The 57671-nt window shown below is 67.1% G+C and carries 46 protein-coding genes (1 of these 46 running past the window's edge); 32 read left to right on the top strand and 14 right to left on the bottom strand.

Features of this window, described 5'->3' with window-relative positions; all coding sequences use genetic code 11:
- Positions 1–1129, top strand: partial view of a serine/threonine-protein kinase gene (locus tag TF1_RS04595; RefSeq protein WP_016188756.1) — the 3' portion only. Its footprint begins 581 nt before the window's first position; only the last 1129 of its 1710 coding nucleotides appear in the window; its start codon lies off the left edge, out of view; the stop codon is at positions 1127–1129.
- Between the two features lie 211 nt (positions 1130–1340).
- Here the strand turns inward: TF1_RS04595 and TF1_RS15770 are convergent, their stop codons facing one another.
- Positions 1341–1547 carry a DUF397 domain-containing protein gene (locus tag TF1_RS15770; protein ID WP_016188755.1) on the bottom strand — a complete coding sequence of 69 codons (207 nt, stop codon included), beginning with the start codon at positions 1545–1547 and terminating at the stop codon, positions 1341–1343.
- Positions 1544–2347 carry a helix-turn-helix domain-containing protein gene (locus TF1_RS15765; protein ID WP_011292082.1) on the bottom strand — a complete coding sequence of 268 codons (804 nt, stop codon included), beginning with the start codon at positions 2345–2347 and terminating at the stop codon, positions 1544–1546. The genes TF1_RS15770 and TF1_RS15765 overlap by 4 nt, the downstream gene beginning before the upstream one ends.
- A 313-nt stretch (positions 2348–2660) precedes the next feature.
- Here TF1_RS15765 and TF1_RS04585 point away from each other — a divergent pair, with 313 nt between their 5' ends.
- The 6 genes from TF1_RS04585 (at position 2661) to TF1_RS04560 (ending at position 7799) form a co-directional block, all read left to right on the top strand.
- Complete coding sequence (locus TF1_RS04585; protein ID WP_227481039.1) at positions 2661–3104, top strand: ATP-binding protein; 444 nt, start codon at positions 2661–2663, stop codon at positions 3102–3104.
- 453 nt (positions 3105–3557) lie between these two features.
- The gene (locus tag TF1_RS04580; RefSeq protein WP_016188752.1) at positions 3558–4268 is read left to right on the top strand and encodes a DUF6882 domain-containing protein; all 711 of its coding nucleotides are present in this window, start codon (positions 3558–3560) and stop codon (positions 4266–4268) included.
- Positions 4269–4844: 576 nt separating this feature from the next.
- Complete coding sequence (locus tag TF1_RS04575; protein ID WP_011292079.1) at positions 4845–5678, top strand: alpha/beta fold hydrolase; 834 nt, start codon at positions 4845–4847, stop codon at positions 5676–5678.
- 247 nt (positions 5679–5925) lie between these two features.
- A complete protein-coding gene (locus tag TF1_RS04570) occupies positions 5926–6693 on the top strand; it encodes an SDR family oxidoreductase (protein WP_011292078.1) in 768 nt (255 codons plus the stop codon).
- A gap of 118 nt (positions 6694–6811) precedes the next feature.
- Complete coding sequence (locus TF1_RS04565) at positions 6812–7315, top strand: hypothetical protein (RefSeq protein WP_011292077.1); 504 nt, start codon at positions 6812–6814, stop codon at positions 7313–7315.
- Between the two features lie 13 nt (positions 7316–7328).
- On the top strand, positions 7329–7799 hold the full coding sequence (locus TF1_RS04560; RefSeq protein ID WP_011292076.1) for a DUF421 domain-containing protein: 471 nt from the start codon (positions 7329–7331) through the stop codon (positions 7797–7799).
- A 143-nt stretch (positions 7800–7942) separates the two neighbouring features.
- Here TF1_RS04560 and TF1_RS04555 read toward each other — a convergent pair whose 3' ends face one another.
- Together TF1_RS04555 and TF1_RS04550 are read right to left on the bottom strand one after the other, a co-directional pair.
- Positions 7943–9427 (bottom strand): catalase, encoded by a 1485-nt coding sequence (locus TF1_RS04555; protein WP_016188751.1) that lies wholly within the window; start codon positions 9425–9427, stop codon positions 7943–7945.
- Positions 9428–10974: 1547 nt separating this feature from the next.
- Entirely contained in the window at positions 10975–12132 is a 1158-nt protein-coding gene (locus TF1_RS04550) for an acyl-CoA dehydrogenase family protein (protein WP_011292073.1), read from the bottom strand.
- Positions 12133–12274: 142 nt separating this feature from the next.
- Here TF1_RS04550 and TF1_RS04545 point away from each other — a divergent pair, with 142 nt between their 5' ends.
- Together TF1_RS04545 and TF1_RS04540 are read left to right on the top strand one after the other, a co-directional pair.
- Positions 12275–12976: a TetR/AcrR family transcriptional regulator gene (locus TF1_RS04545; protein ID WP_011292072.1), complete on the top strand. Its 702-nt coding sequence runs from the start codon at positions 12275–12277 to the stop codon at positions 12974–12976.
- A gap of 156 nt (positions 12977–13132) precedes the next feature.
- Positions 13133–13966, top strand: coding sequence for an SAM-dependent methyltransferase (locus TF1_RS04540; protein ID WP_011292071.1), 834 nt, complete (start codon positions 13133–13135; stop codon positions 13964–13966).
- Between the two features lie 110 nt (positions 13967–14076).
- Here TF1_RS04540 and TF1_RS04535 read toward each other — a convergent pair whose 3' ends face one another.
- A complete protein-coding gene (locus TF1_RS04535; RefSeq protein WP_011292070.1) occupies positions 14077–16641 on the bottom strand; it encodes a penicillin acylase family protein in 2565 nt (854 codons plus the stop codon).
- A 254-nt stretch (positions 16642–16895) separates the two neighbouring features.
- Between TF1_RS04535 and TF1_RS04530 the strand changes: the two genes are divergently transcribed.
- The 6 genes from TF1_RS04530 (at position 16896) to TF1_RS04505 (ending at position 24602) form a co-directional block, all read left to right on the top strand.
- Positions 16896–18533 carry an RICIN domain-containing protein gene (locus TF1_RS04530; protein ID WP_234351649.1) on the top strand — a complete coding sequence of 546 codons (1638 nt, stop codon included), beginning with the start codon at positions 16896–16898 and terminating at the stop codon, positions 18531–18533.
- A 181-nt stretch (positions 18534–18714) separates the two neighbouring features.
- Positions 18715–19065 (top strand): RNA-binding S4 domain-containing protein, encoded by a 351-nt coding sequence (locus tag TF1_RS04525; RefSeq protein WP_255266141.1) that lies wholly within the window; start codon positions 18715–18717, stop codon positions 19063–19065.
- A gap of 381 nt (positions 19066–19446) precedes the next feature.
- A complete protein-coding gene (locus TF1_RS04520) occupies positions 19447–20769 on the top strand; it encodes an aminotransferase-like domain-containing protein (protein WP_011292067.1) in 1323 nt (440 codons plus the stop codon).
- 53 nt (positions 20770–20822) lie between these two features.
- Complete coding sequence (locus TF1_RS04515) at positions 20823–21773, top strand: D-alanine--D-alanine ligase family protein (RefSeq protein ID WP_016188746.1); 951 nt, start codon at positions 20823–20825, stop codon at positions 21771–21773.
- A gap of 382 nt (positions 21774–22155) precedes the next feature.
- Positions 22156–23655, top strand: coding sequence for a glycosyltransferase (locus TF1_RS04510; protein WP_159055960.1), 1500 nt, complete (start codon positions 22156–22158; stop codon positions 23653–23655).
- Positions 23656–23789: 134 nt separating this feature from the next.
- Positions 23790–24602: a CPBP family intramembrane glutamic endopeptidase gene (locus TF1_RS04505; protein ID WP_011292064.1), complete on the top strand. Its 813-nt coding sequence runs from the start codon at positions 23790–23792 to the stop codon at positions 24600–24602.
- 8 nt (positions 24603–24610) lie between these two features.
- Here the strand turns inward: TF1_RS04505 and TF1_RS04500 are convergent, their stop codons facing one another.
- From TF1_RS04500 to aroQ, 3 genes are all read right to left on the bottom strand, one after another.
- Entirely contained in the window at positions 24611–25402 is a 792-nt protein-coding gene (locus TF1_RS04500; RefSeq protein ID WP_016188744.1) for a nucleotidyltransferase domain-containing protein, read from the bottom strand.
- Positions 25403–25488: 86 nt separating this feature from the next.
- Positions 25489–26595 (bottom strand): phosphate ABC transporter substrate-binding protein PstS, encoded by a 1107-nt coding sequence (gene pstS, locus TF1_RS04495; RefSeq protein WP_011292062.1) that lies wholly within the window; start codon positions 26593–26595, stop codon positions 25489–25491.
- Positions 26596–26697: 102 nt separating this feature from the next.
- Positions 26698–27147 carry a type II 3-dehydroquinate dehydratase gene (gene aroQ / locus TF1_RS04490; RefSeq protein WP_011292061.1) on the bottom strand — a complete coding sequence of 150 codons (450 nt, stop codon included), beginning with the start codon at positions 27145–27147 and terminating at the stop codon, positions 26698–26700.
- Between the two features lie 199 nt (positions 27148–27346).
- Between aroQ and TF1_RS04485 the strand changes: the two genes are divergently transcribed.
- The 5 genes from TF1_RS04485 to TF1_RS04465 all read left to right on the top strand — a co-directional run bounded on the left by TF1_RS04485 (position 27347) and on the right by TF1_RS04465 (position 34497).
- Positions 27347–28201 (top strand): putative RNA methyltransferase, encoded by an 855-nt coding sequence (locus tag TF1_RS04485; RefSeq protein WP_041428040.1) that lies wholly within the window; start codon positions 27347–27349, stop codon positions 28199–28201.
- Between the two features lie 393 nt (positions 28202–28594).
- On the top strand, positions 28595–30352 hold the full coding sequence (locus TF1_RS04480) for an ABC transporter family substrate-binding protein (protein WP_061783669.1): 1758 nt from the start codon (positions 28595–28597) through the stop codon (positions 30350–30352).
- A 68-nt stretch (positions 30353–30420) separates the two neighbouring features.
- Entirely contained in the window at positions 30421–31431 is a 1011-nt protein-coding gene (locus TF1_RS04475; protein ID WP_011292058.1) for an ABC transporter permease, read from the top strand.
- Entirely contained in the window at positions 31424–32362 is a 939-nt protein-coding gene (locus TF1_RS04470) for an ABC transporter permease (RefSeq protein WP_011292057.1), read from the top strand. The genes TF1_RS04475 and TF1_RS04470 overlap by 8 nt, the downstream gene beginning before the upstream one ends.
- Positions 32359–34497, top strand: coding sequence for an ABC transporter ATP-binding protein (locus TF1_RS04465; RefSeq protein ID WP_061783668.1), 2139 nt, complete (start codon positions 32359–32361; stop codon positions 34495–34497). Before TF1_RS04470 ends, TF1_RS04465 begins: the two co-directional genes overlap by 4 nt.
- Positions 34498–34688: 191 nt before the next feature.
- On the opposite strand, the gene TF1_RS16105 is transcribed toward TF1_RS04465, so the two are convergent.
- Positions 34689–34934, bottom strand: coding sequence for a hypothetical protein (locus TF1_RS16105; RefSeq protein WP_152436250.1), 246 nt, complete (start codon positions 34932–34934; stop codon positions 34689–34691).
- 210 nt (positions 34935–35144) lie between these two features.
- On the bottom strand, positions 35145–36536 hold the full coding sequence (locus TF1_RS04460; protein WP_011292055.1) for a GH1 family beta-glucosidase: 1392 nt from the start codon (positions 36534–36536) through the stop codon (positions 35145–35147).
- Positions 36537–36734: 198 nt separating this feature from the next.
- On the opposite strand from TF1_RS04460, the gene TF1_RS16450 reads away from it, so the two are divergent.
- The 5 genes from TF1_RS16450 to TF1_RS04440 all read left to right on the top strand — a co-directional run bounded on the left by TF1_RS16450 (position 36735) and on the right by TF1_RS04440 (position 43148).
- A complete protein-coding gene (locus TF1_RS16450; RefSeq protein ID WP_255266140.1) occupies positions 36735–36869 on the top strand; it encodes a hypothetical protein in 135 nt (44 codons plus the stop codon).
- Positions 36869–38008, top strand: a complete 1140-nt coding sequence (locus tag TF1_RS04455; RefSeq protein WP_016188739.1) for a YeiH family protein — start codon at positions 36869–36871, stop codon at positions 38006–38008. The genes TF1_RS16450 and TF1_RS04455 overlap by 1 nt, the downstream gene beginning before the upstream one ends.
- 253 nt (positions 38009–38261) lie before the next feature.
- Positions 38262–41183, top strand: a complete 2922-nt coding sequence (locus TF1_RS04450) for a glycoside hydrolase family 9 protein (RefSeq protein WP_016188738.1) — start codon at positions 38262–38264, stop codon at positions 41181–41183.
- Between the two features lie 137 nt (positions 41184–41320).
- A complete protein-coding gene (locus tag TF1_RS04445; protein WP_016188737.1) occupies positions 41321–42046 on the top strand; it encodes a FadR/GntR family transcriptional regulator in 726 nt (241 codons plus the stop codon).
- 127 nt (positions 42047–42173) lie between these two features.
- Positions 42174–43148: an EamA family transporter gene (locus TF1_RS04440; RefSeq protein ID WP_011292051.1), complete on the top strand. Its 975-nt coding sequence runs from the start codon at positions 42174–42176 to the stop codon at positions 43146–43148.
- A gap of 77 nt (positions 43149–43225) precedes the next feature.
- On the opposite strand, the gene fdhD is transcribed toward TF1_RS04440, so the two are convergent.
- The gene (fdhD, locus tag TF1_RS04435) at positions 43226–44053 is read right to left on the bottom strand and encodes a formate dehydrogenase accessory sulfurtransferase FdhD (RefSeq protein WP_016188736.1); all 828 of its coding nucleotides are present in this window, start codon (positions 44051–44053) and stop codon (positions 43226–43228) included.
- Between the two features lie 149 nt (positions 44054–44202).
- Between fdhD and TF1_RS04430 the strand changes: the two genes are divergently transcribed.
- Positions 44203–45303, top strand: coding sequence for a protein-tyrosine phosphatase family protein (locus tag TF1_RS04430; protein ID WP_011292049.1), 1101 nt, complete (start codon positions 44203–44205; stop codon positions 45301–45303).
- 178 nt (positions 45304–45481) lie between these two features.
- Here the strand turns inward: TF1_RS04430 and TF1_RS04425 are convergent, their stop codons facing one another.
- Positions 45482–46483 (bottom strand): NAD-dependent epimerase/dehydratase family protein, encoded by a 1002-nt coding sequence (locus TF1_RS04425; RefSeq protein ID WP_011292048.1) that lies wholly within the window; start codon positions 46481–46483, stop codon positions 45482–45484.
- A gap of 390 nt (positions 46484–46873) precedes the next feature.
- Here TF1_RS04425 and TF1_RS04420 point away from each other — a divergent pair, with 390 nt between their 5' ends.
- Entirely contained in the window at positions 46874–48292 is a 1419-nt protein-coding gene (locus TF1_RS04420) for a polysaccharide deacetylase family protein (protein ID WP_238569737.1), read from the top strand.
- Between the two features lie 285 nt (positions 48293–48577).
- Here the strand turns inward: TF1_RS04420 and TF1_RS04415 are convergent, their stop codons facing one another.
- Positions 48578–49591 carry a LacI family DNA-binding transcriptional regulator gene (locus tag TF1_RS04415; protein ID WP_011292046.1) on the bottom strand — a complete coding sequence of 338 codons (1014 nt, stop codon included), beginning with the start codon at positions 49589–49591 and terminating at the stop codon, positions 48578–48580.
- Positions 49592–49886: 295 nt separating this feature from the next.
- Here TF1_RS04415 and TF1_RS04410 point away from each other — a divergent pair, with 295 nt between their 5' ends.
- Genes TF1_RS04410 through TF1_RS04395 form a run of 4 tightly spaced genes read left to right on the top strand, consistent with a single transcriptional unit; the run spans position 49887 to position 54704 of the window.
- Positions 49887–51191, top strand: a complete 1305-nt coding sequence (locus TF1_RS04410) for an ABC transporter substrate-binding protein (protein WP_011292045.1) — start codon at positions 49887–49889, stop codon at positions 51189–51191.
- On the top strand, positions 51188–52078 hold the full coding sequence (locus TF1_RS04405) for a carbohydrate ABC transporter permease (protein WP_016188731.1): 891 nt from the start codon (positions 51188–51190) through the stop codon (positions 52076–52078). Before TF1_RS04410 ends, TF1_RS04405 begins: the two co-directional genes overlap by 4 nt.
- 2 nt (positions 52079–52080) lie before the next feature.
- Complete coding sequence (locus tag TF1_RS04400; protein ID WP_011292043.1) at positions 52081–52995, top strand: carbohydrate ABC transporter permease; 915 nt, start codon at positions 52081–52083, stop codon at positions 52993–52995.
- A 56-nt stretch (positions 52996–53051) separates the two neighbouring features.
- Positions 53052–54704, top strand: coding sequence for a glycoside hydrolase family 43 protein (locus TF1_RS04395; RefSeq protein ID WP_016188730.1), 1653 nt, complete (start codon positions 53052–53054; stop codon positions 54702–54704).
- Between the two features lie 348 nt (positions 54705–55052).
- On the opposite strand, the gene TF1_RS04390 is transcribed toward TF1_RS04395, so the two are convergent.
- Positions 55053–57044, bottom strand: a complete 1992-nt coding sequence (locus tag TF1_RS04390) for a beta-galactosidase (RefSeq protein ID WP_061783667.1) — start codon at positions 57042–57044, stop codon at positions 55053–55055.
- A 74-nt stretch (positions 57045–57118) separates the two neighbouring features.
- On the opposite strand from TF1_RS04390, the gene TF1_RS04385 reads away from it, so the two are divergent.
- On the top strand, positions 57119–57671 hold a 553-nt coding region (locus tag TF1_RS04385; RefSeq protein WP_174522680.1), incomplete at its 3' end, for a glycoside hydrolase N-terminal domain-containing protein.

The following is a 57671-nucleotide window of genomic DNA, read 5'->3' as shown; positions in this document are numbered from 1 at the left end:
CTACGCGCTCGGCGGTGTCATGCACACCATGCTGACCGGCAGAATCCCGTTCACCGGTCCGCTGCCCGCCCTGCTTGCCCAGCACCTCACCCAGGATCCGCCGCCGATCCGCGAGTTCCGGCCCGACGTGCCTTTGGAGCTCGCGGACCTCGTCGCCCGGATGATGGCCAAGGACCCTGCCGCCCGTCCCGACAGCCACGAACTGGGGGAGCTCATCTACCGGGCTGCCGCACCCGAGGCGTCCGGTTCCCCAGCGTTCTTTAGCCCGCAGATCGCCCCGCAGGCGCTCCCCACGGCACCGCCCACGGCAGCACCTGTACCGCCGCAGCCCTCTCATGCGACCGGGTATGCCGCACCCAGCCAGTGGATGCCTGCGGCCCCGCAGCCTCATCCCACTGCCCACCCGCCCGCGGAGGGCGACCCGCAGACGATGTTCACTCTCGGGCTGCGCCACCGTGAACAAGGCGACATCGCCGGAGCCGAGTCCTGGTACCGGAAGGCCGCGGAAGCCGGACATCTCGACTCCATGTTCAACCTCGCCCTCCTCTCCCGGGAACGCGGCAACCTGGTGGAAGCCGAATCGTGGTATCGGCGTGCCGCTGAGGTAGGCGACGTGGACGCTATGGTCAACCTCGGGGACCTGCTCAAGGAGCGGGGGGAGAGTGCGGAGGCTGAACTCTGGCATCGCCGGGCCGCGGAAGCCGGACACATCGCCTCCATGCACACTCTCGGCAACCTGCTCTACAGCAAAGGCGACACCGCAGAAGCCGAAACCTGGTGGCGCCGGGCCGCCGAAGCCGGAAACATCCGCGCCATGGGAGTGCTCGGCAATCTGCTGGAGCAGCGCGGTGACACGTTCGGTGCGGAGCAGTGGTATCGCCGGGCCGCCGAAGCCGGGAACCTCGACGCGATGGTCAACCTCGGCGTGTTATTGGAGAACCGGCATGACACGTTCGGTGCGGAGCAGTGGTATCGCCGGGCCGCCGACGCGGGGGACATCGACGCGATGGTCAACCTCGGCAACCTGCTGCACGGCCGCGGCGACATGGGCAGCGCTCAGTACTGGTGGCAGCGGGCCGCCCAGACCGGCAACACCCGCGCCCTGAACCATCTCAACCAGATGGGCTAAGACGTGGGCGGACGATAAGGTCGCGCCTGCACCGCGATGCCGAGACGGCCTGGGACCAGGGGTGACGTCCTTTCCCCATGAGGCCCGGGAGTCCGAAGCCTTGCCCGAGGGCACTCCACCCCATGATGGGAGCCCGGTGTACCAACCGGGTCTGAGGACCGGGGCCACGGCTACACACTGATCGCGACCCCGGAAATATGGCAGAAAACGGTTAACAAAAACCGTTTTTGAGGTTTCTGAGGAAAAGAGTCCATTCGGTGAGAGGGAAAACGAGGTATCCAAGGTTACGGTGTTGAGTGTCGCGGACGAGGATAGTTGTGGGGGTTTCTGCCACCTCGATGCAATTGCCACCATTGCCGCTGCTGTAGCTGGATTTGTGCCACCGGAGTTTGCTGAGATCCGTGTAGCCAGAGTTCATAGCTGGTCCTTTCTTCTGCGGATGTAGTCCGCAGAGGCGTGAGAAGACAACGCCTCGGACTGTAGTGCTGAGAATATCGCTGAGCAGTAGCGAACCTCCTGCTGTTGGTCGGTCAGCAGGCCACCGAGTGTGTGTTCCACATAGGCCATGGTGGGGCGGTCGTCAAAGGACATGATTCTGATCGGCCCTGTCAGCCCAGGATGCAGGGGGATTTCTTGCGGGAACACTTGAAACCTGATCGTGTGGTCCTCGATCAGGTTGAGAAGGTATGTCAATTGCTCTTTCATCACCGTTGGACTACCGGTGACACGATCTATGACGACTTGATCCACGACAAACCAGCAGAGCGGTCGGTCTGGTGCAGTCAGGATCTCACGTCTACTCATGCGGGCGTGAACAAGCTCGTCCACTTTTTCGGCGTTAGCCCATGGCTGAGCAGGGCGAATCAAAGATCGTGCATAGTCCTCGGTTTGCAGTAAACCTGGCAAAACGACCATTTGATACTCGCGGATTTCGACCGCCTTGCGTTCCAGGGCAAGGACGTTTTGAAACCACGAAGGGTGAGCGGGGATAGAGTTCAAGGAATCCCAAAGGCGGACGAGCCTTCCACCAGTGTTGAGAACCCGGTCCAGTGCCTCCGCATGATCCCTTTTGGCTCCTTTGCGACCTAGTTCGATACCACTGAGCATGCTCTGGCTGAGCGGGATCGCTCTGGCGAGCTGGGCTTGTGAATACCCTGATTGGACGCGTAACCGGCGGACCTCGGCGCCGAAGCGGGACCATGCAGGGTGTTTCACCACAGTTCTATGACTCCTTAGAACCGGACTAGAACTATTCAGTTTAGGTCTTCATAAATATTCAAAGAACAGCGCTAAGGCTGGAAAACCGTTGCTCGGTGCTGGAGTGTTGAACCGCCTCTGACCAGGCGGCAGTACCCGGAGCGATCACATCCACTCCGTTAGTACTTACCTACTGAACCCGAGTAGCGGCGAGGAGAGAGCCTATGCGCCACCCTCCACTTCGTTCTTTCCACGAAACACGGGATTCGTTCATTATTTATTGCCCTAAATGTCCATTTCTGTGTTTCTGTGGAAAGGCTGCGGCCTGGTGAGCATGACCTCTATCGCCTTACCTGGAACCCCCGACAGCGTGGCTGCCGCCCGCCGCTTTGTGGTCGAGGTGGTCCGCTCGTGCCCGTGGATCACTACCGCTGCAGACGTGCTTGACCGGGCCGCGTTGATCGTGTCTGAACTCGCCACCAACGCCCTCCGGCACACCCGCTCTGGCGACCCCGGAAACTCCTTCACCGTCCGAGTGGACGTGAACGAGCACGGAGTGCGGATCGAAGTGCACACCCTCCCACCGCGCCAGTGGGACTCGGTTCCGCACGTCGTCACACCCGACGACCCGTCCCGGGAACACGGACGCGGCCTCTACCTGGTCGACCAGTGGTCCCACCGGTGGGGCACGCTGGGCCCTTGGACGGAGGGCGTCTACTCCGTCGTGCGCTGGGACGGTGATCCCTGCCTCGCCGAGGATCAGGCGGGGAACCGGTGACGCCCCGTCCCGGCCAGGGCGGGGTAACGCCGTGCTCCAACCGCGGTCCCACGCTGGTGGGATGGCTGTCCTCGTCGGTGCCGCCATCCCACCGAGCTCAGGAATTCCTACGGGAAGAGCTGAAGCCTCCGCTGCCGCGGCGCGCCCCCAGCCGCCACTGCTTCACCCAGTCCGTGCCAACCTGAACAGTCGGCCCCCGCTCCGGAAACGCGCAGGAAAGCTGCGCAGCGGCCCACGGTTCCTCAGCCCTGGACAGCTCCAGAACCGACCGGTGCAGTGCGGGGATCCTGCTGAGGCCGGCTCACGGCAGACCGCAGGAGCTGCGGTCACCGGTCTCCGAGGACAGTCGACAGGACACGGTGACGGGTCGGTCAACCATGGGGGAGCAGGCCTCAGCGGCGGAGGCGGAAAGTGTCACCACCTCCCCCTAACATCCCCAGCATGCCCACACCGATGACACTGACAGACCTGATCGACGACGCCGCCCTCTTCTCCCTGGAACACCAGCTCCACCTCGTGGACGTGCTCGGCGAACACGACTGGCACGCTGACCTGCGCGCACCACGGCTCGAATTCATTGGCCCGGAGAAGACCCTGGTCTGTGAACGGTTCCACCTGCTAGGCACCGCTGCCCCCGGCCCCCGGTCATGGTTGTGGGCGTGGGCCAACCCCAGCGGTTTCCCCGAAGAGCTGACCCGCCTCTCCGCCGAGCTGCGCGCCCACGGTGAACGGCTCGGCATCCCCGAGCTGACCCGCGCCGAAATCCCCTTTGCGGAGCTACCGAAGAACCCGGAGCACCCGGTCCAGGTCGCGTTCCTGTTCGCTGAGGCCGCCAAAGCCCTGAGCGGATGCTGGACCTTCTACACCGGTGAGGTCAGCGGAGGAACCCGCGTCGCTTTCCTCATGGAACATCCCGATTTCATGCTCCCCGCCCCCGAGCCGGCGCGGACCATGCGAGTCATCCAGCAGGCGCTCGCCGATCTTCCCCTGTCCAACCACAGGCGCGCCCTGTCCAGCTACGCCGCACTGCGCGGCTTCCAGCAGCAGACCACCCCGGACGGGAACGGTCTTATCCTCACCGGACCCGGATTCGACGTGAGGGCCGACTTCAACGACCAAGGACTGATAACCCACCTCAACCTCACCGCACACCCCGGCCAGTAGCGTCGCCGCGTCCCAGGGAGGAAAGGGGCCAAACCTGTGCCGTGCCCGGGCCCGGACAGGGCCCGGGCCAGCGAGCGGCAGCGCGGCTTCCCCTCTGCCGGCCCGTGCGTACGGAGCCGGTCCACGTATCCAGGTCCCCGTCTCTGCTTGCCGATGTCTTTCAGCGACGGGAACCGCCTCCCCGGTACCCGGGTGCTGCGGGTCTGAAGAGCCCTCCGAGCAGCCGAAACAAAGAGTCGGAGAACTGTACCGCAACCGATGCGAGACCCTGCAGGGCGGAAAACCTGGGGCAGCGCAAGGTAAGGAGCAGCACGGACGGGCACGCAGCAGTCGCCGCCCGCTGCGTGCCGGCCATGCCCGTCCCGGACAGGCATGCCCCCTCCCTGGCACCAGGGAGCAGAGCTCTCAGTAGAGAACCGGTGAGCGGCACGCCGGGATTTCGTCAAAAGTACGGCGATTCTTCCTAATATCCGCGGTCGGAGAGTTGAAGGAAGGATGTGGCCGGTAGTTACCCCACGGCGGACCAGCAGAGTGCAACTGCCTTGACCGTCTGATGAATGAAGAAGGCGAGCCGATATGTCTTTTGTCACCGTGGGAACAGAGAACTCTTCCGCTATTGGGGTCTACTACGAAGACCACGGCAGCGGGCAACCGGTCATCCTCATTCACGGATACCCGCTCAACGGCCACTCCTGGGAGAAGCAGGAGCGGGCACTGCTCGAAGCGGGCTACCGGGTCATCACCTACGATCGGCGCGGCTTCGGCCGGTCAACCCACACCACGACCGGCTACGACTACGACACGTTTGCCGCCGACCTGAAAGCTCTCATCGACCACCTGAGCCTCTCCGACGTCATCCTCGTCGGCTTCTCCATGGGAACCGGTGAGGTGGTCCGCTATCTGAGCCGCTACGGTTCTGACCGGGTCAGCAAGGCTGTGCTGCTTGGCGCACTCCAGCCGTTCCTTCTCAAAACCGGCGACAACCCCCAGGGCGTGGACGCCGAAGTGTTCAAGAAGATCGAAGAGGCGATCCTCGACGACCGGTTCGCCTACTTCAAGAACTTCCTCGACAACTTCTACAACGTCGACGTCTTCGGCGGGAAGCGGATCAGCAAAGAAGCATGGCAGAACAGCTTCAACGTCGCCGCTTCCTCCTCCGCATACGCCACCTACGCCTGCGTGCAGGCCTGGCTCACCGACTTCCGCCCCGACCTGCCGCGCATCGACGTTCCCGTGCTCGTCATGCACGGCTCAGCCGACCGCATCCTGCCGATCAGCGCTACCTCGGACCGGCTGCCCGACCTGCTCGGCGAAGTGGAGTACATGGTGGTGGATGGCGGGCCGCACGCGATCAACTGGACCCACGCCGAGGAAGTCAACAGTGCACTGCTCGGCTTCCTGCGGGGATGATATTCGCGCCCCTCGGTGAAGCAGCCGGGTGAGGACAGTCCCGGGCCGGATGAGCGGGCCCGGGCAGCCGACGGTGGGCGCGCCCGGAAACAGCAGGCCACCGGGCGCGCCCGCGTAGCGGGGAGCCGTTTCCCTGCCCGTGGCACCGCAGTCCCGCCCTGCCAGTGATGCACGGTGAGTCCCGTGCGGGAACGCATGCTCCCCGCAAGTGGGGGAAGCGGATCCCAAAGACCACGGGGAGACAACGATGACTTCACCTGTTTTGGTTACCGGGGGCACGGGAACGCTCGGCCGGCACGTCGTGCCGCTGCTGCGCGAGTCCGGCCGCAAGGTGCGGGTGCTCAGCCGCCACCCGCATCCGGACGCAGACGGTGTCGAATACGTCGTCGGCGACCTGCGCCGCGACATCGGGGTGGCGCCCGCCGTAGCCGGGGTCGACACGGTGCTGCACCTGGCCGGGGCGCCTCGGGGCGACGACACGGCAACCCAGGCCCTTGTTCGGGCTGCTGCACACCACGGGGTACGCCACCTGGTGTTCATCTCGATCATTGGAGTGGACCGGGTGCCGCTCAGGTTCTACCGGACGAAGCACCGTGCCGAGCAGATCGTGGCTGCTTCCGGTGTGCCGTGGACGACGCTGCGCGCCGCCCAGTTCCACGACCTGGTGTTGGATGCGGTCCGCAACCTCGCGAGGCTGCCGGTCGTGCCGGTCCCCGGTGGGTTGCGTCTGCAACCTGTCGACGCAGGCGATGTCGCTGCCCGGCTGGTGGCCCTGGCTGCTGCCGGGCCTGCCGGGCGGGTCCCGGACCTGGCCGGGCCGCGAGTGTATGCGACAGGCGACCTTATCCGCAGCTACTTGCGGGAACGCGGCGCGCACCGGCCTTTGCTCTCAGTGCCGATCCCGGGGAAGATCGGCCGTGCCTACCGGCAGGGAGACAACCTTGCCGCACCGGAAGCGGACACGGGCAGCAGGACGTGGGAGGACTTCCTTGCGGAACGGGTAGGTGCGGGATAGCGCCGTGCCAGGGGTCTCACTGCGGTGCGCTGCGACGCTGGTGGGGCGGGGCGGCCGCGAACGCGGCGGGCAGGGGCGGCCGATACCGGGCTGCCCTGGCTGCGCGGGAAGGGGAGGAATGGGGGACAGCGAGCAGGAGGTGATTTCCAGCAGCGAGGCGTCCCAACGGTTCGAATGGCGGGTGGAGCGGATTGCGTGGGTGCTGGCCGCACTCCTGTTCGCCCTCGCGCTGCTGGGTGTGTTCGGGGGAGGGCCGCTGAGCCGGGCCAGTGCCGGAAGCAGCGACCAGACCGTGCAGGTCGACTACGAGCGGTTTGTGCGGGTCGCCACCTCCACCACCCTGAAGGTCGTCATTGCTCCCCGGGCGGTGCGGGAGGGGGAGGTCGCACTCGGGCTGTCCCACGAGTTCCTGGAAGCGGTCACGGTTCAAGGTATCACTCCGGTGCCGGCTGCCGTGGCCAGCAGAGCCGACCGGGTGGTCTACCGGTTCACTGCCCCCCACGAGGGGGAACCGGTGAAAGTCACCTTCGACCTCCGCACCGAGCACTCCGGACTGCACTGGGCGCGGATCGGTGTCGAAGGGGCGGTGCCAGCGCGGTGGTGGCAGTTCATCTACCCGTAAGAGGGAGAAGCTTGTGGACTCGGTGCTGCGTGCGGTCGCGATCTACGTCATTCTGGTGGTGGTCTTCCGGCTCGCCGGGAAACGCAGCATGGCGCAGCTCACCACATTCGATCTGCTCCTGCTGTTGGTGATTTCCGAAGCCACCCAGCAGGCACTGCTCGGCAACGACTATTCGGTCACCAACGCCGCCCTGGCGATCCTCACCCTGGTCGCCGTGGGACGCACCGCCGACTTTCTGAGGTGGCGGTTCCCCTGGTTCGCCCGGCTGACGCAGAGTGTGCCGGTGGTGCTCGTCGCCCAGGGGAAGGTGCTGGCCGAGCAGTTGGCCAGGAACCACATCGACGAAAGCGAGATCCTCGAAGTCGCCCGCAGCAGCCAGGGGATTTCGCGGATGGAGCAGATCGACTACGCCATTTTGGAGGAGTCGGGCACGATCAGCATCCTGCCGAAACGGAAAGCGCCCACCAGCCCTCTGGGGGAGTGACCCTGCCGGGCAGCCGCAGACCATGCCCGCTCCGCGGGAAACAGAGCCCTTGGAGCCGGAACAAGAAAAGCGGTGGCACGGGGGAGGGGCCCGCACCACCGCGGAAACTACTGACCTGTGCTGGTCACCTGGTCAGCAGCGTATCACCGAGCGATCTCGTGGTACCGCTTCTCGATCCGCTCGCCGATGGTCTCGTCGATGTTCTTCCAGTACTGGAAGGCCCGGGAGAGCACCGGCTCGACGACACCCTTGGACAGGTGGTCGGCGACCGTCTCCACGAGCCGGTCCCGCTGGGCGTCGTCGAAGACCTCGCGGACCAGGGTGCCGGCCTGCGAGAAGTCGTCGTCCTCAGCGTGCAGCTCGTAGGCGCTGCGCACCAGCTCGCCGTCGGCCTCCCAGCTGTCCTCGACCGGGCCGGTCTGGTCAGACCAGGGACGGCCGTAGGAGTTGGGCGCGTACACCGGGGCCTTGCCGGAGTGCTCGTAGGTCATGTGCCCGTCGAAGGTGTAGGAGTTGACCTTCACCCGCGGCTTGTTCACCGGCAGCTGGAAGTAGTTGGTGCCGATCCGGGCCCGGTGGGCGTCCGCGTAGGCGAAGACGCGGCCCAGCAGCATCTTGTCCGGGGAGACGCCGATACCCGGGACCAGGTTCGACGGCGCGAACGCGGCCTGCTCGATCTCGGCGAAGAAGTTCTCCGGGTTGCGGTTCAAGGTCATCTTGCCGACCTTGATGAGCGGGTAGTCGCTGTGCGGCCAGACCTTGGTCAGGTCGAACGGGTTGAACCGGTAGGTCTTGGCGTCCTCGTACGGCATGACCTGCACGTAGAGGGTCCAGCTCGGGTAGTCCCCGCGTTCGATGGCCTCGACCAGGTCACGACGGTGGAAGTCGGCGTCCACACCGGCGAGACGCTCGGCTTCCTCGTTGGTCATGTTCTCGATGCCCTGGTCGGTTTTGAAGTGGTACTTGACCCAGAACTTCTCGCCCTTGGCGTTGATCCACATGTAGGTGTGCGAACCGTAGCCGTTCATGTGGCGCCAGGTCCGCGGCAGGCCGCGGTCACCCATGAGGTAGGTGACCTGGTGGGCGGTCTCCGGGTTGAGGGTCCAGAAGTCCCACTGCATGTTGTTGTCGCGCAGACCCGTGTCCGGCATCCGCTTCTGGGAGCGGATGAAGTGCGGGAACTTCATCGGGTCGCGGACGAAGAAGATCGGCGTGTTGTTGCCGACCAGGTCGTAGTTGCCCTCAGAGGTGTAGAACTTCAGAGCGAAACCGCGCACGTCCCGCCAGGTGTCCGGGGAGCCCTGCTCACCAGCGACCGTGGAGAACCGGGCGAGCATCTCGGTACGGGCACCCTTCTGGAACAGGGCAGCCTTGGTGTACTGGGAGACGTCCTCCGTGGTTTCGAAGACACCGAAGGCACCGGCGCCCTTGGCGTGCGGGTTGCGCTCGGGGACCCGCTCACGGTTGAAGTGGGCGAGCGTCTCAACGAGCCGTACGTCGTGCAGCAGCAGCGGGCCGTTGCTGCCCACGCTCAGCGAGTTGCGGTCGCTAGCCGCAGGCGCACCAGAGTCGAGCGTGGAGCCCGTGGCGTTGCTCGCAGTGGACAGTGCCTCGTTGGTCTCGGTCAAGTCGGTCTCCTTGATCGTGGATATGGCTGGTAGAGATCGGGACGGCGCCGGCCCGGAAGTTCCGGTGTGGCGCGACAGTGCCCGCGTGGTGGGGCTCACCTCAGCGGACGAGAGTCGGCTGGGCCAATGTGCGGGGCCAACCCGACACTTCCCCGGAGGGAGGCGCCCACCTCTTCCCAACATATCTTTTCTGGAATCATTCCAGAAAACTAGGGACTCAAGTCTCTTGGGTGGTGTGACCTATGCCACTTTAGTGGGCGGATGTGGAGCGGAGCGCCCAGTTCGCGGCTGCACGACGCACGAGAGATGCGGGACGGTGGTCTGACCCTACTTCTGCCCCGCATTCGTCCCGTGCTACAGCCAGTCTTTCCCATGGGTCGACGAGCGTGGAGCATCGACGCTTCCGGCAGCGAAGCACCCCCAGCCGCCGGGCAATTCTGACAGAGAGCCGCGTTTCCGTCGCCGGAGTGCACCGACACCGCTGAAGTGCAGAGGAGAGCAAAACCGGATTTTCCGCTCGCCCAGCAAGATCTCTGGATTTCCTGTAACACTGCTGCAGGAGAGAGCCGGGGAAAAGATTATTCGCCAGCGCCAATACCACATCACTAGTGATGGGTTTCCTTTTATGGAAATGTGGAACTGCTGGAGTTGGTGATAACGGATTTCGGTCGGCGGGAAAGGAGAGTATGAGGATTCTGCTGCAGATTTCCGGGCTGCTCTGCAGGAGAGAAGAGAGTGGTTCTGGTGGGGGAAGCACATCGGTGAGAGAAGCGGTTCGCGCAGCCGCGTCATCGCGATTCCTCTCCCGATCGCCGTACTGTGCTGGAGCCAGGGGAGTGCACGGGAGGAGAGCATACGCGCAGCCCGGTGCGACAGGAGCATCTCTCCTACCACTCGTCCTGAACAGTGAATACGCTGCCCATGCACCGGATGGTCCGCAGGGTGTCGCTGCGAGGATGCAACGGAAAAGCCCTTCGGAAACAATGCTCCGAAGGGCGGATGTTGCTGTTCTCTCCACCGTTTGTCGAGCAGGCTGACAGGAGTAGGTCGCCCCAAGGGGTTTCGATCACCATTCCATCCGGGGTGAGTTTTGCGGGCTAGACGAGCGTCATAATCCCTAGCCCCACAAGGATCAGCAGAACAACCACGGCCCAAAGACAGCCTTCCCCGGATCGGATGTCGAACGCGACCGTGGATACCTGCGGTAGTGCCCTCGGACATAGCTTCCGTCTCTGCGCCGATAGCCGCGGACCCAGTACCGCTCACCGCTGGGCATGCGCACCTCACACGACATAAAAAAGGGACGGAATTCTCTATTGTGAATAATCCGCCCCGACAATGTCGGCTGATAATCGGAAAACTCACCGCAAGGTCAGCGGCAGCTCACCGTCTCGAGAGCCAGGCACGCTCGACCATCGGTAAGAGACGGCCTCGGGGACCGGGGACCGCGGGCGGGCCGTGCCAAGGAAACGCCCCTCGGAGCTGGGCTCCGAGGGGCGCAAACGGATCCTCCGGTCAGCAGCACTGGCCTCGCCAGCGCTGCTCGCTCACTTCTTCAAGAGCTGCCGGGCCATGACCACCCGCTGGATCTGGTTGGTGCCCTCGTAGATCTGGGTGATCTTGGCGTCGCGCATCATCCGCTCGACCGGGTAGTCCCGGGTGTAGCCGTAGCCGCCGAGTAGTTGCACCGCGTCAGTGGTGATCTCCATTGCCACATCCGAGGCGAAGCATTTAGCGGCGGCACCGTAGAAGGAGAGGTCGGCGTCGTCGCGCTCGGACTTGGCGGCAGCGACGTAAACCATCTGGCGGGCCGCTTCCAGCTTCATGGCCATGTCGGCGAGCATGAACTGGATGCCTTGGAAGTCGGCGATGGCCTTGCCGAACTGCTTGCGCTCCTTGACATAGCCCAGGGCGTAGTCGAGCGCCCCCTGGGCGATGCCCACAGCCTGGGCGCCAATGGTGACGCGGGTGTGGTCGAGGGTGCGCAGCGCGGTACGCAGTCCTTCCCCGACCTTGCCCACCAGGCGGTCGCCGGGGATACGGACATTGTCGAAGATCAGTTCGCGCGTGGGCGAACCTTTGATGCCGAGCTTGCGTTCCGGTTCTCCAAAAGAGAACCCGGGATCGTCGATGTGGACGACGAAAGCGCTGATGTTGCGTCCGCGCGGCCCGTCCGGGTCGGTGACCGCCATCACCGTGTAGTACTTGGAGATTCCGGCGTTCGTGATCCACGACTTCTGGCCGTTGAGGATCCAGTCGTCGCCGTCGCGGACGGCACGGGTGCGCATGCTCGCGGTGTCGGATCCCGCCTCGCGCTCGGAGAGCCCGTAGGAGAACATCGCCTCGCCAGATGCCAGTTCGGGCAGGTAGCGCTGCTTCACCTCGTCAGATCCGGAGAGGATCAGCGGCATCGAGCCGAGCTTGTTGACCGCGGGGATGAGGGAAGAGGAGGCGCACACCCGGGCGATCTCCTCAATGACGATGCAGGTCGCCAGCGCGTCTGCGCCAACACCGCCGTACTCCTCCGCGACGTGGGGAGCGTGGAAGTCGCTGGCGCGCAGCGCCTCGTAGGCCTCCTGCGGGAAGCGGGACTGCTCGTCGACGTCGGCCGCGTGCGGGGCGATCTTGTCTTCAGCGACGGAGCGGATGGCTTCGCGGAGGGCTTCGTGCTCCTCGGTGGGCCGGTAGAGGTCGAAGTCACTCATGGGGTCTCCTAGCGTCGCGAACATCCCCAGTATGACACTAAGTGTCAATAAACGGAACTAAGTGTCAGTATGGGGGATAGGTAGTCATGCGGGCAGAATGGGGCGGCGGTTCCCAGGGGTCGAACGAGTGCGAGGAGAGGTGATGGCGGGGCGTACGGAGGGCCGCGGGGTTGTTGCCGCGGCGCTGCGACTATTCGACGAGAAAGGCTTCGAAGCGACCACGATGGACGACGTCGCGGTCGCCGCCGGAGTGAGCCGCAGCACCCTGTTTCGGCGCTTCGGGTCTAAAGACGACCTGCTCTTCGCTGACCAAGAAGAGCTGGTGGAGGCGGTGCGCACCCATCTCGCCTCCTCGCCCGAAGACCCAGTGAGCGCCGTGTGCTCGGCGGCGCGCATGGTGCTCCGCTCCTACACCAGCCAGCCCGACCTGGCCGTGCGCCGCTATCGCCTGGTGCGGACCCGTCCTGCGCTACGGGACCGCGAAATCGCAATGACGGCGCGCTACCAGTCGCTCTTCACCCAGCACCTGACCGGCGGGCACAGTGACGAGTCGCGGGTGCTCGCCGCGGAAGTAGTGGCTGCGGCAGTAATTGCCGCGCACAACCATGTGCTACGGATGTGGCTGCGCGCTCCGGAAGTCACGTCGCCTTCGCCGCTGGAGCGGCTCGACCAGGCCTTGGCGTTCGTCGTGGACATGATGGCGCCCGCACTACGCCGCAGCGGTGAGCAGCGGTCGGATGAGCGGGGGGACCGTGCGGTGCTTGTGGCGGTCTACCCAGCGGGGGCGTCCCACGAAGAAGTGCTGGCACGGGTCCGCGCGGCCTTGGAATCACCGCGGAACTAACCCCGAGAAATTGTCCTAAAACAGGGCATTTGTCGCTTTTATTGTCTGGCGGGGATCAATTTCGGGAAACACGGACATTACCTGGCCATTCCTGTGGTTTGATGATCTCGACAACCCTTGTTACCCAGCGGTTCCCTCAGGTGAAAGAGCGGTTCCATGGCCAGTGAATCCTGGATGAAAACGCAGGCACCCGATCCCACCAACCTCCCCGCTGAGATCAACCCCGAAGTCCCCAGCATCGCCCGCGTCTACGACTACTTCCTCGGCGGGAAGGACAACTTCCCCGCCGACCGGGCCGCTGCGGCCGCCGTGGAGAAGGTCTTCCCCCAGGGCAAACAATTGGGCCGGGAAAGCCGCATGCTGCTGCGCCGTGCCACCCGGGAATTGGTCCGTGCCGGTGTCCGCCAGTTCCTCGACATCGGCTCCGGCCTGCCCACCGCCGGAAATGTGCACGAAATCGCGCACGAGATCGACCCGGAAGTGCGCGTCGTCTACATCGACAACGACCCGGTGGTCCTCGCCCACGGCCGTGCCCTGCTCGCCGACGAAGTCACCACCACTGTTGTCCAAGCAGACCTGCGCCACCCGGACGGAATCTTCGACAACCCCGAAGTGCGTGCCCTGCTGGACTTCGACCAGCCGGTCGCGGTGTTCCTGGCGTCGATCCTGCATCACTTCGACGACTCCGACGACCCGTGGGCGCTGTCCCGGAAGATTCGGGACCGCATCAGCTCTGGCAGCTACATGCTGATCACCCACTTCTACGACTCCGGTGACCCGGTCTGCCGCGAAGTCGAACAGGCGCTGCTCGAAGGTGGCCTGGGCAGCGGCTGGTTCCGCACCAAGGAGCAGATCGAGCGGTTCTTCGAAGGAATGGACGTGCTCGAACCGGGGGTGGTCGCCGCCAACGAGTGGCGTCCGGACGCCGAAACCCCCACCGACAGCACCACCCACCACCTGCTCGCCGGAGGACTGGCCCGCAAACCGTAGGTTCCCGGCCGTCCTCGGACCTCCGACCAGGGTAGAACCCCGGCCCGTACCGGGCGGGGTGCCGCTGCCTGCTCCGCGCGGCACCCCGCCTCGCCACAACCGATGGTGGATCAGGGACGCAAGACGAGGGTGTGCTCAGCCGCCTCCTCCACGGCGCTCCGGGTCATCCGCATGGGAAGCATCGTCCCCGCAGCCCACAGCTCGAGCTGGTCGGCATAGTGGGGGTGGAACGCATGCCCCGAGTTGCCGGTCAGGTTGATCCACTGGGAGTTGTCCACGTCCGCCAAGTCCACCACCATGCGCATCGACGGCACCGTGGTGACCTCGTACCCCTGGGCCGGGTCCCAGCCGGTGGCGTTGACGACACTGGAACCCCCGCCCGTCGCGACCGGGCCCCGGTTGAACAACCACTCCACCGCGGCGATACCGGATTCCCCGAAGGACGCGTTGCGGACGGTGAGCGTGTGCAGGTCACCCCACCGCCAGGCAGCCACGTCCTCGCCGAGCAGCTCAGTCAGCTCCGCGGCGGCCCGCTCCATCGCCACGCGCAGCGCTTCATCCCGGCTGGAGACCTCCTCGCCGCGCCACCACTCGGATTCGGGAGACTCCACGAGGGAAGTCAAGAGCAGCCAGGCCTGTGACGCCTCGATCTTCGGGTTGGCGCCCAGTTCGTCGAAGACCAGCGGCAGCAGGTGGCGGTAGGTGGCGTTGTAGAACGCCGCGGCAGCCGAGTCAGCGTCCTGCTGGAAGTCCCAGCCGGCGAGCAGCTCCTGGGCCTGCGCGGCAGCCCCCTCCACGTCCACTTCTACCAAGTAGGGGACGAGGGCCCGCGCCCCGCTGTTCTCGTTGTCCAACTGGATGTCCACCATGTCCTCGACGGTCAGGCCGCCGTCTGCGATCGCAGCTTCCAGCAGCGTGACGACCCGCTGGGAACGGTAGCCGTAGTCCCAGTCCGTGGTGAGCAGGTGCGGGTACCCGGAGTCCACCACCGCCTGGTTGGCGGTGACAATGAACCCCGAATCAGGGTTGACGACGGTGGGCAGCTCCTCGAAAGGCAGATACTCCTTCCAGTCGTAGTCGGAGTCCCACCCCGGTGCCGGCCAGCGGCCGTCACCCTTCCCCCGCACCGGGATCTTCCCCGGGGCCTGGTAGCCGATGTTCCCGGAAGTATCCGCGTAAATGAGGTTCTGGGCGGGAACCTCGAAAGTGCGCGCCGCCTCCCGGAACTCGTCGAACGTGCGGGCCCGGTTGAGTAGGAAGATCGCGTCTGCGGTCCGCCCCGGGGTGAGCGCGGTCCAACTGATGGCGACCGCATAGTCGCCGTCCTGGGCGGTCTCGGCAGGCTCCCCTTCGGGAGTGACCGGCGCCTTGGCGGCGAACGTGCGTAGTTGCGCGCCGAGCTCCGGGTCGGACAGCAGCGGACCGTGGCGGGACGACCGGACGGTGATCTCGACATCGTCGCCGCCCGCAACCCGAATGGTCTCGGTGCGGGTCTCCAACGGTTCGGGGGCGCCGTCGACGATCGCGGAGTCTCCGTCGAGCTTCTCCAGGTACAGGTCGATCACGTCGGGGCCGAGGTTGGTGAACCCCCAGGCGATCGTGTCGTTCGCGCCGATGACCACCCCCGTCAGGCCGGGAAAGGTGAACCCGGTGACGTCGAACGGACAGGATTCGTCGACGGTGGTGCAGTGCAAGCCCATCTGGTACCAGATGGACGGCATCACCGCGCCCAAGTGGGGGTCGTTGGCGAGCAGCGGCAGCCCTGAGGCAGTGTGCTCGCCGGACACCACCCAAGAGTTGGAGCCCAGGTCGGAGGAGGCAGGACCGAAAGTGCGCGGGATCGCTTCCAGCGGTTCCTGCAGCCCGGCCAGCGCGCGCACCGCAGCGGTGGCGGGGATGTCGGCAGCGTCCTCGTCGCGCTGCTCCGCCTCGTCGGAGTCGAGGACGAACTTTCCGTCGCGGACCCGGCCGCCGGCGAGGATGGGGGCGTGCTGCTCCTCCGGGTAGGCCGGGTAGAGCTCCTCGACCTGTTCCCGGGGCAGGCCGCGAGCCAGCAGCGAGGCACGGGCGATCTCGTCGTGCATGTTGCCTGCAAGGTCCCACGCCATCGCTTTGAGCCAGGCCAGGCTGTCGACGGCGCTCCACGGCTCAATCTCGTACTCGCTGTTAGTGGCCGCCAGCACCGCGTATTCCAAGCTCACCTCGGTGGCGGATTTTCCCTCGAGGTAGGCGTTGACGCCTTCGGCGTAGGCGTCCAGGTAGCGCCGGGTCTCCTCCGCCAGGAGGTCGTATTCGGCTTCGGCAACGCGGCGCCAGCCCATGGTGCGCAGGTAGGCGTCGGTGGGGACCTGGTCGGCACCGAACAGTTCGGCAAGACGTCCCGCGGTGACGTGGCGGTTGAAGTCCATGGACCAGAAGCGGTCCTGGGCATGGACATAGCCCTGGGCGGTGAACAGGTCCTCCGGGGTGTCGGCATACAGGTGGGTGATGCCGTACTCGTCGCGGTACACGGTGACGGGTGCACTCAGCGCGGGAAGCTCCAGTTCCCCGGAAACCTGGGGGAAAGAACGCCGCACTGTCCAGACCGCGAGCCCAGCAGTGATGAGAGCGACAGCGAGGACGGCGGCGAGGATGCCGAGCAGCCACCGCCGTACACGAGGGACGGAAACAGACATGGGATGACTCTATGAATGGGGGTGTGCACTCTGGCGCATTCTTCATATCGCTTCCGCAACGCCGGTTGCGCTGGTGGGCGGGCCTCACCGGGGTACAATGGCGCCGCTGCGGAACGTAGGGGTATTGACGCGCTCAGTGATATTTCCTTAGCTATTCGGACAACGCTTTCGCTTCGGCGAGCGCGTCACTTGGGACGCACATGCGGCCCCTCCCGTCCGGCGCAGTGCCGGACATGATCCCCACGGAGGTACACGTGTCCCTCACCCCCTCCCTAGTCCACCGGAGAGAATGGCCCTCATCGGTGCGACTCGTGATGACCTGCGGCGGCGTTGTTGCGCTCCTCGCCGCGCTGCTCACGGTTGTCGCCCGCCCGGCTATGGCAGCGACGATCGACACCGGCGCCTACTATGTGCTGGTCAACCGGCACAGCGGCAAAGCCATGGACGTGTGGGAATGGTCCACCGCCAACGGCGGCGAGATCCGCCAATACGACAACCTGGGCGGGTACAACCAGCAGTTCCGGTTCGTCCCCGCCGGCGACGGCTACTATGCGCTGGTCAACCGGCACAGCGGCAAAGCCGTCGACGTGTGGGAACGCTCCACCGCCGATGGCGCAGAAATCCGCCAGTACGACCACCACGGCGGGTACAACCAGCAGTTCCGGGTCGTCGACTCCGCGGGCGGCGACATCCGGCTGATCAACCGCAACAGCGGCAAAGCCCTGGAGGTCTGGGAATGGTCCACCGCCAACGGTGCCCGCATCTCCCAGTACACCGACCACGACGGCGCCAACCAGCGCTGGCAGCTCATCAAAGTCACCGACAACGGCGGCGGCTCCGACACCTGCGGTAGCGGCTCCTACCACGCCGAAGTCACGAAGAACGGCACCACGTGGACCGCGCGCAAAGGCGGCAGCACCCTCTACACCGGAAGCGACATGCTCCAGGCGATGCGGGCAGCGGTCAACAGCCTCACCCCCGGACGCACTCACAAGGAGCGGGTGGTGGTGCGCGGCTCCGGTTCGATGAGCGCGGGAAGCTCGCTCGACCTGCCCAGCTACACTGTGCTGGACGTGTGCGGCACGATCAACGTGACCGGCAGCCCGTCAGCCAACCACGCGGCAGTGCGGATCCGCAACGCCCACGACGTTGAGGTCCCCAACATCAGCGTCACCGGCAACCCCTACTTCGGCATCTTTGTGCGCAACGCGTCCAACGTCCACTTCGGCCAGGTGGACCTGCGGCTCTCCGGCGGCTTGGGCATGCGCATCGACAACCATGACAACCGGAGTGTCCGCACCCGCAACGTCAGCATCGACCACGTCTACGTGTCGGGCACGGGGAATCACGGCGTGGAAACCTACGGCGTGGACGGCATCACGATCGGCACTGTCGTGGCACGCAACGTCGCCTACTCCGGACTGCTGCTCAACGACACCATCAACGCGAACGTGGGCCTGGTGGACGCGGAGAACGCGGGAACCGGCACCGGGTACGCGGCGTTCCGCATGGCCAACCGCAACGGACGGATCGGCGACAGCTACCCCGTCAACATCCGCGTGGGTGAAGTGCGGGCCCGCGGCGGCGGACGCGGCGTCTTCTGCGTCTCCGAAAGCGGCGGTGCGGTCATCGACCGGATCGACTTGGCCAACACCGGAAACAACGCCATCCTCATCGAGAACTGCTACAACGTCACCGTGGCCGGACAGTCCGGAACGGTGCGCGACTCCGGGGAGATCCGTATCGCTGCGCGGTCGGAGTTCCCCAACACCGCCAACGTCACCATCCAGAACCTCACGGTGACCAACACCGGTATCCGGGAGAACCCCTGCGGTATCAACATCACCTTCCGCAACATCACCCGGATCAACAGCAGCTACAACGTCTGCTGACCGGTGCCTGACTCGGGGCGGCGCCGTACCGTACCGGGGCCGCCCCGGCCCCTTCGAAACCCAGGGAGCCGACGCTACCCTGGGGACCGTGCACGACCACGATCCCAGGCAGGAACCGGCCCGTTCGGAAGAACCGCAGAAAACGGCTCCTCCGCTCCCGCCCGGTCCCCCCGCTACGCGCGTGGACCGGTGGCTGTGGGCGGTACGCCTCACCAAGACCCGCTCGGACGCGGCCCAGGCATGCCGGGCCGGGCACGTTCGGGTCAACGACAAGCCCGCTAAACCCGCCACCTCGGTCAAGGTAGGCGACCGGGTGCGGGCTCGCGTCAACGGAGTCACCCGGATCGTCGAGGTCACCCACATCATCGAAAAACGCGTGGGTGCGCCGATCGCGACCCGCTGCTACATCGACCACACTCCTGTGGTGCCGCCCGAGCTCGCCGTTCCGGTGGCCCGCCGCCCCCGCGGTGCGGGACGCCCCACCAAGCGTGAACGTCGCCAGCTTGACCGGCTGCGGGGCTTCACCCGCTGACCGGAACCGTCCCCCCTACGCGTCCCCCGGTCCGCTGGGCTGTCCACGGGACGACGCGAACCACGCGCCAGGCGGAGCGCGTCTCCGCCCAGCGGCTTACCGCTTTCCTGCCGACGTTCCCCGAGTAGGGCGCCGTGCCCGCTCGCCCGCGGGCGCCTCCCAACTTAGCGGCCGTGAGGAGGTTTACACCGCTGCGGATGCGGCCATTGGGGGTGCTGAGGTTGACAAGTGCGTACACTTGCCTCATTAACCGGGGCGTCGACGGCGGAAAAAGAGGGGGATGACCGCTTTGCCCGCCGTCCTCCAGATATGGACCGCGTACGCGGCCCCGCCTGTCGGCGGTTCCGGTCCGTACGGGTCCTTCACAAGCGGAGGTGGATCGTGTCCGTTGATCCCCGAGAGTCCCAACCCAACCCGCAGGGTTCACGTATCGACCCCTACGTCGACGCTTACGCGGCACGCGCCGCAGGGATGGTGGCCTCGGAAGTCCGCGCACTGTTCGCCGTCGCTTCCCGACCCGAAGTGGTCTCCCTCGCCGGGGGAATGCCCAACATCAGCGCCCTGCCGCTGGACGCTCTCGGGGAACTCGCTCAGCAGGTCGTCGTCGAACAGGGCCGCACCGCCCTGCAGTACGGCTCAGCCCAAGGCGACCCGGTGCTGCGCCAGCAGATCTGCGAGGTTATGGCCCTCGAGGAGATCGACGCCAGTCCGGACGACGTGATCGTCACCGTCGGTTCCCAGCAGGCACTGGACCTCGTCACCAAAGTCTTCGTCGACCCCGGCGACGTGGTGCTGACCGAGGGGCCCACGTACGTGACCGCGATCAACACCTTCGCCGCCTACCAGGCCCACATCGAGCACATCCCCATGGACGACGACGGGGTCATCCCCGAAGCGCTCGAGGAACGTCTCGCCGCCCTGACCCGTCAAGGAAAACGGGTCAAGTTCTTCTACACGGTGCCGACCTTCAATAACCCTGCCGGGGTCACCCTGGCCCCGGAGCGGCGCCACCGCGTCCTGGAGATCTGCGAGCGGTTCAACCTGCTGGTCGTCGAAGACAACCCGTACGGCCTGCTGCGGTATGAAGGCGATCCGGTGCGTCCGCTCCGCGCCGAGTCGGAACGCAACGTCATCTACCTGGGGTCTTTTTCGAAGACGCTGTCCCCCGGGTTCCGGATCGGCTGGGCGCTGGCTCCGGCAGCGGTGCGTGACAAGCTCATCTTGGCCGTCGAGTCGGCGATGCTCAGCCACTCCAACTTCAACCAGGCGATTGTGGGCCGCTACCTGGCCACCCAGCCGTGGCCGGAACAGATCAAAGAGTTCAACGAAATGTACCGGGCCCGCCGCGACGCCATGCTGTCGAGCCTGGACGCGCTCATGCCGCCGGAATGCTCGTGGACCCGGCCCAGCGGCGGCTTCTTCGTGTGGGCGACCCTCCCCGAAGGGATCAATTCCAAGGCGATGCTGCCCCGCGCCGTCAACGAACGGGTCGCCTACGTTCCGGGAACCGGCTTCTACTACGGTGGCGGCGGAGAACGCAACATGCGGTTGTCGTTCTGCTATCCCACTCCCGAACAGATCCGCGAGGGAGTGCGCCGCCTGGTGAGTGTCCTGGAGAGCGAGATCGAGCTGCGTGACACCTTCGGTGGTGTCCCCTCCTCCACCGGGCGGGGCGGCGAGGCGCCAGCGCCTGACCTGCCGTAGGAGACCGAGCAGTCGTGACCACAGCAGAACAGGGACGAAGAGAGGGCAGGACCGTGGCCGACCTGAACCGGGTGCTCGTGCTAGCCGGAGGGTTGTCACCCGAACACGAGGTGTCGGTGCGCTCCGGTCGGCGTGTCGCTGAGGCGCTGCGCCGTCTCGACGTGGAGGTGCAGACCTGCGATGTCGGTCCTGAGCTGCTCAATCTGCTGACGGATGATCCGCCGCAGGTGGTGTTCCCGGTGCTCCACGGCACGTCCGGGGAGGATGGGGCGATCCGCGAAGTCCTGGAGCTGGCCGGGGTCCCCTATGTGGGTGCCCGTCCCGATGCCTGCCGGGCCGCCTACGCTAAACCGATCGCGAAGACCCTCGTCGCCGAGCAGGGGATTGCCGTGCCGCGTGGACTGGCGCTCCCCAAGTCGCTCTTCCACGACCTGGGTGCCCACGCGGTCTTGGAGCGCATCGTGGCGATGCTGGGGCTGCCGCTGTTTGTGAAACCCGCCCAGGGCGGTTCCGCGTTCGGGGCGACGGCCGTCACGGAAGCGTCCGCGCTGCCCGCGGCCCTGGTGAGCTGCTTTGCCTACAGCGACACCGCGCTGATCGAACAGCAGGTGACGGGGGTCGAAGTCGCGGTTGGCGTGCTTGACCTGGGGGACGGCCCGGTGGCGCTGCCCGCCGTGGAGATCGTGCCGGACGGAGGTGTCTACGACTACGCGGCCCGCTACACCGCGGGACGCACCGAGTTCTTCAGCCCGGCCCGGCTCTCCGACGAGGTGGCGCGCGCTGCCGCGGATGCGGCGGTCACCGCGCACCGCGCCCTTGGGCTGCGGGACGTTTCCCGCACCGACCTCATCATCGATGAGACTGGGCGCGTCTACTTCCTCGAGGTCAACGTCTCTCCGGGAATGACCGACACGTCCACGCTGCCGCTGGCTGTGGAGGCCGCGGGAATGGACTTCGCGGTGGTCTGCCGTGAACTGGCCCACCGCGCCCTGCTGCGGGGCTGAGCCGCAAGACAGGAGGCGGGCACCGCTGGTGCGCGGCTCTCTTCCGGGGGGACCGGTGCACGGGAAGGGGAATAGCCGTGCCGCCACCCCGCACCAATTTTTCGTTACCGAGATCACTATGGTAAGTGATCTTAGTCACGAAGCGTTGGTCCTGGTGGGAGAGTAAAGCCGTGGCCGGCGGGGGAAACTGAAAAGTGTCTCTGGTTGCGGATAGCGTCGGAATGCCGCGACGGTGACCGTGCGGTCATGGGGGCGTCGCCGAGGAGGACGGACTCGGCGACGCCCCCGGCTGCAGAGCAGGCCATTCCCAGAACCCTGCCCGCTTGCCCCCTATAGTGACCGTGTGAATCTATTTAGTTACACAGAGTTGTCAATCGAGGGTGTGTCACCGCCCGAACCCACTGATCCGCGAGTATTCCGCAACGACTGGAGCACCCTCACCCCGCCCACCGTGGGCTCCTGGACACCCGGCCCCACCGTCAGCATCGTCATCCCCGCCCGCAACAACCAGCGGCAGCTCGACCGGCTCCTCGCCTGCCTCACCCACCAGACCTACCCCGCGCACCTGATGGAAGTCGTGGTCGTCGACGACCACTCCACACCCCGGCTGCGCCTTCCCGACCGGCGGCCCCACCGGTGCCGGATCGAACCCGCCCCGCCCGACGGCTGGGGGCCTGGACATGCCCGCGCCCACGGATCCCGCATCAGCAGCGGGGAAGTCCTGTGCTGGCTCGACCCCGACCTGTTAGTCGAAGCCACCCTCATCGAAACCCTGGTCCGCTGGCAGCACACGCACTCCCACGCGGTGTCCTTCGCCGACCTCCGCTACGCGCTCGACCACGATCCCGACCCGGTGGACGCTGCCGACCCTGTCGTGGCCCGCACCCTCCGCCGTCGCTTCCCCGACGCCCCACCCCATCCCCGCATCGCCCGGCTGCTCGCCCGCACCAACGACCTCCGCGACGCCGACAGCCTGAGCTACCAGGCCTTCGTCGGCGCATGCGTGACCATGAGCCGCGCCCTCTACGAATCCGCTGGCGGAGTCAACCCCGCGCTCACCCTGGGCCACGACACCGAACTCGGCTACCGGCTGTGGCAGCACGGGGCGATTTTCATCCCCGACCGGGAGGCACGCGCCTGGCACGTAGGCAGCGCCACCGCCACCCGCACCCGTGTGCCCGGACTGCGCAGCGACGCACTCAGCACCCTCGTGCCCTACGCCCGCCCCGCCTACCGGCCGCGGCGTCGTGGAGAACACCGGGTGCCGATGGTGCTCGCCGTCGTCGACGCGGCCCAGCACCCCTACGAACTCGTGCGCGCCTGCGTGGACCGGCTCCTCGCCAGCACAGGCGTGGAGGTGGACGTGGTCCTCGTCGCCGACTGGGACACCGAGGCCGACTGGTGGGTGGAAGCCCGCCTGATCCAAGCCCACTATCTCGCCGAACCCCGCGTCCGGTTCGCATCGCACCCACCCCGCACCGGATTCCCCGCACCCTACCTGCTCCGCGTGCCAGTGACCTGCGGGGTGGCGCCGCGGACCGTGGCCCAGCTCGTGGACCGCGCTGAATGGGCGAACGCCGGGGTCGTGGAACTCGTCCACGACACGCCCCAGCAGCTCACCCTGTGGCGCACCCGGGCCCTCGCCCGAACCGCCGCCGAACCAGACGACCTGAGCACGGCAGTAGCCGCGATCCACGGCCGCTACCGGATGCAGGGCAGAGCCGACACGGTGGACCTGTCCGCGATCGCCGTCCCCCACGACTGGGGGATCGGGGCCCGCCGCCCGCGGCCGCTGACCCTGCTCCGCCACGGCTGGAACCGGCTCGCCGCCGTGTGGCACCGGAGCCGGGACGCTGTCCGACGCCGTCCTCGGGAACACTGAGCACTCCATCCACCACACCCGGCCCTCCCAGGCCCGCAGCACAGGGAACCGCGGTCCCCGCAGCCCCGTCGAACCGGACAGCACCCGACAAAGCGCCGGGGCCTTCTGCACCAGCAACCACGGAGTCCGTAGCCGTGACCGACACGCCGACACTGGTGGCGCCGCTCCGCCTCTTCCTGCTGACGTTCCTGTTCGCGGTTCCCTTCTGGATCCTCGGGTTTCTCGTCGAGAGTCCCGACGCGGTTCCCATGGCGATGCCGGTCAGCGCGCTCATGTTCGTCTGCCCGGCCATCGCCGCTACCCTGCTGGCCTGGCAGGAGGGGAGGTCCGCCGCGGTCCGTGCCCTGTGGGGGCGGCTGCTGGTCCCGCCCCGCCCGCGCCGGTGGGTCTGGTATGCCGCGATACCCCTGGTCTCCGCGGGGCCCGTGCTGACCCACCTCCTCCTGCGCTTTGCCGGGGAGCCGGTCAGTATGCCGCAGCCGACCCTGCCCGGGGTGCTCGCCTTGGTCTGCGTCTACCTCGGCGCGGCTGCAGCCGAGGAAGTGGGCTGGACGGCGTACGCCACCGACGCGCTGCGTGCCCGCCACGGTGCGCTGACCACAGCCCTTGTCATCGGTGTCGTCAGCGCGGCCTGGCATGTCGTGCCGTGGAGCCAGGTCCACCCGCCCGACTGGGTGGCCTGGCAGTTCCTCGCCACGGTCGCCCTACGCGTGCTATGGACGTGGGTCTACGTCAACACGGGGGCAAGTGTCGCCGCGGTCGTGGTCAGCCACATGCTGATCAACCTGTGGGGCACGCTCACCCCGACATATCACACGGTGGCGGCGCATGCGACCAGCGCGGTGCTCACCGCACTCGCCGCGGGAGCCGTGGTCGTGCTGTGGGAAGCCCGCACGCTGACCCGCCTCCGTTGGAAGCCGCGCCCGCCCCAGCCTGAACCGCACTGACAGGACGGTTAACGGCTCGGGCTTGGGCCAGGCCGCTGGTTGAGAGCGGCGTCGACCCGCTCGGTCAACAGCGCGCGAGCCGCATCCACTGCCTCGGCCAGTGCGTGCGGATCAGCGCGCAGCCCGGCAACAATCCCGTCGATACCGCGCACGTTCGCCCGGTCCAGCAGGGTTTTCTCGTTGGTGACCCATTCGCCGCGGGCGGCGAGCACCGCGTGCGCGGCCTGGCAGGCAGCTACCGTGATTCCCGCGGCCACCTGCGCAACCTGGGCGCGGGGTGCGTGGTTGCTGCGCGCATAGTCCAACGTCATACGCGCCGTGCCCCACCAGCGGGGCGGGGCACTGGCGCGGAGCGCTTCCGGAAACACCGGCCGCGGCAGGCTGCCGCGCAGCACCCGGTTGAGCGCGAGCTCCGCCACCACCAGGTAGGTGGGGATCCCCGCGAGATGGAACAAGAGCGGCTCAACCTCGAACCGGCCGTGCTCCGCCTCGGTGATCTGGTGCTCCACCACGGCCAGGTCCCGGTAGTGCACGTCCACCCGGCGGCCGTCGATGGTCAGCCACGCACCCCCGTTGAACACCCCGCCGCCCCAACCGCCGATCTCCGAGACTTCACCGGGCCAGCCGAGGTCCCGCAAGTCTTGCGGGTCGAACCGGTCCCGGTAGTAGATGGCCAGGTCCCAGTCGCTGTCGGCGCGGTGCGTGCCCACGGCCCGGGAGCCACCCAGGCTCACCGCGGTCACCCCGGGCAGGGCGGCCAGCCGGTCAGCAACATGGTCGACAAACTCTGTGTCGATCACCGATACCCCCGTTCGGCCTCCAGTCACGGCCGCAGCGGCCCACCCTCCTGGCACCAGTCCGCAGCCCTGGCAGTGCAGGGGAGCGGTCAGTGGGTGCCGATCGCCGCCACGGACTCCAGCAGCTCTGCGCGCAGTTCCGCGTCGAGCGGAGCCGACCCGGATTCCTGAGACGCTGCTTCCTGGCCTTCCGCGCTGAGCAGGTAGGACAGGAAGGTGCGCACTCCCTCCGCGGTGGCGGCGTCCGCGTACGACAGGCAGGCGATCTCGTAGCTGACCAGCACGATGGGGTAGGCGTCGGCTTCGGTAGCGGAGTAGTCCAACTCCATGGCGTGGTCGTGCGGGGTGGTGCTGTCCCGCCGCGGGGAGACCGATACGATCCGTGCCGCAGACTCCGGCGACGGGGCGACGAAGCTGTCCCCCGAGCCCACGCGGACCGTGGCCATGCCTTCAGCGTGGGACGCCTCCAGGTAGCCGATCGTGCCCTGACCGCCACGGATCGCCTGGGCCACGCCGCTGTTGCCCTGCCCGGCTTCCACCGGGGGAAAGGGCCACTGCCCGTCAGGGTCGTGAGGCCATGCGTCAGGAGCAGCAGCCGCCAGGTAGGCCGTGAAGTTCTCCGTAGTGCCGGACTCGTCTGAACGGCTGACCGGGACCACGGGAAGGTCGGGGAGGTCGACGTCGGGGTTGGTCTCCGCGATCGCCGGGTCGTTCCACCGGGTGATGTCGCCGCTGAACAGGCGGGCAAGCGTGTCGGGGGTCAGGTTGAGCGAGTCGATGCCCTCCAGGTTGAAGGCCACCGCGATCGGTACCACGTAGGCGGGCAGGTGGATGACGTCGGAGTCGCAGCGCTGGCGGGCCTCCTCCTGTTCGCCTTCGTCCATGGCCGCGTCGGACCCGGCGAAGTCCACCGCGCCGTCGATGAACTGGTTCCGTCCGCCGCCTGAGCCGATCGCGTCGTAGTAGATCCGCGCATCGTCGCAGGCGGTCTGGAGTGCGGAGATCCACACCTGCATGGCCAGTTCCTGGGCACTGGAGCCGGCGCCGCGAATGGCGCCGTCGAAACACTCCAGGTCTTCGGGCACCGGGATCTGCGCGCCGCCGCGTACCGCGTTGTCGCTGCCGCACCCGGCTACCAGTGTCAACGCGCCCAGCAGCGCGATTACGGTCCCTGCGCGGCGCTTTGCCCTCGACACGGTTGCCTCATCCCCCGACTGAACACACAGTGGTTCTCTGCCGTCGAAGAATTTAACCAGAGGTGAACGACCCGTGGCGTCGGGAGGGGGTGTGCGGCCGGTTCACCTGCCCTGGGTGATCAGCCAGACGATGTGCCGCAGCGCCAGTTCGTAGCCGTGCACCCCGCAGCCGCCGATGATGCCGTTGACGACCGGGGCGGTCATCGACGTGTGCCGGAACGGTTCCCGGGCGTAGATGTTGGAGATGTGGACTTCCACACACGGGGTGGGGACCGCGTCGATAGCGTCGCGCAGTGCAACGCTGGTGTGGGCGTAAGCGCCCGGGTTGAACACGATGCCGTCCAGCTCGCGGGCGGCGTGGATGCGGTCGATCAGCTCGCCTTCGTGGTTGCTCTGCGCGCACACCACGTCCACTCCCAGCTCGGCACCGAGCGACACGACCCGTTTTTCGATCTCGGCGAGCGTGGTGGTGCCGTACTGGGCGGGGTCGCGCAAACCCAGCAGGTTGAGGTTGGGGCCGTTGAGCAGCAGCACGGTGGGACGGGACGCCATAGGATCACAACCTTTCGTCCAGGCTGAGCAGCAAGCGGCACCAGCCTATTGACCTGCGCCAGCCCTGAGCACACCGGTAGCGTGAGCGGAGGGCCGCCCGCGAGGACCCGGTGCCGGGAGTGCGCTGGCCGCGGACCATGGTGCGCGAGGCGAGATGCTCGGAGGCTAGAAGGGCCAGGCGCCAGTAGCCTGGACGGTCATGGGGGAGAGGCAACGGCTGCGGATCCCCGATCCCGTGGCGGCGGCGCTGGCCTGCCCGCACTGCGGGAACGGGATGCAGCAGCAGGGGACTGCGCTGGCCTGCAGGACGGGGCACTCTTTCGACGCTGCCCGCCAAGGCTACGTGAACCTCACCGTGGGACGCCCGGCGACCACGGGGGACGACCGGGACATGGTGCAGGCCCGCAGCGCATTCTTCGACGCGGGGCACTACGCCCCGCTGTCGGCGGTACTGGCCGACCACGCTGCGCAGCGGTGGACTGGGGGACTGGTAGCGGATATCGGTGCGGGTACCGGACACCACCTGGCCGCTGTGCTGGATGCCCTGCCGAAGGCGTACGGCTTGGCCGTGGACGTGTCCCGATATGCGCTACGGCGGGCCGCCCGCGCCCATCCTCGGGCGGGAGCGGTGGGCTGTGACGTGTGGCGGGGCCTACCGCTGGCGGCAGACTCCGTGGGAGTGCTGCTCAACGTGTTCGCACCTCGGAACGGGGCGGAGTTTGCTCGGGTCGTGCAGCGCGGGGGAACACTGCTGGTCGTCACCCCGGGCCGCCGTCACCTCGCTGAGCTGCGGTCGCACGTGGAGCTGATCGCCGTGGACCCTCGCAAAGAGGAACGGCTGGCCGCGCAGTTGCACCGCAGCTTCACCCAGGAAGCCGACGAGCAGTTCACGCTGCCTCTGCGGCTCTCCCACGCCGAGGCAGCAACCCTGGTGGGGATGACGCCGAACGCCCGCCACACCACCTCTGAGGCGGTGCGCTCCCGCCTGGCCCGGCTGCCCGAACCGGTCGAGGTGACCGCGGTCTTCCGGCTGTCGGTGTACCGGCGCCGGTGAGCCCGCCGCAGGAGCGCATGGGGGAGTCGCAGCGGAACCCCAGCGGTAGAACTCCGATATGTCTGCCATACTGCGACAAAGTGGTTATTTCTGACATAAAGCATAAATTCATTTTCTTATTTTTTGTGAAGAATGTCGCTTTAGGTGACGCTGTTTTCTCGTGTGACGCAAGGAAGCTCCGGTGAAGAGTCACACCTTGCGATACACCCTTCCACGCTGCGATTCTTTCGGTCACAATGTCCTGCTAGCGGCGGGGCAAAGGGAAGATTGCGACTGCATCACAAAACTCAGATAAATCTTTGCACTAATTGAGAGTAATGGTCTTATTACTCCCAGCTTGTTCGGTTTTTCGGGGTTCGTTGCCACGGACACGAACAGCCCAGGGGAGAGGCCATGCGTGAAAAAAGTAGACCAACCGTAGGCGCCGCGCTGCTCATCGCGGCGCTCTTTGCATTCACCGCCTGCGCACCCCACGAAGGCAGCGAAAACACGGATGCCTTCGCGGACTGTGCAGACAACCCCAACACGTGCAACAGCGGAGAACGCGCTGAAGGCGGAAGCATCACCTGGATCGTCGACTCCCTCCCCGGAGCCTGGGCCTCCCTCTCACCAAAAGGGGGAAGCGTCTACACCCTCCAAATGCTCCACGGCATCCTGCCGAACACCGGCTACTGGGAGCCTGACGGCGCCACCTTCACCACCAACCTGGACCTCCTTGCCGAGGAACCCCAACTCATCGACGAAGACCCCTTCACCTACCAGTTCAAGATCCGCCCCGAAGCCGTCTGGGACGACGGCACCCCCATCACCGCCGCCGACTTCGAAATCACCTGGAAACTCAGCACTACCGAAGAAGCCGGCCACTGCAAGGGATGCCAGCCGCGCTCCGACACCTACAACCAGATCGCCAGCGTTGAAGGAAGCGACGGCGGCTCCACCGTCACCGTGACCCTCGTCGACGGTGTCGCCGACCCCGAATGGCGGGACCGGTTCAGCGCAGACAACATCGCCGGAGGCATCTACCCCGCCCACATCGCCGAAGAGCAAGGATTCGACATCACCACCCCCGAAGGTGTGGGCGAATACTTCCAATGGCTGCACACCACCATGCCCACCTTCTCCGGCGGCCCCTACCGCCTCGTCGAAGGCGACCTCAAAACCCAGGTCATCAAAGAACCCAACCCACAGTGGTACGGCGAAGTCCAGCCCACGCTCGACACCGTCGTCATCCGCTTCCTCACCGACGAAGGCACCTGGATCAGCGCCCTCGACAATGGTGAAGCCCACGGCACCTCACCCGTCGCCTTCGGCCAAGACACCGTGGAACAAGCCCGGCAGCGCCCCAACCTCAACGTGAGCATCACCGAAGGGCCCAGTTGGGAGCACATCGACTTCAACCTCGACAACGAGTGGCTCAAAGACGTTGAGCTCCGCCGCGCCATCTTCACCGCCATCGACGTCGAAGACATCACGCAGCGCACCATCGCCCAGCTCTACCCCGAGGCAGAACCCCGCACCAACCACGTCTTCTCCAACGACAGCCCCTACCACACCGACGTCATCACCGAGACCGGTCAAGGCAGCGGAGACATCGACGCCGCCCGCCAGATCCTCCTCGACGCCGGATACACCTACGAAGGCGACACCCTGACCCGCGACGGGGAGAAAGTCGGCCCGTTCCGGCTGCGCTCCACCAGCAACACGGTGCGCGACACCTCGACAGAACTCATCCAGTCCTACCTGGCGGAGATCGGCATCGAGGTCACCATCGAACCCACCGACGACCTCGGCGGCACCCTCGCCGCTCAGGACTACGACATCATGCAGTACGGCTGGAGCAGCACCCCGTCCTTCGCCACCGCGCCCAGCCAGTACTGGAGCAGCACTAGCGACAGCAACTTCGGCCGCTACCACAACGAGGAAGTCGACGAACTCGTCGAACGCGCCCGCAACGCCTCCTCCCTCGACGAAGCCGCCGAATACGCCAACGAAGCGGCCCGCATCGTCGCCCAGGACGCCTACGTCCTGCCGCTGTTCAACATGCCCGTCTACATCCTCGTGACCGACGACTACGTCAACGTCCGCGACAACCCCTCATCCAGCCTGCGCGCCCTCTACCAGCACCACGAGTGGGGCCTGGTCGCCCAATAGTGACCCCCGAGCCTGGGCGGAGGGGATCACCCCTTCGCCCAGGACCGCGCCGCACCCCGAGGACCCCCATGCTCGCCTACACCGTCCGCCGCCTGCTCGGCACCATCCCGCTGCTGCTCGCGGCCTCCATCCTCACCTTCCTCCTCATCGACCTGTCCGGAGACCCGCTCGCTGACCTGCGCGTCCAGCAGCCCCCCGTTCCCGAAGAAGTGATCAAAGCCGAAGAAGCCCGGCTCTACCTGGACCGCTCCCTGCCGGAACGGTACGTGCTGTGGCTGACCGGCATCGGAGGCAACGGCGACATCGGCCTGCTCCGCGGCAAATTCGGCCCCTCCGTCCAAGGAGCCGACTACGACATCGGACACGCCCTCGCCGAACGACTCGGCACCACCCTGCGCCTGGTCAGTGCCGCCCTGCTGTTGGCACTCGGACTAGCGATCCTCAGCGGAGTCATCAGCGCACTCCGCCAATACTCGATGGTCGACTACACCCTCACCCTCATCGGCTTCCTCGCCCTCGCCATGCCCACCTTCTGGCTGGGCGCGCTCATCAAGGAAGCCGGAGTGTGGGTCAACCAGCAGACCGGCTACACGATCTTCTACACCGTCGGCGCAACCTCCGCCGACACTCGCGGCTTCACCACCGCACAACTCCTCGCCGACCACCTTGGCCACCTCGTCCTCCCCACCCTCACCCTGATGCTCACCGGATACGCCGCCTGGAGCCGCTACCAGCGCACCTCCATGCTGGAAGTCCTCAACAGCGACTACGTGCGCCTCGCCCGAGCCAAAGGCCTGCCCAACCGCGTCGTCCTGCGCAGACACGCCCTGCGCACCGCCCTCATCCCGCTGACCACCGTCGTCGCCGTCACCGTCGCCGGAACCGTGGACGGAGTCATCCTCATCGAAACCGTCTTCCAATGGCGCGGCCTTGGCGACTTCTTCGTGGAAGCGATCAAACGCAACGACTCTTATGCCCTCATGGGCTGGCTGATGCTCAGCGGGACCGCGGTCATCATCGCCAACCTCATTGCCGACCTGCTCTACGGCGTACTCGACCCGAGGATCCGCTATGAGTGACCTCCACCCGCCCGCCAGCACCCCCGCCCCGTCTGCGAGCGCGGCATCACCTGATCCTGTCGACCGCAGTGCCGAGCACGGGCAACTCCGCATGGTCGCCACCCGGTTTCTCCGCCACCGCATGGCCATGGCCAGCCTCACCGTGCTCGTCCTCACCGTGCTGTTCGCGTTCCTCGGCCCCCTCCTGTGGCCGTGGGACCACACCGTGCACCGGGAAATCCTGCCCAACCAGCCACCCAGCTGGGCCCACCCCTTCGGCACCACCAACGCCGGACACGACGTGCTCGGCCAGCTCATGCGCGGCACCCAGCAGACCCTCAAAGTCGCGCTCACCGTCTCCGTGCTGGCCACCGCCTTCGGTGCGCTGTGGGGCGCGGTCGCCGGCTACTACCGGGGCTGGATCGACGCGGTGATGATGCGTATCGTCGACGTGCTCATGGTGGTCCCCCTCCTCGTCGCTGTCGCCGCCATCAGCGGCAACGTGCGCGGCGGCACCACCTGGTGGGCGGTCGCGCTCATCATCGCGCTGTTCTCGTGGACCACGATCGCACGCGTCGTCCGCGGCGTAGTGCTCTCCCTGCGGGAACAGGAGTTCGTGGAAGCGGCCCGCGCTGCCGGCGCCTCTGACGCCCGCATCGTCCTCCACCACCTGCTCCCCAACGCGGCCGGTCCCACGATCGTCGCCGCCACCCTCCTCATTGCCACGTCGATCCTGCTCGAAGCGAGCATGTCCTTCCTCGGTTTCGGCATCCAGGCACCCGACATCTCCCTCGGCCTGATGATCGACAACGCGCGCACCGCCGCCTTCACCCGGCCGTGGCTCTTCTACCCGCCGGGCTTGTTCATCGTGATGATCTGCCTGACGATTAACTTCATCGGTGACGGCCTGCGCGACGCCCTCGACCCTCGACAAACCATCACACGCCGATGACTTCGACCAACCACGCCCCGAACCCTGCAACCGCTGCCGCAGACGCCCCCGTGCTCAGCGTCACCGACCTACACGTCCGGATCCCCACCAGCGAAGGGGACGTCCACGCCGTGCGCGGCATCTCCTACCACCTGCGCCGCGGCGAAGCCCTCGGCATCGTGGGCGAATCCGGATCCGGCAAGTCCGTGTCCGCACTCGCTGTCCTGGGACTCCTGCCCCGCACGGCCCGCGTCTCCGGTTCGATCCAGGTCGCCGGCTACGAAGTCGTCGGCCGCAAAGACGCAGAACTGACCCGGATCCGCGGCGCCCGCGTCGCCATGGTCTTCCAAGACCCGCTGACCTCGCTCAACCCCGTCCACCCGATCGGCACGCAGATCACCGAGGCGATCCACGCCCACCGGGACGTGTCCCGCGCTGCCGCCCGCGAACGCGCCGTGGAACTCCTGCGGACCGTCGGCATCCCCCAACCGGAGCAGCGTATCGACGCTTACCCGCATGAACTCTCCGGCGGCATGCGCCAGCGGGTTGTGCTCGCCATCGCCATGGCCAACGACCCCGACGTGATCATCGCCGACGAGCCCACCACCGCCCTGGACGTGACCGTCCAAGCACAAGTCCTCGACGCACTGCAGGCCGCACGCCGCGCTACCGGTGCCGCGCTCGTGCTCATCACCCACGACCTGGGCATCGCCGCCGGACACGTCGACCGGGTCGCGGTGATGTATGCGGGACGCATCGTGGAAACCGGAAGCGTGGACGAGGTCTTCTCCTCCCCGCAAATGCCCTACACTCTCGGCCTGCTGGGCAGCCAGCCACGCATGGACGCCGCACCCCACAGCAGGCTCGTCCCCATCCCCGGCGCCCCGCCCTCCCCGGACCACCAGCTCTCCGGATGCGCGTTCGCGCCCCGCTGCCCGCTCGCGAAACCGGTGTGCCGTACCAGCACCCCGCAGCTCACTGCGGTCAGCGACACCCATGCCGCAGCCTGCCACTTCGCTGACCAACTGGCCGGTATCCGACCGGAAGAGTTGTTCGCCTCTAATACGGCTCCGAGTGCGAACCCGCTTCCAGAGGCGGTGGAGCGCACCCGCAGCCGCGGCGAGCCCGTGCTCGTCGCCGAAGGCCTCGTCAAACACTTCCCGGTGCGCTCCAAAGGGCTGATCCGGCGCCGCAGCGGGGAGATCCACGCGGTATGCGACGTCTCTCTCACCCTGCACGCCCACCAGACCTTGGCGCTGGTAGGCGAATCCGGGTGCGGGAAGTCCACCACGGCCCGGATGCTGCTCAACCTCATCCCTCCGACCCGCGGCCGGGTGTCCTACCGCGGGCAGACTCTCACCGGACTGTCCTCGTCCCGGATGCGGCCGTTGCGTCGCAGCATGCAGATCGTGTTCCAAGACCCGTTCGCCTCCCTGGACCCGCGGATGACCGTGTTCGATGCGGTCGCTGAACCGCTGCGCGTCCACGGCCAGTTCCGCAACGGGGGAGCAGAACGGGTCCGGGAGCTGTTCCGGCTCGTCGGTTTGGACCCGGCCCACGGCAACCGGTACCCGCACGAGTTCTCTGGCGGCCAACGGCAGCGCGTCGGGATTGCACGCGCCCTCGCCTTAGAACCTGAAGTGCTCGTCTTGGACGAGCCGGTCTCCGCGCTGGACGTGTCCGTCCAAGCCGGGGTGATCAACCTCCTCGAGGAACTCCAGGAGCGGCTGGGGCTTTCCTACCTCTTCGTCTCCCACGACCTGGCCGTGGTCCGGCACCTCGCTGACCAGGTCGCGGTGATGTACCTGGGGCGGATCGTGGAGACCGCACCCGTGGAACGCCTGTTCACCGCGGCAGCCCACCCCTATACCCAGGCGCTGATCTCCGCGGTGCCGATCCCGGACCCGCGCCGGGAGCGTGCCCGGCAGCGGATTGTGCTCCGCGGCGACGTGCCCAGCCCGATGCATCCCCCCTCGGGCTGCCGGTTCCGCACCCGCTGTCCCGTGTTCGCCCGTCTCACGGAAGCAGAGCAGGCCCGCTGCGCAACAGAGGTGCCGACCCTGGCCGACCACGGCAACGACCACGCTGTGGCATGCCACTACGCCGTCCCCCGCTCCCCGCTCGGCGACGCTTTCCCACCCCACCGCACACCGTGAAAAACCAGACATGAGGGTCGGGATTAGGGTCCGTTGTCTCGGCAAGTCATGGCCGTAACGTGAGGCGGAGCGGGCACTCTCCCCAGCGTGACGAGAAAAGAGAGCACGATGGCCGTGCATTGCAGCGCCGAAGCCGGAGCCGCCGCAGTGCGCACGGCCCCAGCGTGGGCCGCTGCTGTGCACAAGGGGCATCAGGACCATCGGGAGCGGCGGTCTCCTGGGTGAGGAGCTCCCAATGTTGACGTCACCCGGCCGCGGACCGGCAGCAGGGACGAGCCGTGCCTGCTGCCCGGCAACCCGAAAGTGCCCGGGGTCAGCGGCCCAGGCGGAGGAGTGGGCAGCGGGGCGGAGCCGACGAGCCAGGCCACCAAGCCGTTCCCGCTCGCACCGCAGGAGACCGCGTCGTGTTCCCGGCAGACCTCCACCGATTCGTCCACGCCCGGTCCACGCTCCACCGAGGTTGAAAGATCGAGATGGTCCTGTGGGGCGAACCGGAGGGGCGTATGTAGGGGAGAGGCCGGACTGTCGATGCTGTGCGGCCCTGGAGAGTATCGACACCGTGGTGCGCACGTTACGGCAGAGCGGATCGTGGCCAGTCCGGGCAGCGGCTGTGCAGCCGCTGCCCCAGGCAGCCCGCAGACGAGGGGTCAGCCGCGGTGGCGGGCGCGGTGGTGCTCGATGAGCCGCTGATACCAGAAGTAGCTGTCCTTCGGAAGCCGTTCCAAGGTGTCGTAGTCCACCCGGACGATGCCGAAACGCCGCTCGTATCCGAACGCCCACTCGAAGTTGTCGAGCAGCGACCAGACGAAGTAGCCGCGCACGTCCACCCCGGCGCGGATCGCCGCGGCCAGGGCATGCAGGTGGTCGTTGAGATAGGCGATGCGGTCCGTGTCGTGCACCCGTCCGTCAGGGGAGACGACGTCGTGCTCGGCTGAGCCGTTCTCTGTGATGTAGATGGGCGGAAGGTTCGGGTAGCGCTCCGTGAGGTCCAGCAGCAGGTCCGTGAAGGATTCGGGGACGACCGGCCAGTCCATGGCTGTGTGCCGCACTCCATCGAAACGCTGCTGGTGGGCGCGGATGTCTACGGCGGTGCGGCGTGCCGGGTCGGCTTCGGTCAGCGGGCCGTCGGCGACTTTGAGCGGCCGGTAGTAGTTGATGCCGAGGAAGTCCAGCGGCTGGCCGATGATCTCCAGGTCGCCGTCGCGCCGGTACGAGCCGTCCGCGAGCTCTCCCCACACGTCGGCTTCGTTCGCGGGGTAGCGGCCGGCGAACAGCGGGTCGAACCAGACCCGGTTGTGCAGGGTTTCCGCGCGGTCGGCAGCCGCGCGGTCGGCCGCACTGTCGGAGGCGGGCAGGATCCGGTCGGGGTTGAGGGTGATGCCGACCTCGCCCGCATCGGCAGCGCGCAGTTCCTGCACTGCCAGGCCGTGGGCGAGGAGCAGGTGGTGCGCGGCGGCGAGCGCAGGCGTGCCTTCCCGGGCCCCGGGGGCGTGCCGGCCCACGGCATAGCCCAGGAAAGCGCTGCAGAACGGCTCGTTGAGCGTGATCCAGTGGCGGATCCGGTCGCCGAGACGGGCAACGACCGCCCGGGTGTAGGCGGCGAAGTGCTCCGCGGTGCTGCGGGAACGCCAGCCGCCGGCATCCTCCAGGGCCTGCGGCAGGTCCCAGTGGTAGAGGGTGGGCACCGGGGTGATCCCCGCTTCGAGCAGCGCATCGACGAGACGGTCGTAGAAGTCCAGGCCGCGCTGGTTGACGTCGCCTGATCCCGTGGGCATGACGCGCGGCCAGGCGATGGAGAAGCGGTAGGCGTCCACCCCCAGGCGGCGCAGGAGCTCCACGTCCTCGGGGTAGCGGTGGTAGTGGTCGCAGGCCACGTCGCCGGTGTCGCCGTTGAGGACCAGGCCCGGTGTGTGGCTGTAGGTGTCCCAGATGGACGGGCCGCGTCCGTCCGCGTGGACCGCACCCTCGATCTGGTAGCTGGCCGTAGCCGCGCCGAACCAGAATCCGGCCGGGAACTCGGGGAGGTGGTCGTTGCTCACTAGCGCTCCTGGTAGCTGGTGCATGCTCGCATGTGAACCGGTTCAGGAGCCCAGGGTAGTGCGTCGCAGGCAGGGGAGCGAGGCGGTCTTTTCGGAAAAGTAGCCCATATCTATACTAAATAGGTAGGATTACTTGAGTTAAGGTGGGCGCGCGGTACTCCCGCACCCTGCACACTCGTCTGCCGGTAAGGACACGCCATGAACGACAGAGCATCCCATCCCACCGGTGCACCTCGCTTCCGACTCAGCGAAGACTGGGCCGCGACCGTCCTCGGCCTCGTCCTGTTGGCCGCTGCCCTGATCGGGATTATCCCCACGGGACTGGTGCCCTGATGAGCGAGAGCACTACGACACCCCCCGACGTTGCAGCACCTGACGGCGCCGACCCCGCCCGCCCCTGGTACTGGGCGCTGCTCGGAGTCGCCGTCGTCGTCCTCCTTGCCGCAGTGACCCGGTTCCTGGAGTCCGCTGTCCCCGCGGCCGCCGAAGGCACTGGTTTCGCCGGAGTCGCCAAAGCCGTCGAATATCCCGTCTACGCGATCCTGCTGGGACTGGCGGCCAACGCCGTGCTCAGCGCCCTGGGAATCCGCCGTCGGCTCGCCGGAGGATTCCGCACCGAGTTCTTCATCAAGACCGGTCTGGTCCTCCTCGGCTCCACAGTCCTGTTCGACGTGATCATCAAAGCCGCAGGACCGGCCATCCTCCAGGCGATCCTCTTGGTCAGCGCGGTCTTCCTCTTCACCTGGTGGCTGGGCGGCCGCTTCGGACTGGACGACCGGTTGCGCGCCCTGCTGGCCTCCTCCGTGTCGATCTGCGGGGTGAGCGCCGCGATCGCTGCAGCCGGAGCCGTGCAGGCCCGTAAGGAACAGCTCGCCTACACCGCGAGCCTGGTGATCCTGTTCGCGCTGCCGTCCATCTTCCTGCTGCCCTGGCTCGTGGAGATCATCGGTCTCAACGCGGCCCAGGCAGGGGCCTGGATCGGCGGCAACATCGACACGACAGCGGCGGTGGCCGCCTCAGGCGCCATCGTCGGTGAGGGGGCGCTGCAGATCGCCTCTATCGTCAAGTCCACGCAGAACATCCTCATGGGCGTGGCCGCCGTCCTGCTCACCGCCTACTTCACCTTCCGGGTGGCTCCGGCAGGCGGGGCGACGGTCGGCATCGGCACCTGGGCACGCACTCTCTGGGACCGATTCCCCAAGTTCGTGCTGGGCTTCCTCGCCGCGTCCATCATCGCCACCCTGTGGGCCAGTGCCATGGGCGAAGCGGGAGCGGCCGGGCTCGACACGGCCAAAGCCCTGCGTGACTGGTTCCTCATTGCGGCGTTCACCAGTATTGGCCTGGAATTCAGCGTCAATTCGCTCAAGGAGGTCGGCTGGCGGCCGATCGGAGTCTTCGCGCTCGCCACGCTGTTCAACCTGGTCGTAGGCCTGATTCTGGCCAGCCTGCTGTTCCGCGGATTCAGTGTGTAAAACGGCGGGAATAGGGCCCGCTGCCCCGGGGAGAACGCTGGACGAGCAGAGAATAACCCCGCGGGTAGCGGGGCCCTTTTTGTTCTGCGGGAGGAAAGAGCAGCCGGAAAGTCCTGATCCGAGCGTAACCTATTGACACCGCTGAGTGATCCTGTTTTTATGTCATAGGTCACATGAAATGGGAGCGCTCCCATGGTGGGCCTCCGCTGTGAGGTCATCCTCCCAGTTCGAATCCCCCTACGGAAGGACTTCCGTGCTTAGGAGACCCAGATCTCGATCCCCCCTTGTCGCCCTCACCGCGGCGACTTGCGCAGTCGCGCTCGGGGGTACGGCGGTTCCCGCCCAGGCAGACGAAGTCAACCAGATTCGCAACGGCGACTTCAGCTCCGGCACCGCACCCTGGTGGGGAACCGAGAACATCCAACTCAACGTCACCGACGGGATGCTGTGCGTCGACGTCCCCGGCGGCACCGTCAACCCGTGGGACGTGATCATCGGCCAGGACGACATCCCCCTCATCGAAGGTGAGTCCTACGCCTTCTCCTTCACTGCCTCCAGCACCGTCCCCGTCTCCATCCGCGCCCTGGTGCAAGAGCCCGTGGAGCCGTGGACCACCCAGATGGACGAGCGTGCCCTGCTCGGCCCCGAGGCAGAAACCTACGAATTCGTCTTCACCTCCAACGTCGACTGGGACGACGCCCAAGTCGCCTTCCAGATCGGCGGCTCCGACGAACCGTGGACCTTCTGCCTCGACGACGTCGCCCTGCTCGGCGGCGCCGAACCCCCGGTCTACGAACCCGACACCGGACCGCGGGTCCGCGTCAACCAGGTCGGCTACCTCCCGCACGGTCCCAAGAAGGCGACCGTGGTCACCGACGCCACCAGCGCGCTCACCTGGGAGCTTGCCGACGCCGACGGTAACGTGGTCGCCAGCGGCCAGACCAAGCCGCACGGCGCGGACTCCAGCTCCGGGCTCAACGTCCACACCGTCGACTTCAGCTCCTACACCACGAAGGGAAGCGACTACACGCTCACCGTCGACGGTGAAACCAGCTACCCCTTCGACATCGACGAAAGCGTCTACGAGGAACTGCGCGTCGACGCGCTGTCGTTCTACTACCCGCAGCGCAGCGGCATCGAGATCCTCGACTCCATCGCCCCCGGCTACGGACGCCCGGCCGGCCACATCGGCGTGCCCCCCAACCAGGGCGATACCGACGTGCCGTGCGCGCCCGGCACCTGCGACTACTCCCTGGACGTCTCCGGCGGCTGGTACGACGCGGGCGACCACGGCAAATACGTGGTCAACGGCGGTATCTCGGTGCACCAGATCATGAGCATCTACGAGCGCTCCCAGCTCGCCGACACCGCCCAGCCCGACAAGCTGGCCGACTCCACCCTGCGCCTGCCCGAAACCGGCAACGGCGTGCCCGACGTGCTCGACGAAGCACGCTGGGAGATGGAGTTCCTCCTCAAGATGCAGGTGCCCGAAGGCGAACCGCTCGCCGGCATGGCGCACCACAAGATCCACGACGAACAGTGGACCGGGCTGCCGCTGCTGCCCTCCGCTGACCCGCAGCCGCGCTACCTGCAGCCGCCGTCCACCGCGGCCACGCTGAACCTGGCCGCCACCGCCGCCCAGTGCGCTCGCGTGTTCGAACCCTTCGACGAGGATTTCGCCGCCGAGTGCCTGGCTGCCGCGGAAACCGCGTGGGACGCCGCCAAGGCCAACCCGAACATCTACGCGCCTGCCTTCGGTGAAGGCGGCGGCCCGTACAACGACAACAACGTCACCGACGAGTTCTACTGGGCCGCGGCCGAACTGTTCCTCACCACCGGCAAGGAGGAGTACCGCGACGCGGTGACCTCGTCGCCGCTGCACACCGACGACGAAGAGGTCTTCCGCGACGGCGCCTTCGACTGGGGATGGACTGCTGCGCTGGCCCGCCTCCAGCTGGCCACGATCCCCAACGACCTCGCCGACCGCGACCGGGTGCGCCAGTCCGTGGTCGATGCCGCCGACATGTACCTCGCCAACGTCGAGACCAGCCCGTGGGGCCTGGCCTACAAGCCGAACAACGGTGTGTTCGTCTGGGGCTCCAACAGCGCTGTCCTCAACAACATGGTGATCCTGGCGGTCGCCTTCGACCTCACCGGTGACACCAAATACCGCGACGGCGTGCTGGAAGGCATGGACTACATCTTCGGCCGCAACGCGCTGAACCAGTCCTACGTCACCGGCTACGGCGACAAGGACTCCCGCAACCAGCACAGCCGCTGGTACGCCCACCAGCTCGACCCCCGGCTGCCCAACCCGCCCAAGGGCACGCTGGCCGGTGGACCCAACTCCGACTCCACCACCTGGGACCCGGTGGCCCAGTCCAAGCTGACCGGGTGCGCCCCCCAGATGTGCTACATCGACCACATCGAGTCGTGGTCCACCAACGAGCTGACCATCAACTGGAACGCCCCCCTGTCGTGGATCGCGTCCTTCATCGCCGACCAGGACGACGCCGGCGAGCCCGGCGGAGAAGAGCCCGGACCGGGCGACGACGAGACCCCGCCGAGCAAGCCTGGGAACCTGAAGGCCAGCGACATCACCGCGACCAGCGCCACCCTGACCTGGGACGCCTCCACCGACAACGTCGGAGTGGTCGGCTACAAGGTCTCCCTGGTCCGCGACGGTGACGCTGAAGAGGTGGGCACCACCGCGCAGACCAGCTACACGCTCACCGGGCTGAGCGCGGACCAGGAGTACACCGTCCAGGTGGTCGCCTACGACGCGGCAGGCAACCTCTCCACGCCAGCCACCGTCACCTTCACCACCGAGAAGGAGGACGAGACTCCCACGCCCAGCGCCTCCTGCGCGGTGACGTACCAGACCAACGACTGGCCGGGCGGCTTCACCGCCTCGGTGACGCTGACCAACACCGGCAGCACCCCGTGGGACTCCTGGGAACTGCGCTTCACCTTCCCGTCGGGACAGACTGTCAGCCACGGCTGGAGCGCCAACTGGCAGCAGAGCGGCAGTGACGTGACCGCCACCTCCTTGCCGTGGAACGGATCAGTTCCGCCGGGCGGCTCAGTCAACATCGGCTTCAACGGAACCTGGGGCGGTTCGAACACCAAACCTGAGAAGTTCACCGTCAACGGCGCGGTCTGCTCCATCGGCTGAACCTCGCCCTGGATTCGGATGTAAGCCGCCGTGGCCCCCGTCATCGGCGGGGGCCACACCCGGCACCATCCCCGCACACCCCCTGTGCGGGGATGGTGCTCCCCTCATTGGTCTGGTAAGACGAGGAAGGCGCCAACGTGACCTCCGAGAGCCCCGTGCGCGCGGCCCCCCGTGTCGGACGGATGACGGTGACCCGCCGAGCAGTCGAACAGATCAAGGCGATGATCGCCGACGGAACACTCCACCCCGGCCAGCGGCTCCCCACCGAGCGGGAACTCGCCGCGAAAATGGGACTCTCCCGCAGCTCCATGCGGGAAGCGATCCGGGTCCTGACCACCCTGGGGGTACTGGAAGCGCGGCACGGCGCAGGCGTCTACGTCACCGAACTCCACCCCCGCAGACTGCTCGAACCCTTCTCCGTCCTCGCCGAGGTCGGCCGCGGCACCACCCTGCTGGAAATGCTCCACGTGCGCCGCATCGTGGAACCGGCCGCCGCAGCACTCGCTGCGGTCCGCGCCAGCGACACACACCTGAGCACCCTGGCCGCCCTCCTGGACGCAGAAGACCACGCCTGCGGCCTGGCCGCGACCGAGGCAGGCACCGCCTTCCACCGCACCCTCGCCGAACTCGCGGGAAACGCGACCCTGGCGGCACTCATCGACGGGCTGGCCTCACCCGCGCTGGGAGCGCGGATCCACCGCGACCCGGCAGCCGACGAGGAAGAATGGGCGGCACAGCTCCGCGGCGACCACCACATCATCTACCGCGCCCTGCAGAACCGGGACCCGGAGGCAGCGCAGGCCGCAACCACCCTCCATCTCCTCCGCCTGGAAGAGCGGTTCCGCGACCGCATCGCCGTCTAACACGACGTCCGCTGCCCCATGCCCCGCACCGGCACGACACCCCCGGATCCGACTGTCTCCGGATGGCCTAGGATCAACGCGGCCGTCAAGGTCCTATCAGCGGACAATTTCGATGTCAGGGGGAGTCATGGCCGACATCACCAGAAACCGGTCCTCCGGGTTGGCATTCGCGATCGCCTCTGCACTTGCCTTCGGCGGCTCCGGCCCCGTGGCCCGGCCGCTCATCGACGCCGGACTCGACCCCCTGCACGTCACGTGGCTCCGGGTAGCCGGAGCAGCTCTACTCCTGCTTCCCGTCGCTTTCCGCCACCACCGCACCCTGCGTACCCGCCCCGCCCTTCTCCTCGCCTACGGCGTCTTCCCGATGGCGGGAGTCCAAGCCTTCTACTTCGCAGCCATTTCCCGGATCCCCGTGGGGGTGGCGCTCCTCATCGAATTCCTCGGCCCCGTCCTCGTCCTGCTGTGGACCCGCCTCGTGCGGCGCATCCCCGTGTCCCGCGCCGCATCCCTCGGCGTGGCCCTGGCAGTCATCGGCCTGGGCTGCCTCGTCGAAGTCTGGGCAGGCATCCGCCTGGACGCGGTCGGCCTGATCCTCGCGCTGGCTGCAGCGGTCTGCCAGGCCACCTACTTCCTGCTGTCGGACACGGCCCGCGACGACGTCGACCCTCTCGCTGTCATCTCCTACGGCGCGCTCATCGCCACCGCACTCCTGAGCCTCCTCGCCCGCCCGTGGACCCTGCCGTGGGGCATCCTGGCCCAGAATGTCGGGTTCGGCGGGCTGGACATCCCCGCCCTCATCCTCCTGGTGTGGCTTGCCCTGGTCGCCACCACCATCGCCTACCTCACCGGGGTGGCCGCGGTACGGCGGCTGTCCCCTGTCGTCGCCGGGGGAGTGGCCTACCTGGAGGTCGTAACCTCTATCGTCCTGGCCTGGCTGCTGCTCGGGGAAGCGTTGAGCGTCGCCCAGCTTGTCGGGGCGGCCGCCGTGGTGACCGGTGCGTTCCTCGCCCAGACCGCGGTCCCCGACACCAGTGCCGCGCAAGGCCCGGAGACGCTGCCCACCGCCCAGGACCCGGCCCCGCAGACCGGTTCCGCCCGCTGACCATCCCCCAAACACCCCGCCGAGGGCCCGGTCACCGAGAGCACCAGAGGCGTCCCGGCCCTCAGGCGGGGGAGCAGTCAATCCTCGACCACGCGGTGCCCCCCGGCGTAGACGTTCATCGAAGGACCGCGCAGGAACCCGATGAGGGTCATCCCCGACTGGTCGGCCAGCTCCACCGCCAGCGACGACGGCGCGGAGACCGCGGCCAGCACCGGAATCCCCGCCATCAAGGCTTTCTGCGTCAACTCGAACGAAGCCCGGCTCGACACCAGCAGCCCCATGCCCCGCAACGGCAGCCCGTACCGGCCAGCGGCATACCCGATCACCTTGTCCACCGCGTTGTGCCGACCGATGTCCTCCCGGACACACAGCAGCTCCCCGCCGGGGGTGACGAGCGCAGCAGCGTGCAGCCCGCCCGTGCGCGCAAACACTTTCTGTGCTTCCCGCAACCGGTCCGGCAGAGCAGACAAGACAGCCGTGGAGAAACACACCCCGTCGTCAGCTACCACGAAACGGCTCTTCGTCCGCACCGCTTCCAGACTGGTCTTCCCGCACACCCCGCACGACGAGGTAGTGGTGAAGTTCCGTGCCGCAGCGACATTCGGTTCCGGAACACCGGGAGCTAAGACGACGTCGATAACGTTGTACGTATTGACGCCGTCCTCGGTCGCGCCCGCGCAATAGCGCAGGGAGTGGATGTCGGAAGCATCAGCGATCACGCCCTCACCGATGAGGAACCCGGTCACCATCTCAAAATCGTGTCCGGGAGTGCGCATGGTGACGGTCAATACTTGACCGCCGAGCCGCATCTCCAATGGTTCTTCCACCACGAGGGTGTCCATGCGGTCACGCGCCACGGAACCGCTGATCCGCCGCACCCGTACCCGGGTGGTGACCCGCCCCATACCCACTCCTCCCGCTCCTCGCACCGGTGGGACGGCCCCAAAACTACCTCTTCTCCCCGCGCCGAGCTTCCGCAAAGAGCACCGGCCAGCACGGAAGAGAAAAACGGTGCGGCACACTACGGATACTCGGGGGGTGAGCACGTACGGCCGTGTGGGACGAATGGCACGTGGTCTGGGACCGGGCCGCCGGAGCAATGGTCGGCGGGGCAGCAGCCCGCCTGCTGCTGGGGGAAGACCCCCAGCCAGCCGAGGAATACCTGGCAGGAATCGGCGGCCAGGCCAGGGAAGCGATCCGGGACCTCACCGCCGGGCCTCGCGAACTGCCCGGCACTCCTCTTGCCCGCCACTGGGCCGCAGCAGTGCAACGCGGAGTAGTCGACGGCATCCTCCCCGACCCTGTCTTCCCGGACAGCGCACACCCGGCAGCCGTGGGCTGGCGGGCGGCAGCAGAAACTCCGACACCGCCTTTGGACCTCGCACGCGGCCTCTTCCCCTGCACTCAGCTCACCGCCGCAGTCCAGCGGGCCTACACCCAAGGCGGGCTCGCCGCCGCCCAGTACGCGGGCGTACTCGCCGGCGCCCGCTGGGGAGTCTCCGCTATCCCGCTGTCCGTGCAGCGGGAACTCGCCGCAGCCACACCGCAGCGCGTCCTCGTCACCGCCGCGCTCGTCGCCGCCCGCGGCCCGGACCCCGCAGCCTGGCCGCAACGCGACACCCAAGTGGTGCCCGGTCTTGACCGGGAACACCGCCAACCCTTCGCGATCCCTCACCCTCACGACCCGGGGGTCGTGCTGTGCACCATGGAATACGTCCGTGACAGCACTGACGCGGACGCAGTAGTGTCGCTGTGCCGGATGGGCACTCGCGACCACCCACCGCATCTGCCACGCCGCGACATCGTGGAAGTGTGGCTGCACGACCTACCCGGAGCCAACCCCAACCTGCATTTCGTGCTGGACGAAGCAGCCCGTATGGTCGCGCAGCTGCGCGACGAGAACAAGCGGGTGCTGCTGCACTGCGCGGCATGCCAGTCGCGGACCCCGGCCGTGGCCGCCCGCTACGCTTCCGCATACCGCGGAGCAGACGTGGTGGCAGCGCTACGGGAGATCATCACGACTGTGGCAGGACACCTCAACAACCCGGAACTGAGCCGCGCTGCCGCAGAACTGGCGGGAGTGGAACTCCCCGACCCGGCCGCTGTGCTCTTCCCCGAGGGGCTGCCGACACTCACCCGCGCCCCGCGAATCTGAGCGGGCACTCCCGAAAACAGTGCTGCCCGCGAACACAGGCCCCGCAGTAGACCGACAACCGCGCCCGGCACAGCAACCTGGCACTCGGGCCCAGCGACACCGGAAAGCCGTGGACCGCACCCGGTTCCCTGGAGCGTGCCCGAACCCGCAACCGCCCCCCGCGGGAAACCTGCGGACCTTAGACCGTCACGTCGCCGTCCAGCAGCGGAAACAAGGACGCGGGCGTGGAATAGTCGGCGATCATCTCCGTGATGATCGTGTCCACGTCGACAGTGGCCCGCCAGTCAATCAACGCTGCAGCCAACGTCGTATCCGGGGTGCGGTGGCGGGTCAGATCGTAGTGCGGCCCGCGGGCCACGCGATGGTCAATGCTCACAATCGGACTGGTCGAACCGGTGAGATCCCGGACCCGTACCGCCAGATCCCGGATGCTCACCGGCCGGGTCGCACCAATGTTGACGGCACGCCCGTACGCCAAAGGCTGTTCGATGAGGGCGAGGAGCGCCGCCACCACCTCGCGCACCGAGCAGAAGCAGCGCGTCTGCGACCCGTCCCCGTGCACGGTGAGCGGACGCCCGTGCAAGGCCTGCTCCACGAAAGTGGGCACCACATGTCCCTGATCAGCGCTCTGCCGCGGCCCCGTCACGTCGAACAGGCGGACGATCACCGCGGGCATCCCATACTCCCGGGCATAGCGGGTGACCAAGTACTCGCCCAGCCCTTTACTCGCCGCGGTACACCAGCGCCCTTCCTGGGCCGAGCCCAAGAGACGGTCGTCGTTCTCCCGGAGCGCCTCCCCGTCGCAGCGGCCGTACACCTCGCCTCCCGAAGCGAACAGGAAACGGCACCCCTGTTCCAAAGCGGCAGCCAAGACCCGCTCCGTGCCCGTGATGTTGACGTGGATGGCACGCACCGGGTCGACCCCCACCACCCGGGCGCCTACGAGCGCAGCCAGGTGGAAGACCGTGTCCCGGCCGGCCATCGCGGTGCGCAGCGCCCGATCGTCGAGCACCGACCCGTGAATAAACCGCATCCGGGGGTCCCGCAGTGCGGAGACCAGGTTGGTGCGTGACCCAGTCGACAGATCGTCGAGGACTACCACGTCGTGGCCGTGGGTAAGCAGGAAGTCAACCAGGTGGGAACCGATAAATCCGGCTCCTCCGGTCACTAGAGCCCGCATAACGATCACCCACCGAGGCGTATTCGCCGCCACCACTGTCAATGCTCATATAACTACACAGAGCGATAGTTGCAGAGAGGCAGGCAGGTGTGTCCCGACCATTGGTGGAAGACGCACCCAGGTGACACGATCTGTCTCCCCCCACCAACAGTTACCGCCAGAATGGTTGTGTCCAGCCATGGAAAAACCCAAGTCTGTCACTGGACCGCGCGTTTATTTCCCCTGTGGTTCGGTGGTGGGACATAACGTACAGTCAACGGTGTCAACGGCGCCGAACCGATCCCTGATCCCGGATCGTCTCAACTCCCGCATGCCCTTCTTCGTCGGTTAGGTCGGGTCGCAGTGGTGTGGAAAACCTGGAAAAGGCAACTGGTCAGCTGGTGCGCGGTCATGGCGGTCACAGCGCCGCTCACTGCTTGTACGTCGTGGGAAGAACTCGGCGCCCTCAAAGGAGGACGCGAAAGACTCGCTGACGGCTTGCACACGATCGAACCCACGTGGATCGACGGATTGACCGTTGCCGAACACTCCGTGTCCGTCGACGGTACGACGATCACCAGCAAATATCCGGTGGTTCCAGGAGCCACCGACTTCACCGTCGACATCCGCACCACGATGGCCGAGCGGGAGACCGAATTCATCACCCAAGGGGGCGGCGGGGAATTGACCCAGCACGCCGAGTTCCTCGTCGCCTCGAACGGAGTGCTGGGTGCCCGGGTGATCTCCCAGTACGAAGACCGGGTCGACGCCTCCACCCACTGGTACGACGTGGCCTCCGGAGAGGCACTGCCGTGGACTGCGCTCCTCAACGGAGACCAAGCGGTCGACCAGCTCGCCGCCCGGGTCGCGCTAGCGCTGCACAAGGACCACGATGTGGCCGCTGACGCCATGCCCGACGGGCTGCCCACCCCGCAAGACGAACTGCCGGACGCGGAAGACACCGAGCCCGCGCTGGTCGACCCCGAAGCAGTGTGGAAGAGCGCGGAAAAGCACGAAGACTCGCCGCTCGCAGACCTCGGCTTCGACGCTGCGGGGGATCTCGTGGTGAGCTTCAGCCCTGGCGAAGTCGCCGACAACGAGGTCCAGGTGACCGTGGCCGACAGTGAACCGCTGCTGTCCCGGTTCGGGCGCAGCGCCCGGCAAGCCGTCCGGGACGGGGAGGAGAGCCTGGAGCTGCCCTCGAACACCGTCCCCACCTACACCATCGACTGCGACCGGGTGCCGTGCGTGGCTTTGACGTTCGACGACGGGCCAGGAGCGGACACCCCGCTCCTGCTGAAGCACTTGGAGGCCTACTCGGCGAAGGCCACCTTCTACGTGCTGGGCCAGCTCACCGAAGGCGACCCGGACACGGTACGGGCCGCGATGGAAGCCGGGCACGAGATCGCCAACCACTCCTGGAAGCACGACAACCTCGCCACCAAGAGCGGGAACGCCGTGCAGGACGACATTGAGAAGACGTGGAAGGCGATCGAGGAGGCGACCGGGGTGACGCGGACCACGGTCCGCCCGCCCTACGGTTCGTACAACGAAACCACCCAGGCCAGCATCGACTACCCGCTGATCCTGTGGGACGTCGACACCCTGGACTGGCAGCACCGGGACACCGAGAAGACCATCGAAGCGGCCGTGTCCGGCACCCGGCCCGGCAGCATCGTGCTCTTCCACGACATCCACCGGCCCACGGTGGACGCCATCCCCGAAGTGCTCAGCCAGCTGCACGCCAAGGGGTACCACTTTGTGACGGTCACCGAGCTCTTCGGTGGTCGGACTCTCGAACCCGGCGTGGCTTACACTCGGCGCGACTGACCGCCACAGCGCCTGCCAGAAAACCCACTGGACAGGCAGAGGGGGCGACAGCTCGAGCTGTCGCCCCCTCACCCGCACGGGGTAGACACGTTCGTCCGACCCGCATCGCAGTGGGGGAAAGCTGTGGAGCGAGCCACCCAGCCGCCCGCACCGCAGGCCCGGTCAGCAGCGGGTTCGCTCAAGCCAAAGGGCACCGCGCCGCGGCGCTGCACCGGCGGGCAAGGCGGTTGCGGGCGTACCCCCGTGGACGTCCGCATGTGAGCGCTTTCCCGGCGGCATGTTTTATTAACTGGGCGGGGGACCGGTGCTCGCGCGTTTCACCAGTTCGGTAGCGAGTTCCACGCGGCGAGGGTGAGGCTTTTCCCCGGCGACCATGCGCAGCAGGGTGCGGGCCGCCATCTGTCCCATCTCACTGAGCGGCTGACGCACCGTGGTCAGCGGCGGCGCCGCCCAGGCAGCTTCGGGAAGGTCGTCGAAACCGACCACACTCACATCCTGCGGGACCCGCAGGCCGCGTTCGAACAGGGCCTCGTAGGCACCCCGGGCCATCATGTCGGACCCGGCGAAGATCGCCGTGGGCGGTTCAGGGAGCTCCATCAACCGGTGGGTCTCCGCGTGCCCGCCGGGGATCGTGAAGTCGCCGTAGCCGATGTACTCGTCGGGTACGGTCAACCCTGCCGCGTCAAGCGCACTGCGGTATCCGTCCACCCGGGCCCGGCTGCACAACATGTGTGTGGGCCCGCTGATGGTGGCGATACGCGTGTGGCCCAGTTCGATGAGATGCTGGGTGGCGGCCAGGCCGCCAGCCCAGTTCGTAGTGCCCACCGCGGGGACCTCGTGGGAAAGGTCACCGACCGGGTCGACCACGGCCACGGGAACTCCCAGCGCTTTCAACTGGGACCGCTGCTCAGGCGACAGTTCCGACAGCACCAGCACGACGCCGTCGGTTCCCCGGGCGCGCACATTGTCCAGCCAACGGCGCCCCGGACGGTCGTTGTCGTTGCGCACCGCGGAAACCACTACGCCAACACCGTGCTCGTGGGCAGCCTGCTCCACCCCGGCCAGGATCTGCATCGCCCAGGAGTTATCCAGGTCGTGGAAGACCAGGTCGATAAGACCCACGGCTTGGCGGCCAGGTGAGCGGCGCTGCCGGTACTGGTGCTGCTCCAGAAGTTGCTCAATGTGGCGTCGGGTTTCGGCCGCCACATCGAGATGGCCGTTGACCACCTTGGAGACGGTCGAAACCGAGACACCGGCCTGACGGGCCACCTCGGCCAGGGTGGGGCGTCGTCTGGACACGGGCCTCCTCAGGGCAGTGGAACGCGGTTACCCCACCATCCTAGACCGAAAGGTTTCGACAAATCTTTCGGGGTGGAGTGTGGAGCTTTGTCCTTCTCTGTAGCAGATCGTACTCGTCTGAGCTGGGGGCTCTCTCAGGGATGTGAGTGCTGTTACCTGAATGAGACGTCTGGGGGGTTGACGGAGATTTTCGACACACCTAGCGTCTTTATCCCGAAAACTCTCGAAAAATTTCGGAGTTCGGCTGCTGTCGTCGAAATCCCCCTGAAACTAACCCGAGGACGGTGTCCCGTTCATGAGACGCATAACCCGGACCCACATGCTCGGCAGCGCCCTGGCGGCGCTCGCGCTCGGCCTCACGACCGCGTGCGGGACCTCCGGACCCGGCGCTGATAGCGACAAGGCCGGAGTCGAAGTGTGGATGGTCGAGGACGCCTCGGTCAACGAGGTCGTGCAGAGCGCCATCGACACCTACAGCAAGAACGCCGGAATCGACGGCGAGCTCGTCACCTACGTCAACGACGCTTACAAGCAGCGCATCCAGGTGGCGCTCGGCTCGCCCGAGTCTCCCGACGTCTTCTTCAACTGGGGTGGTGGAAACCTCGCCCAGTACGTCAAGGCCAACCAGGTGGTTGACCTGACCGAGGCGATGGAGGCCAACCCCGAGTTCCGCGACGCCTTCCTGCCCAGCGTCCTGGACGTGGCCAAGATCGACGGCAGCTACTACGGCGTTCCGATGCAGGGCGTGCTGCCGGTGGTGCTCTTCTACAACAAGAAGGTCTTCAAGGAAGTCGGCGTCGAACCGCCCACCACCTACAGCGAGCTGCTCGACCTGGTCGACACCTTCAAGAAGGAAGGCATCACCCCCATCGTCCTGCCCGGTGCCCAGGCGTGGACCGAGCTGATGTGGCTGGAGTACCTCACGGACCGCATCGGCGGTGCCGAAGTGTTCCAGGCCATCGCCGAAGGCAAGGAAGGCGCCTGGAAGGACCCGGCCATCATCAAGGCCCTCGAAATGTGCCAGGACCTGGTGGAGCGCGGCGCCTTCGGTGACAACTTCTCCTCCCTCACCTCCGACAACGGCAGCGCCTCCACCGTGCTCGCCAGCGGCAAGGGTGCCATGTACCTGATGGGTACCTGGGAGATCTCCAACCAGCAGGAGCACAACCCCGACTTCCTGGCCGACGGAAACCTCGGCTTCATCGCCTTCCCCGCCCTGGAAGACGGCAAGGGTGACCCCGCCGCGATCGTCGGCAACCCCAGCAACTACTTCTCCGTGAACTCGGACAGCGACAACGTGGACGAGGCGATTGACTTCCTCGTCGAGACCATGGCCTCCGACGCCTACGTCGAGGACCTCATCGAGATCGGCCACGTGCCCGCGGTCGCCGGCATCGAAGACAAGCTCGCCGAGACCGAGCACTCCGAGTTCACCACCTTCACCTACCAGCTCGTCGCCGAGGCGCCCAGCTTCACCCAGTCCTGGGACCAGGCGATCCCGCCGGCGGCGGCCGAGACGATGCTGACCAACCTGCAGTTGGTCTTCCTGGGTGACATGACTCCTGAAGAGTTCGCTGAGGCCATGGAGGCCACCCAGTGACCTCGGCTACCACCCGAGTGCAGCGGCCCGGAGCCCTCTGGGCCGCTCCCGCCCTTATCTTCTTCGGGATCTTCGGACTTGCCCCGATCGTCATCGTGGCGGGGCTCAGCTTCACCACGTGGGACGGGCTCGGCAACCCCGAGTGGGCCGGACTGCACAACTGGCGGACGCTGCCGTCCGACAAACTCGTCGGCTCCGGCCTGATGATCACGCTGACCCTGACCGTCCTGACCTGGGCCACCCAGACCCCGCTCGCCCTGGCGTTCGGGGCGTGGGCAGCCGGCCCTCAGCGCATCCGCGCCGTGGTCAGCACCATCTTCTTCCTCCCGCTGCTGCTGTCCACCGCTGCGATCGCGCTGATCTGGCAGGCCCTGCTGGACCCCACCTTCGGGCTCCCCGCCCAATGGTCGGAACTGACCGGACTGAGCGCCAACGTGCTGGGCGACCCCGACCTGGCGCTGTGGGCGATCGTGTTCGTCCTCCTCTGGCAGTTCCTCCCCTTCCACATGCTGCTCTACCAGGCGGCCGCCAAGCAGATCCCCGCGTCGCTGTATGAGGCAGCCGAAATCGACGGAGCCAGCCCGCTGCAGCGCTTCTGGCGCATCACCGTGCCGCAACTGCGGCACACCATCATCGCCTCCTCAGTGCTCATGATCGTCGGGTCCATGACCTACTTCGAGACCGTGCTGCTGCTGACTGGAGGCGGTCCCGGCACAGCCACCCGCATCCTGCCGCTGCACATGTACCTCAAGGGCTTCTCCGCCTTCGAAATGGGCTACGCCAGCGCCATCGCGGTCCTGCTGGTCGCGGTCGGTACCGGATTGTCGCTGCTGGTGGTGCGGGTCAGCGGCTACTCGCAGATGACCAGCGAGCGAGAAGGAGTCTGACGATGTCGACCATCACCGCCCGCCCCGCGGGAGAGCAGGCAGAATCGGTCACGCCTGCCCGCTCCGCCAAGCGCTCTGCGGCGCGCGCCGGCAGCAGGAGAGTGAGCCGTCCCGCCTACGGTGCCGGCATCGGCGCGGCCATCTGGCTGGTCCTCGTCGTGGTCCCGCTGTACTTCCTCATCGCTACGAGCCTGCGCGGCTCCGGCGACTACCTCAGCGCTGGACCACTGTCGATCCCCGAAGAGATCACGCTCGACGCCTACCGGCGCGCCTTCGAGGTGGGGTTCCTTAAATTCCTCACCAACAGCCTCATCGTGGCGTTCGGCGCGATCATCCTGGTCCTCGCTGTGGCCCTGCCTGCCGCTTTCGCCATCGTGCGCAGCAAGAGCCGCGTGGTCCGCATCGGGTTCACCCTGTTCCTGCTGGGACTCGCCGTCCCCGCCCAGGCAGTGATCATCCCGATCTACCTGCTCATCACCCGGCTGCACCTCTACGACTCGCTCACCGCGGTCATCCTGCCGACCGCCGCGTTCGCGCTGCCCGTGTCCATCGTCGTCCTCACCAGCTCGCTGCGGGATGTCCCCAGTTCGCTGTACGAGGCCATGTCCCTGGACGGTGCAAGCAACTTCCAGATCTTCTGGAACCTGGTGTTGCCCCTGTCCCGCTCCGGGGTGGTCACCGTGACGATCTTCGTGGGTCTCAACGCCTGGAACAACTTCCTGTTCCCCCTCGTGCTGACCCAGAGCATGGACACCCGAGTACTCCCCCTGGGCCTGTGGGAGTTCCAGACCCAGTACGGCACCGACGTCCCCGGCCTCATGGCGGCCGTGGTGCTGTCGGCGCTCCCCGTGCTGGCCCTCTACCTGTTCGGTCGAAGACAACTGCTCAGTGGTCTGGCCGCCGGCATCGGCAAATAAGCCACCACTGACCCTCGCGTCTGCCGGAGACTCCGGCCCGAGCCAGAAAGGCAGTCATGACGTCTCCCCAAGTCACGTCCTCCCCGTCTCGTGAGGAACCGAGGGCGGGCACGATTCGCAACCCGGTACTCACCGGCTTCTACCCCGACCCTTCCATCCTGCGAGTGGGCGACGACTACTACATGGCGACCTCCACATTCGAGTGGTATCCCGGAGTGACCCTGCACCATTCCCGGGACTTGGTGCACTGGCGCCCCCTGGGCGGTGCACTCACCGAGACTCGACTGCTGGACCTGGCTGGACGGCGGGACGGCGCAGGGGTGTGGGCACCCGCCCTGTCCTACCGGGACGGACTGTTCTTCCTCGTCTTCACGAACGTCGCAAGCTACAGCGGCAACTTCTGGGACGCGCCCAACTACGTCACCACCGCTCCCGACATCACCGGCCCCTGGTCCGACCCGGTGCCGCTCCACTCCCTCGGCTTCGACCCGTCGCTGTTCCACGACGACGACGGACGGAGCTGGCTGCTCAGCACCTCCATGGACTGGCGGCCGGGACGGGACGCGTTCGGTGGCATCGTCGCCCAAGAGTTCTCGGTGCGCGACATGAAACTCGTCGGTGAACCGGTGATCATCTTCACCGGCACCGAAGCCGGCGTGACCGAGGCGCCCCACATCTACAAGCGCGACGGCTGGTACTACCTGGTCACCGCCGAAGGCGGCACCCAGTGGGAGCACCAGGTCACCGTGGCCCGCTCCCGCTCGGTCACCGGACCCTACGAGGTCGACCCGGCCGGGCCAGCCCTCACCTCGCGGCACGTTCCCGAAGCGCCGCTGCAGAAGGCCGGGCACGCGAGCATGGTCGAAACCCAGCACGGCGAATGGTATTTCGCGCACCTGACCGGACGCCCGATGCCGCCCAGCGGCCGGTGCGTCCTCGGTCGGGAGACCGCGTTGCAGAAGATCGAATGGTCTTCAGACGGGTGGCCCCGCGTCCGCAACGCGGAACCGCTGCTGGAAGTGCCGGGACCGCGCGGCCTGGCCCCGCACCCGTGGCCGCAGCCGTCGGAGACCGACCACTTCGACGACCCCACGCCGCGGCCCGAGTGGAGCACGCTGCGCCGGCCTTTCGACTCCTCCTGGGTCTCCCTCACCGAACGGCCCGGCTACCTGCGGATCCGCGGCGGGCAGTCGCCTGCTGGCCTGCACGAGCCCAGCCTGGTGGCACGCCGACTGCAGCACCGCGCCTGCATCTTCGAAGCCTGCCTGGAGTTCAAGCCGGAAGACTTCCGGCAGATGGCAGGCATCACCGCCTACTACAACACCCGCCAATGGCACTACCTGCGGATCAACCGCGACGACCGGGGCGGCGTGTTCGCGGGCGTGCTCACCAGCGACCGCGGCATCATCCGCGAAGTGGGACGGCGGATCAGCGTCACCGGCTGGCCGAAGGTCTTCCTGCGCGCCGAAATCGACCGGAACGACCTGCGCTTCGCCGTCTCCTCCGACGGCAGCACGTGGGCTGACATGGGGGTGCGTCTGGACATGAGCATCCTGTCCGACGAGTACGCCGAGGAACGGTTCGGCAACGACCCCATCATGTGGGGTTTCACGGGGGCGTTCCTCGGCCTGTGGGCCCACGACATGACCGGGGCAGGGCTCCCTGCCGACTTCGACTTCTGCACCTACCGGCCTCAGTCCCCCTCCTGAGGCCGGGGGCCGGCACGCCACTCGTGGCGTGCCGGGCCGGACCGTCCGTGGTCCCTCCCACACCCCCGGTCCCCCTCCCGGGAACGGGAGAGCGTCGGCCGTGGCTCGCCGCGGCCGACGCGGCCCACGGACGGCAACCCGGACCAGCCCTCACTGTGCTCCCCGCCAAGAAACCCCGGCTTCCCTCCCGGCCGGGGCACGAAGGTGAGGGTCGGCGCGGTTTCCTCCTCCCGGCCGCGCCGACCCCTCGCCGCACTGGTGTGAGGGCAGTCCTCCACCCCTCGCATGGCCTTCATCCTCCCAAGGCCATACGAGAAAGCCGCGTCGGCCGCGGCCTTCCCCTCCGGGTCACGGCCGACGCGGCCCCCGCAGCACCGCCACTCCTCCCGCGGGGACGACCAGCGCCGCTCCAGAAACCCCGGAGAGCACCTCGCGGCTCTCCACAGCCAGCCCCAGGTCGGCGCCTGTCACCGGGCCGTTGCCGTGGTTGAGCACGAACACCCACTGCTCGTCCCGGGAATCCCGGTGTACCACTTCCACCGCGGGGGGAGTAGCGGTGCCCCCGGACAGGCCGGCGCGGGACAGGACCTTCCCCAACCCAGCGTCCTCCAGATCGCAGGAGACGTACCACGCCTGTCCCGCGCCGCGCCCCACCCGCGTGACCGCGGCACGCCCCGCGAACGGGCCGTCCGCATAGCGTGCTACCACCTTAGCGTCGGCCACGTCGAGCTCTTCACTCCACCGGCGCGCCCGCCCCCAGTATTCACCGTCCTCCCCGCACACCGTGACCGCGTCGACCGACGGATCGAGCGGATAGTGCTGCAGAGCACGCACTCCCAGCAGGTCGCGGAGCGCCCCCGGGTAGCCTCCAGGCCACACCCGCGCATGCTCGTCTGCGGTCCCACTGCCGTAGGTGACCACGAGAATGCCGCCTTGCTCCGCATAGTCGGCGAGGAAACGCGCAGTCGCCGCGGAGGTCAAGTACAGCAGCGGCACGACGAGCAGGGGAAGATCCGGCATAGGGGAGTGGGGGGAGACGAACGCGACCGTGCGTCCCTGCCGCCACAGCACCCGGTGCACTTGCCGGACTGCGGCGAGATAGTCCAGGTCGGGGGAGGGGAGTGACGGCGACTGCAGCGCCCACCAGGACTCGGGATCCCACACCACGGCCGCGTCCTCCACAACCCGGGTGTCCTGGACTTCCGCAAGGCGGCCCAACAGTGCTCCCAGCTCACACACTTCCGCAAAGACGGGGGAGTCCGCGCCGGTGTGCGGCAACATCGCGGGATGCCACTGTTCGGCTCCGCCCACGGAGGCCCGCCATTGGAAGAACATCGCCCCCCGGGAGCCGCGGGCCACGTGGCTCAGACTGTGCCGGATGATCTCCCCGGGAGCTTTGGGCCGCACCCGAGCCCCGAGATAGCCGGTGGCCTGCTCCATGAGCAGCCACGGCCGGCCCCCTCCCCAGGAGCGGGCCAGGTCAGCGGCGAACGCGTGCTGGTGGGCCGCAGCCTCCCCGGTGGCGTCCGGGTAGACGTCAACCGCTACGAGATCCAGGTCGGCAGCCCACCGCCACGGGTCGACCGGAACCCAGGAGCCGAACGCGAAGTTGGTGGTGACGGGGACATCCGGGTTGGCGGCCCGCAGGATGTCGCGCTGGGCGCAGTAGTGGCCGCGCATGGCGTCGGAGAGGAAACGGCGGAAGTCCAACAGGTGTGCCGGGTTGGGCAGGTACTGGGTGGCGCGCGGCGGGTGGATCTGCTCCCAGTCCGAATAGCGCTGCCCCCAAAACGCCGTGGTCCACGCGTCGTTGAGCGTGGCCAGGCTGCCGTAGCGGCCGCGCAGCCAGGTGCGGAAGGCGCGGGCAGCGTGCTCCCCGTAGGTGTGGGTGCCGTACTCGTTGTGCACATGCCACAGCGCCAGCGCGGGGTGGTGGGCATAGCGTTCCGCGAGCGCCCGGGTGATGCGTAAAGACGCCTCCCGGTAGGCGGGGGCGCACACGTCGTAGGTGTCGCGGCTGCCGTGGGTCAGCCGCACCCCGTCGGCAGTCACCGGCAGAGCGTCGGGGTGGGCGAGGGTGAACCACGGAGGCGGGGACGCGGTCGGGGTGGCGAGGCAGGCACTGATCCCGTTGGCGTGCAGCAGGTCCAGGACCCGGTCCAGCCAGTCGAAGGTGTAGCGGTCTTCTTCGGGTTCCAGCAGGCTCCAGGAGAACACGCCGACCGTGGCCAGGGTGACTCCGGCCTGCCGCATGAGCCGCATGTCCTCGTCCCAGACCGGTTCCGGCCACTGGTCAGGGTTGTAGTCGCCGCCGAACCACAGAGACGCTGGACTCGGCATACCACCCCTCCTTATTTTGGCTAGTAAACAAACTAATACGGTACTGTGCCCACCCCACACCAGGGAGTAACCCCATGACCTACTCCACCCCGACGCAGGGCACCGCCACCCGCCTCCCCGCCGCCTCCTGGGAAGAAGCCCTCATCACCGGCAACGGCCGCCAAGGCGTCCTCGCCCACAGCATGCAAACCCAGATCCGCCTCACCCTCAGCCACGAACGCCTGTTCTGGCCCCGCGAAGAACCCCTGCCCGCCCCCCACACCGCCCCCGCCCTCGACGAACTCCGCTCCCTCATCCGCGCTGGACGCCCCCGCGCCGCAGCCGAACACGTCACCGAACTCGCCCGAACCGAACACCCCGGCTACGCCCACACCCGCTGGATCGACCCGCTCACCGGAGCCGGCACCCTCACCTTCATCCCCGACGCCCCCGCCTGGGGACCCATCCACCGCACCTGCGACTACACCACCGGCGTCGTCCGCGAAGAACTCCCCAACGGAATCCGCCACGACGTCTTCGCCTCCCGCGCCGACAACGTCATCGTCATCCGCCTCAGCGCAGACCACGAGCTTGCCGGCACCCTCCAACTCGCCCCCCTGCCCGGCGAACCCCCCACCCCCGCCGACA

The sequence above is a fragment of the Thermobifida fusca NBRC 14071 = JCM 3263 genome (genome assembly GCF_001592045.1).
GTDB lineage: Bacteria > Actinomycetota > Actinomycetes > Streptosporangiales > Streptosporangiaceae > Thermobifida > Thermobifida fusca.
The sequence above is the reverse complement of the archived record's forward strand: the minus strand, read 5'-3'. Positions and strand labels throughout refer to the sequence as shown.

Bases quoted from the DNA above. Each gene is read 5' to 3' on its own strand.
- TF1_RS15770 (WP_016188755.1), bottom strand. From the start codon at position 1,547: ATGAACTCTGGCTACACGGATCTCAGCAAACTCCGGTGGCACAAATCC.
- TF1_RS04585 (WP_227481039.1), top strand. From the start codon at position 2,661: ATGACCTCTATCGCCTTACCTGGAACCCCCGACAGCGTGGCTGCCGCC.
- TF1_RS04580 (WP_016188752.1), top strand. From the start codon at position 3,558: ATGACACTGACAGACCTGATCGACGACGCCGCCCTCTTCTCCCTGGAA.
- TF1_RS04575 (WP_011292079.1), top strand. From the start codon at position 4,845: ATGTCTTTTGTCACCGTGGGAACAGAGAACTCTTCCGCTATTGGGGTC.
- TF1_RS04570 (WP_011292078.1), top strand. From the start codon at position 5,926: ATGACTTCACCTGTTTTGGTTACCGGGGGCACGGGAACGCTCGGCCGG.
- TF1_RS04565 (WP_011292077.1), top strand. From the start codon at position 6,812: ATGGGGGACAGCGAGCAGGAGGTGATTTCCAGCAGCGAGGCGTCCCAA.
- TF1_RS04550 (WP_011292073.1), bottom strand. From the start codon at position 12,132: ATGAGTGACTTCGACCTCTACCGGCCCACCGAGGAGCACGAAGCCCTC.
- TF1_RS04545 (WP_011292072.1), top strand. From the start codon at position 12,275: ATGGCGGGGCGTACGGAGGGCCGCGGGGTTGTTGCCGCGGCGCTGCGA.
- TF1_RS04540 (WP_011292071.1), top strand. From the start codon at position 13,133: ATGGCCAGTGAATCCTGGATGAAAACGCAGGCACCCGATCCCACCAAC.
- TF1_RS04535 (WP_011292070.1), bottom strand. From the start codon at position 16,641: ATGTCTGTTTCCGTCCCTCGTGTACGGCGGTGGCTGCTCGGCATCCTC.
- aroQ (WP_011292061.1), bottom strand. From the start codon at position 27,147: ATGGCGTCCCGTCCCACCGTGCTGCTGCTCAACGGCCCCAACCTCAAC.
- TF1_RS04485 (WP_041428040.1), top strand. From the start codon at position 27,347: ATGGGGGAGAGGCAACGGCTGCGGATCCCCGATCCCGTGGCGGCGGCG.
- TF1_RS04480 (WP_061783669.1), top strand. From the start codon at position 28,595: ATGCGTGAAAAAAGTAGACCAACCGTAGGCGCCGCGCTGCTCATCGCG.
- TF1_RS04475 (WP_011292058.1), top strand. From the start codon at position 30,421: ATGCTCGCCTACACCGTCCGCCGCCTGCTCGGCACCATCCCGCTGCTG.
- TF1_RS04470 (WP_011292057.1), top strand. From the start codon at position 31,424: ATGAGTGACCTCCACCCGCCCGCCAGCACCCCCGCCCCGTCTGCGAGC.
- TF1_RS04465 (WP_061783668.1), top strand. From the start codon at position 32,359: ATGACTTCGACCAACCACGCCCCGAACCCTGCAACCGCTGCCGCAGAC.
- TF1_RS16450 (WP_255266140.1), top strand. From the start codon at position 36,735: ATGAACGACAGAGCATCCCATCCCACCGGTGCACCTCGCTTCCGACTC.
- TF1_RS04455 (WP_016188739.1), top strand. From the start codon at position 36,869: ATGAGCGAGAGCACTACGACACCCCCCGACGTTGCAGCACCTGACGGC.
- TF1_RS04440 (WP_011292051.1), top strand. From the start codon at position 42,174: ATGGCCGACATCACCAGAAACCGGTCCTCCGGGTTGGCATTCGCGATC.
- fdhD (WP_016188736.1), bottom strand. From the start codon at position 44,053: ATGGGGCGGGTCACCACCCGGGTACGGGTGCGGCGGATCAGCGGTTCC.
- TF1_RS04425 (WP_011292048.1), bottom strand. From the start codon at position 46,483: ATGCGGGCTCTAGTGACCGGAGGAGCCGGATTTATCGGTTCCCACCTG.
- TF1_RS04420 (WP_238569737.1), top strand. From the start codon at position 46,874: ATGGCGGTCACAGCGCCGCTCACTGCTTGTACGTCGTGGGAAGAACTC.
- TF1_RS04410 (WP_011292045.1), top strand. From the start codon at position 49,887: ATGAGACGCATAACCCGGACCCACATGCTCGGCAGCGCCCTGGCGGCG.
- TF1_RS04400 (WP_011292043.1), top strand. From the start codon at position 52,081: ATGTCGACCATCACCGCCCGCCCCGCGGGAGAGCAGGCAGAATCGGTC.
- TF1_RS04395 (WP_016188730.1), top strand. From the start codon at position 53,052: ATGACGTCTCCCCAAGTCACGTCCTCCCCGTCTCGTGAGGAACCGAGG.
- TF1_RS04390 (WP_061783667.1), bottom strand. From the start codon at position 57,044: ATGCCGAGTCCAGCGTCTCTGTGGTTCGGCGGCGACTACAACCCTGAC.